At 74.1% G+C, this 57,149-nt stretch carries 52 protein-coding genes and 1 pseudogene (2 of these 53 running past the window's edge); 27 read left to right on the top strand and 26 right to left on the bottom strand.

The features are described 5' to 3' along the window. Both KZQ38_RS25470 and KZQ38_RS25465 read right to left on the bottom strand, forming a co-directional pair. Positions 1–4,145, bottom strand: partial view of a caspase, EACC1-associated type gene (locus tag KZQ38_RS25470; RefSeq protein WP_219445162.1) — the 5' portion only. The gene continues 355 nt to the left of window position 1, outside the view; 4,145 of the gene's 4,500 nt are visible here — the first part of the coding sequence; its start codon is at positions 4,143–4,145; the stop codon falls past the left edge of the window. A 351-nt stretch (positions 4,146–4,496) separates the two neighbouring features. Next, positions 4,497–4,862: an STAS domain-containing protein gene (locus KZQ38_RS25465; RefSeq protein WP_219445160.1), complete on the bottom strand. Its 366-nt coding sequence runs from the start codon at positions 4,860–4,862 to the stop codon at positions 4,497–4,499. A 180-nt stretch (positions 4,863–5,042) separates the two neighbouring features. On the opposite strand from KZQ38_RS25465, the gene KZQ38_RS25460 reads away from it, so the two are divergent. The 7 genes from KZQ38_RS25460 (at position 5,043) to KZQ38_RS25430 (ending at position 14,078) form a co-directional block, all read left to right on the top strand. Beyond that, complete coding sequence (locus KZQ38_RS25460; protein WP_219445158.1) at positions 5,043–7,211, top strand: catalase; 2,169 nt, start codon at positions 5,043–5,045, stop codon at positions 7,209–7,211. A gap of 28 nt (positions 7,212–7,239) precedes the next feature. Continuing rightward, complete coding sequence (locus KZQ38_RS25455; RefSeq protein ID WP_219445157.1) at positions 7,240–8,175, top strand: UDP-glucuronic acid decarboxylase family protein; 936 nt, start codon at positions 7,240–7,242, stop codon at positions 8,173–8,175. Between the two features lie 33 nt (positions 8,176–8,208). Beyond that, positions 8,209–9,822 (top strand): carbamoyltransferase family protein, encoded by a 1,614-nt coding sequence (locus KZQ38_RS25450; RefSeq protein ID WP_219445155.1) that lies wholly within the window; start codon positions 8,209–8,211, stop codon positions 9,820–9,822. Further along, the gene (locus tag KZQ38_RS25445; RefSeq protein ID WP_219445153.1) at positions 9,819–10,775 is read left to right on the top strand and encodes a glycosyltransferase family 2 protein; all 957 of its coding nucleotides are present in this window, start codon (positions 9,819–9,821) and stop codon (positions 10,773–10,775) included. The genes KZQ38_RS25450 and KZQ38_RS25445 overlap by 4 nt, the downstream gene beginning before the upstream one ends. After that, positions 10,772–11,656: a glycosyltransferase family 9 protein gene (locus tag KZQ38_RS25440; RefSeq protein ID WP_219445152.1), complete on the top strand. Its 885-nt coding sequence runs from the start codon at positions 10,772–10,774 to the stop codon at positions 11,654–11,656. Before KZQ38_RS25445 ends, KZQ38_RS25440 begins: the two co-directional genes overlap by 4 nt. Beyond that, entirely contained in the window at positions 11,614–12,858 is a 1,245-nt protein-coding gene (locus KZQ38_RS25435) for a UDP-glucose dehydrogenase family protein (RefSeq protein ID WP_219445150.1), read from the top strand. The genes KZQ38_RS25440 and KZQ38_RS25435 overlap by 43 nt, the downstream gene beginning before the upstream one ends. A gap of 95 nt (positions 12,859–12,953) precedes the next feature. Beyond that, positions 12,954–14,078, top strand: coding sequence for a histone deacetylase-like amidohydrolase (locus tag KZQ38_RS25430; RefSeq protein WP_219445149.1), 1,125 nt, complete (start codon positions 12,954–12,956; stop codon positions 14,076–14,078). A gap of 166 nt (positions 14,079–14,244) precedes the next feature. On the opposite strand, the gene KZQ38_RS25425 is transcribed toward KZQ38_RS25430, so the two are convergent. Continuing rightward, entirely contained in the window at positions 14,245–15,609 is a 1,365-nt protein-coding gene (locus KZQ38_RS25425; RefSeq protein ID WP_219445148.1) for an aldehyde dehydrogenase family protein, read from the bottom strand. Positions 15,610–15,653: 44 nt separating this feature from the next. Between KZQ38_RS25425 and KZQ38_RS25420 the strand changes: the two genes are divergently transcribed. After that, positions 15,654–16,052 (top strand): ChaB family protein, encoded by a 399-nt coding sequence (locus tag KZQ38_RS25420; protein WP_219445147.1) that lies wholly within the window; start codon positions 15,654–15,656, stop codon positions 16,050–16,052. A 66-nt stretch (positions 16,053–16,118) separates the two neighbouring features. Here KZQ38_RS25420 and KZQ38_RS25415 read toward each other — a convergent pair whose 3' ends face one another. From KZQ38_RS25415 to KZQ38_RS25385, 7 genes are all read right to left on the bottom strand, one after another. Beyond that, positions 16,119–16,793, bottom strand: coding sequence for an SDR family oxidoreductase (locus KZQ38_RS25415; protein WP_219445146.1), 675 nt, complete (start codon positions 16,791–16,793; stop codon positions 16,119–16,121). Then, positions 16,793–18,073: a D-glycero-beta-D-manno-heptose 1-phosphate adenylyltransferase gene (rfaE2, locus tag KZQ38_RS25410; RefSeq protein WP_219445144.1), complete on the bottom strand. Its 1,281-nt coding sequence runs from the start codon at positions 18,071–18,073 to the stop codon at positions 16,793–16,795. Before rfaE2 ends, KZQ38_RS25415 begins: the two co-directional genes overlap by 1 nt. Further along, the gene (locus KZQ38_RS25405; protein ID WP_219445143.1) at positions 18,070–18,645 is read right to left on the bottom strand and encodes a D-sedoheptulose-7-phosphate isomerase; all 576 of its coding nucleotides are present in this window, start codon (positions 18,643–18,645) and stop codon (positions 18,070–18,072) included. Before KZQ38_RS25405 ends, rfaE2 begins: the two co-directional genes overlap by 4 nt. Further along, positions 18,642–19,847 carry a glycosyltransferase gene (locus tag KZQ38_RS25400; RefSeq protein WP_219445142.1) on the bottom strand — a complete coding sequence of 402 codons (1,206 nt, stop codon included), beginning with the start codon at positions 19,845–19,847 and terminating at the stop codon, positions 18,642–18,644. The genes KZQ38_RS25405 and KZQ38_RS25400 overlap by 4 nt, the downstream gene beginning before the upstream one ends. Beyond that, positions 19,844–20,722, bottom strand: a complete 879-nt coding sequence (locus tag KZQ38_RS25395; protein ID WP_219445140.1) for a glycosyltransferase — start codon at positions 20,720–20,722, stop codon at positions 19,844–19,846. The genes KZQ38_RS25400 and KZQ38_RS25395 overlap by 4 nt, the downstream gene beginning before the upstream one ends. Then, on the bottom strand, positions 20,719–21,711 hold the full coding sequence (locus KZQ38_RS25390) for a glycosyltransferase family 9 protein (RefSeq protein WP_219445138.1): 993 nt from the start codon (positions 21,709–21,711) through the stop codon (positions 20,719–20,721). Before KZQ38_RS25390 ends, KZQ38_RS25395 begins: the two co-directional genes overlap by 4 nt. Before the next feature lie 339 nt (positions 21,712–22,050). Further along, positions 22,051–22,590, bottom strand: coding sequence for a D-glycero-alpha-D-manno-heptose-1,7-bisphosphate 7-phosphatase (locus tag KZQ38_RS25385; protein WP_219445136.1), 540 nt, complete (start codon positions 22,588–22,590; stop codon positions 22,051–22,053). Between the two features lie 345 nt (positions 22,591–22,935). On the opposite strand from KZQ38_RS25385, the gene KZQ38_RS25380 reads away from it, so the two are divergent. Genes KZQ38_RS25380 through KZQ38_RS25370 form a run of 3 tightly spaced genes read left to right on the top strand, consistent with a single transcriptional unit; the run spans position 22,936 to position 25,111 of the window. Next, positions 22,936–23,859, top strand: coding sequence for a radical SAM protein (locus tag KZQ38_RS25380; protein ID WP_219445134.1), 924 nt, complete (start codon positions 22,936–22,938; stop codon positions 23,857–23,859). A gap of 3 nt (positions 23,860–23,862) precedes the next feature. Continuing rightward, positions 23,863–24,309 carry a right-handed parallel beta-helix repeat-containing protein gene (locus tag KZQ38_RS25375; RefSeq protein WP_219445132.1) on the top strand — a complete coding sequence of 149 codons (447 nt, stop codon included), beginning with the start codon at positions 23,863–23,865 and terminating at the stop codon, positions 24,307–24,309. Positions 24,310–24,319: 10 nt separating this feature from the next. Next, on the top strand, positions 24,320–25,111 hold the full coding sequence (locus KZQ38_RS25370) for an aminoglycoside adenylyltransferase domain-containing protein (protein WP_219445130.1): 792 nt from the start codon (positions 24,320–24,322) through the stop codon (positions 25,109–25,111). Here the strand turns inward: KZQ38_RS25370 and KZQ38_RS25365 are convergent. Both KZQ38_RS25365 and KZQ38_RS25360 read right to left on the bottom strand, forming a co-directional pair. Beyond that, positions 25,075–25,797, bottom strand: a complete 723-nt coding sequence (locus KZQ38_RS25365; RefSeq protein ID WP_219445128.1) for a DUF5919 domain-containing protein — start codon at positions 25,795–25,797, stop codon at positions 25,075–25,077. The two genes, KZQ38_RS25370 and KZQ38_RS25365, sit on opposite strands and share 37 nt — an antisense overlap. Beyond that, positions 25,794–29,834, bottom strand: coding sequence for a TIR domain-containing protein (locus tag KZQ38_RS25360; RefSeq protein ID WP_219445126.1), 4,041 nt, complete (start codon positions 29,832–29,834; stop codon positions 25,794–25,796). The genes KZQ38_RS25365 and KZQ38_RS25360 overlap by 4 nt, the downstream gene beginning before the upstream one ends. 122 nt (positions 29,835–29,956) lie before the next feature. On the opposite strand from KZQ38_RS25360, the gene KZQ38_RS25355 reads away from it, so the two are divergent. Further along, positions 29,957–31,276 (top strand): amidase family protein, encoded by a 1,320-nt coding sequence (locus KZQ38_RS25355; protein WP_219445125.1) that lies wholly within the window; start codon positions 29,957–29,959, stop codon positions 31,274–31,276. A 12-nt stretch (positions 31,277–31,288) separates the two neighbouring features. Here the strand turns inward: KZQ38_RS25355 and lexA are convergent, their stop codons facing one another. Beyond that, positions 31,289–31,936, bottom strand: coding sequence for a transcriptional repressor LexA (gene lexA / locus KZQ38_RS25350; protein ID WP_219445124.1), 648 nt, complete (start codon positions 31,934–31,936; stop codon positions 31,289–31,291). A 122-nt stretch (positions 31,937–32,058) separates the two neighbouring features. Here lexA and KZQ38_RS25345 point away from each other — a divergent pair, with 122 nt between their 5' ends. Then, complete coding sequence (locus KZQ38_RS25345; RefSeq protein ID WP_219445123.1) at positions 32,059–32,985, top strand: alpha/beta hydrolase family protein; 927 nt, start codon at positions 32,059–32,061, stop codon at positions 32,983–32,985. A gap of 112 nt (positions 32,986–33,097) precedes the next feature. On the opposite strand, the gene KZQ38_RS25340 is transcribed toward KZQ38_RS25345, so the two are convergent. Continuing rightward, a complete protein-coding gene (locus KZQ38_RS25340; protein ID WP_219445122.1) occupies positions 33,098–33,577 on the bottom strand; it encodes a hypothetical protein in 480 nt (159 codons plus the stop codon). A gap of 208 nt (positions 33,578–33,785) precedes the next feature. Then, positions 33,786–34,379, bottom strand: coding sequence for a TetR/AcrR family transcriptional regulator (locus KZQ38_RS25335; protein ID WP_219445121.1), 594 nt, complete (start codon positions 34,377–34,379; stop codon positions 33,786–33,788). Between the two features lie 50 nt (positions 34,380–34,429). Here KZQ38_RS25335 and KZQ38_RS25330 point away from each other — a divergent pair, with 50 nt between their 5' ends. Continuing rightward, positions 34,430–35,212, top strand: coding sequence for a class I SAM-dependent methyltransferase (locus KZQ38_RS25330; RefSeq protein ID WP_257902147.1), 783 nt, complete (start codon positions 34,430–34,432; stop codon positions 35,210–35,212). Between the two features lie 52 nt (positions 35,213–35,264). On the opposite strand, the gene KZQ38_RS25325 is transcribed toward KZQ38_RS25330, so the two are convergent. After that, positions 35,265–35,735 carry a DUF6069 family protein gene (locus KZQ38_RS25325; RefSeq protein WP_219445209.1) on the bottom strand — a complete coding sequence of 157 codons (471 nt, stop codon included), beginning with the start codon at positions 35,733–35,735 and terminating at the stop codon, positions 35,265–35,267. 135 nt (positions 35,736–35,870) lie between these two features. Between KZQ38_RS25325 and KZQ38_RS25320 the strand changes: the two genes are divergently transcribed. Continuing rightward, positions 35,871–36,614, top strand: coding sequence for an aminoglycoside 3'-phosphotransferase (locus tag KZQ38_RS25320; RefSeq protein ID WP_219445120.1), 744 nt, complete (start codon positions 35,871–35,873; stop codon positions 36,612–36,614). 43 nt (positions 36,615–36,657) lie between these two features. Here KZQ38_RS25320 and KZQ38_RS25315 read toward each other — a convergent pair whose 3' ends face one another. Together KZQ38_RS25315 and KZQ38_RS25310 are read right to left on the bottom strand one after the other, a co-directional pair. Continuing rightward, positions 36,658–37,686 (bottom strand): aliphatic amidase, encoded by a 1,029-nt coding sequence (locus KZQ38_RS25315; protein WP_219445119.1) that lies wholly within the window; start codon positions 37,684–37,686, stop codon positions 36,658–36,660. 128 nt (positions 37,687–37,814) lie between these two features. Next, positions 37,815–38,885, bottom strand: coding sequence for a substrate-binding domain-containing protein (locus KZQ38_RS25310; RefSeq protein ID WP_219445117.1), 1,071 nt, complete (start codon positions 38,883–38,885; stop codon positions 37,815–37,817). Positions 38,886–38,966: 81 nt separating this feature from the next. On the opposite strand from KZQ38_RS25310, the gene KZQ38_RS25305 reads away from it, so the two are divergent. Beyond that, positions 38,967–39,362, top strand: a complete 396-nt coding sequence (locus KZQ38_RS25305) for a MarR family winged helix-turn-helix transcriptional regulator (RefSeq protein WP_219445115.1) — start codon at positions 38,967–38,969, stop codon at positions 39,360–39,362. A 257-nt stretch (positions 39,363–39,619) separates the two neighbouring features. Next, on the top strand, positions 39,620–40,921 hold the full coding sequence (locus KZQ38_RS25300; protein WP_219445113.1) for an aminotransferase class V-fold PLP-dependent enzyme: 1,302 nt from the start codon (positions 39,620–39,622) through the stop codon (positions 40,919–40,921). Between the two features lie 52 nt (positions 40,922–40,973). Here KZQ38_RS25300 and KZQ38_RS25295 read toward each other — a convergent pair whose 3' ends face one another. Beyond that, the gene (locus tag KZQ38_RS25295) at positions 40,974–41,792 is read right to left on the bottom strand and encodes a DUF1684 domain-containing protein (protein WP_219445111.1); all 819 of its coding nucleotides are present in this window, start codon (positions 41,790–41,792) and stop codon (positions 40,974–40,976) included. 106 nt (positions 41,793–41,898) lie between these two features. Between KZQ38_RS25295 and KZQ38_RS25290 the strand changes: the two genes are divergently transcribed. From KZQ38_RS25290 to KZQ38_RS25260, 7 genes are all read left to right on the top strand, one after another. Next, entirely contained in the window at positions 41,899–42,201 is a 303-nt protein-coding gene (locus KZQ38_RS25290) for a DUF1905 domain-containing protein (protein ID WP_219445109.1), read from the top strand. 119 nt (positions 42,202–42,320) lie between these two features. After that, a complete protein-coding gene (locus tag KZQ38_RS25285; protein WP_219445108.1) occupies positions 42,321–43,262 on the top strand; it encodes a DUF8189 domain-containing protein in 942 nt (313 codons plus the stop codon). A gap of 482 nt (positions 43,263–43,744) precedes the next feature. Then, on the top strand, positions 43,745–45,205 hold the full coding sequence (locus KZQ38_RS25280) for a sensor histidine kinase (RefSeq protein WP_219445105.1): 1,461 nt from the start codon (positions 43,745–43,747) through the stop codon (positions 45,203–45,205). A gap of 56 nt (positions 45,206–45,261) precedes the next feature. Continuing rightward, positions 45,262–45,678, top strand: coding sequence for a roadblock/LC7 domain-containing protein (locus KZQ38_RS25275; RefSeq protein ID WP_219445103.1), 417 nt, complete (start codon positions 45,262–45,264; stop codon positions 45,676–45,678). Then, a complete protein-coding gene (locus KZQ38_RS25270) occupies positions 45,675–46,031 on the top strand; it encodes a DUF742 domain-containing protein (protein WP_219445101.1) in 357 nt (118 codons plus the stop codon). The genes KZQ38_RS25275 and KZQ38_RS25270 overlap by 4 nt, the downstream gene beginning before the upstream one ends. 52 nt (positions 46,032–46,083) lie before the next feature. Then, the gene (locus tag KZQ38_RS25265) at positions 46,084–46,620 is read left to right on the top strand and encodes a GTP-binding protein (RefSeq protein ID WP_219445208.1); all 537 of its coding nucleotides are present in this window, start codon (positions 46,084–46,086) and stop codon (positions 46,618–46,620) included. Between the two features lie 53 nt (positions 46,621–46,673). Further along, complete coding sequence (locus tag KZQ38_RS25260; protein ID WP_308258589.1) at positions 46,674–47,906, top strand: cytochrome P450; 1,233 nt, start codon at positions 46,674–46,676, stop codon at positions 47,904–47,906. Here KZQ38_RS25260 and KZQ38_RS25255 read toward each other — a convergent pair. The 3 genes from KZQ38_RS25255 to KZQ38_RS25245 all read right to left on the bottom strand — a co-directional run bounded on the left by KZQ38_RS25255 (position 47,891) and on the right by KZQ38_RS25245 (position 51,644). Further along, entirely contained in the window at positions 47,891–49,117 is a 1,227-nt protein-coding gene (locus KZQ38_RS25255; RefSeq protein WP_219445089.1) for a cytochrome P450, read from the bottom strand. The two genes, KZQ38_RS25260 and KZQ38_RS25255, sit on opposite strands and share 16 nt — an antisense overlap. Before the next feature lie 158 nt (positions 49,118–49,275). Continuing rightward, complete coding sequence (locus KZQ38_RS25250; RefSeq protein ID WP_219445087.1) at positions 49,276–50,574, bottom strand: cytochrome P450; 1,299 nt, start codon at positions 50,572–50,574, stop codon at positions 49,276–49,278. 215 nt (positions 50,575–50,789) lie between these two features. Beyond that, positions 50,790–51,644: a VCBS repeat-containing protein gene (locus KZQ38_RS25245; protein WP_219445085.1), complete on the bottom strand. Its 855-nt coding sequence runs from the start codon at positions 51,642–51,644 to the stop codon at positions 50,790–50,792. Between the two features lie 105 nt (positions 51,645–51,749). Between KZQ38_RS25245 and KZQ38_RS25240 the strand changes: the two genes are divergently transcribed. Next, entirely contained in the window at positions 51,750–52,310 is a 561-nt protein-coding gene (locus KZQ38_RS25240; protein WP_219445083.1) for a helix-turn-helix domain-containing protein, read from the top strand. A 169-nt stretch (positions 52,311–52,479) separates the two neighbouring features. Then, the gene (locus KZQ38_RS25235) at positions 52,480–53,097 is read left to right on the top strand and encodes a hypothetical protein (protein WP_219445081.1); all 618 of its coding nucleotides are present in this window, start codon (positions 52,480–52,482) and stop codon (positions 53,095–53,097) included. 84 nt (positions 53,098–53,181) lie between these two features. Here the strand turns inward: KZQ38_RS25235 and KZQ38_RS36445 are convergent. The 3 genes and pseudogenes from KZQ38_RS36445 to KZQ38_RS25220 form a co-directional block, all read right to left on the bottom strand. Further along, positions 53,182–53,364 (bottom strand): annotated as a pseudogene (locus KZQ38_RS36445) (hypothetical protein); the annotation flags it as partial. Between the two features lie 201 nt (positions 53,365–53,565). Then, entirely contained in the window at positions 53,566–54,651 is a 1,086-nt protein-coding gene (locus KZQ38_RS25225) for a baeRF11 domain-containing protein (protein WP_219445080.1), read from the bottom strand. 124 nt (positions 54,652–54,775) lie between these two features. After that, the gene (locus KZQ38_RS25220) at positions 54,776–55,264 is read right to left on the bottom strand and encodes an RrF2 family transcriptional regulator (protein WP_219445078.1); all 489 of its coding nucleotides are present in this window, start codon (positions 55,262–55,264) and stop codon (positions 54,776–54,778) included. 84 nt (positions 55,265–55,348) lie between these two features. Between KZQ38_RS25220 and KZQ38_RS25215 the strand changes: the two genes are divergently transcribed. After that, entirely contained in the window at positions 55,349–56,092 is a 744-nt protein-coding gene (locus tag KZQ38_RS25215) for an SDR family oxidoreductase (RefSeq protein WP_219445076.1), read from the top strand. Positions 56,093–56,133: 41 nt separating this feature from the next. On the opposite strand, the gene KZQ38_RS25210 is transcribed toward KZQ38_RS25215, so the two are convergent. Beyond that, positions 56,134–57,149: the 3' portion of a DHA2 family efflux MFS transporter permease subunit gene (locus KZQ38_RS25210; RefSeq protein WP_219445074.1), read on the bottom strand. It continues 448 nt past the right edge of the window; the window shows 1,016 of its 1,464 coding nt (coding positions 449–1,464); its start codon lies off the right edge, out of view — the gene reads right to left on this strand; it ends in the stop codon at positions 56,134–56,136.

The raw sequence follows: 57,149 nt of genomic DNA, 5'->3' as shown, positions 1-57,149 counted from the left end.
ATGAGCCGTTTCGCCGAGCGCGGGGTGCCGATGAACGGCCGCACCGCGATGATCGCCTCCCGCTCCTCGGGCGTGAGCCGCAGCGCCGAAGCGGTCAGGTCGACGTTCGGCCGCGCCTCGCGGATCACCCACACCTCGACCACGCCGCTCGCGGAGCCGGTGACCACCCGGCCGCCGTCCGGTGCGAACGCCAGCGCCGTCACCTCCGCGTCGGCGGTGATCTCCGCGAGGTCGTCCCCGGTCGCGGTGTCCCACACGCGCACCACCTCCCCGTGCGCCACCGCGGCTGCGGTGCGCGGGCCGAACGCCACGACCGCCGCCGGGTTGGTGACGGCCAACCGGTCGGGGACGCCGAGATCGAGCACCGCGACGCCGTCGTGCCCGTCGAACACCGCCACCCGCTCCCCCACCGGGTCGATCACGGCCGACACCGCACCCGCGAAGGACACCGACGCCGCCTCGCCGCCCGCGTTCCGCAGCACGACGTGGTCGTCCACCCGGTCGACCCGCCAGGAACCGGTCAACGCCAGCGGCGTGCCCATCCCGGTCTGCGCCGCCTCGCCCTCGACCAACGCCGTGGAAGCGGTGGCGTCGACCCGGTGCGTCACCCCGTCCTCCGCCCAGTGGAAGGAGATGTCGTCGCTGTCGGGCGACGCGACGGCCGCCCGGTCCGCGGTGCCCGCGATCCGGTGCACCACCTCGCCGCCCACCGCGTCGACCACCGCGGCGTCGAACGACCCGACCACCAGCAGCCGCCGCCCCACCAGCGGGTGGACCACCGCGATCCCACCGTCCGCAACGGACTTCCGCACCCGGTCCGCGCCTTCGCTCCGCAGGTCCCAGCGGACCAGCACACCGGTGGCGTGCACCGACACCACGGCGGGCCGCTCCGGGTCGAACCCGACGTGCCGCACGCGGCCCGGTTCCGCGTACCGGCGGACCCGCCGACCGGTCACGCGTGCCCGCGCCCGGCGGCGGGGACGTCGCGCCAGGCGGGTCGGCGGCGCCGCGGGCACCTGCCCGACCGGTGCGGTCGACGTCGCGGGCGCGGGTTCCGCCGCCGCCTCCAGCGCGCCCACGCTCGCGTCGACCAGCCCGGCGTACCCCGCTTCCGACATGGGGCGCAGGCACAGCGAGATCTGGAAGATCTTCTCCAGGTAGTTCTGCGGCGTGGACGCGTGCACGTCGTCGCCGGTCGGGTCGGCCCGCAGGTAGCCGTCGAGCGCACGCAGCAGCCACCGCGAGTCCACCCCGACCACCACGACGAACAGCGGGAACGCCAGCAGCAGGTGGATGGCCTGCAACACCTCCACCACCCGGTCGCCGGGGCAGCGGTCCAGGTCGTCGACGTAGAGCACGATCCGCTCCAGGTCGGCCGGCCCGCCGCCGCGCTCGGTGAGCCGGCGGCTCAGCTCCTCCAGGTCCCGGCGCAGGGTCGCCACCAGCCCCTCGTGCCGCCGGTACTGGTCGCCCTCGTGCCGCTGCACCGCGAACGCGCTGACGCTGTTCGCCCGCCCCAACTCCTCGATCCGGGCGTCGAGGTCCGCGATCTCCCGCTCGATGTCCGCCATCCGCCGCCGCAGCGCGTCGCGGCGCGCCTCCGCCGGCGCGCGCCGGCGTGCGTCGACGCCGTCCACCAGGTCCTTGACCACGGCGAACGCCTTCGCCGCCCGGTTCAGCGGTCCCTGCACCAGCAGCAGCGCCGCCACACCGCACACCACCACGGCCGACACGCCGGTGGCCAGCAGCCCCAGGTGCTCCTTCCACAACGCGGTCGCCACGATGGGGCCCGCCACCACCAGCAGCACCGCCGCGAGCACGGCCAGGCGGACCGACCACCTGGTGCGCCGCAACACGAACACCACGTCGCGGCCGAGCACGCCCGACGTCTCGGTCATGGCCCGCAGGTCGAGCTTCTTCACGTCCTCCTCGGGCACGCCCGCCTCGACCAGGACGTCGTCCACGCGCTCCGCCGCCTGCGCCGCGGCCTGCGCCAACTGGTCGCGGGTGAGGACGTCGCGCACGCCCACCGGCGACTCCTTCGCCAGCTCCTCGTTCGCGGCGTCCAGCAGGCGACCGGTCCGGGCGCGGCGCTCCGCCAGGTCGTCACGCAGCTCCCGCACGGACGGCAGGTCGCGCAGGACCTCCCGCGACACGGCGTCGGGCGCGGTCGCCGCGAGGCCGTCGAAGATGGTGGCCGCCAGGCTCGCCCACAGGTCGGCGTCCACGTAGTGCCAGGCGTTGAACTCGATCTGGCACACCGTCGAGCACAACGCCGTGTCGACGCCCTCCAGCACCGCCTGCCGGGACTCCGCGGCGAGCCGGTCGACGCGCTCGCGCATCCGCGCCATGAAGAACGACTTGCCGGTGCCCCAGTCGCCGAACAGGCCGACCGACAGCGGCGGGGTGACCTCCCGCGCCAGGATCATGTCGCACAGCGTGTCCACCTCGGCGGTGATGCCGAGCCGGTCCGCGCCGGCGACCACGTCGGCGGCGAAACCCGCGTGCTGCCGGGGCGCACGCGTGCCGACGGGCGGTTCCCAGGACCACACCCCGTGGTCGGTGCCCGCGACGACCTCGGGACCACGCGCGGACCGGCGACCGGCGATCGACCAGACCACACCCCGGTCGGCGTCGGTCTCGGCCACCACGTCGCCGGTCGCCAGGTCGATCGCGACCACCCGGCCGTCCGCGCCGCCGACGACGGCGGTGCGCCGGTCGTCGAGCACCGCCACCGCGCGCAGCGGCGCGCCGTGGTCGTGGACCACCTCGTGGCGTGCCGGTTCGTCCACGGGCCACACCCGCAGCAGACCGTCCGCGTGGGTGGTGACCGCGTGCTCCCGGCCGTCCAGGACCGCGACGGCCAGGCCGTGCACGGTGGAGCCGGTCCCGACCGACGCGACCAGCGACCCGGTGAGGCTGAACACCGTGACGTGGCCGTCCTGCGTGCCGGCGAGGACCAGCGGGCGACCGTCGTCGGCGGTGGCGAAGGCGGTGACGGAGACGATGCCCGGCTCGAACACGAGCGGCGAAGTACGTGCACGCACGTCCCACACCGAGATGCCGGTGTCGTCCGCCGCCGCGCCCAGCAGTCGACCGCCGAACTCGGCCGTCACGACGTGGTCGACCCGCACGCGCTGCATGGGCACCGGTTCACCCCGGTGCAGGTCCGCCAGCGGGCGGAGCACCACGGCACCGGTGGTGTCGCCGCACAGCACGGACGCCATCGACGGCACGTGCGCCACCGTGTGCACCGCCGGGCCGTTGACACGGACCTCGCCCCCGTCGGGCAGGTGCATCACCACGCCGTCGTCCGTTCCGGTCACGACCGCGGACGCGCCATTCAGCTCGACCACGGCCACCGACCACACCCTGGTCCCGTCCACCGGCCGCGAGACCCGCCCAGCCGCGCGCGCCACCGTGATGGACGCGCCCCGCGCCCGGCCCGTGAAGTGCGGCACCTGCTTCGGGTCGAGCCGCCGCATCTCGTCGTGGGCGTAGCGGTACAGCTCGATGGCCTCGACCACCCCGTCCCCGTCGAGGTCCGCGTCACCCGATGCGAGGCCCGCGATCAGCACGTCGGTGAACATCGACGCCCGAGGCAGTTCGACGGCCACCCGATCAGCCTCGTAGGCGTACTCGAAGGAGTTAGTCGCGGAGAGCATCGCGTAGTCACGCTCGCCCTCCACGTCGACCGTCGTCGCGTCGAGACCGCGTTGGCTGCCGTACCCCTCCGCGAACATGCCGCTGAAGCAGCAGTCCAGGACCAACAACCGCCCGACCGCCGGGGAATCCGCCAACACGTTGTGCACGAAGGCGTGCGGGACGGCGGTGCCCGCGGGACGGTCCAGCGCGGTGTTCGCCGCGGCGAAGTGCATACGGCGCCGGGTGTCCACCATCGCGTGGCACGCGAAGTACACCAGCACGACGTCTTCACGCGATCGGGTGTCGGCGATCTCCTTCAACGCTCGGCGGATCGCGTGGTCGTCCGCGTTCTCCAGGACCGCGACGTCGGTGTAGCCCCCGATGTCGGGGTCCTCCAGGACAGCGGCCAGCCGGTGCACGTCCTGCGCGGGAGACCGGAGCCGGGCCAGGCGGGTGTCCTGGTAGTCGCCGATGCTGACGAGAAGCGCATAGCGGCCCATGGCCGTGCACGGTAGCCCGACGAATCTCCAGACGCCGCAACGCTCCCGAGAACTGCGGACACAGCTGGCGGAGGTCCGGCCCGGGTCGTGTCCCGGTCGGGCGGCGGCCCGGGAAGCCGCACCCCGGGACCGACCGCGAACGGCGGTCGGACCGGGTCGGAGGCGTGAGGCGAGGGACGTCTGCCGGGCGGACCGTCCTCAGGCTGCCGATCAGGCAACGGCGGCTCAGCGCGGAGGAGTTCACCGCGACGAAGGCCGGCGCGTCGGCAGGGACGCCGCGCGGCACGTGCCTTCACGCCCGACGCCGTGGACCGCCTCGGCGACCGCACCCACCCCGCTCCGGGCGGCTGATCAACGCGGGTGGGGTATGCCGTGCACGGCTTCCGCCACCGAGGGGTAGATCGCGACCGTGTGCGTCAGGTCGGTGATCTCCAGCGGCCGGAGGACCACCCGGCTGGACGCGACCACCGCGAAACCGATCCCGTGCCGCTCGGCCGCGGTGTGGGCGGCGAGCACCATCCCGATGCCGTGCGAGCCGAAGAACGTCACGTCGGTCAGGTCGAGCACCAGTGTGCGCGTTCGCGGGGTCATCGCGGACAACGCGTCGCCGAGCACATCGCGCTCCACGGCCATGTCGATGTCACCGGACAGGTGGACGACCGCCACCTCTCCCACGACTCCGACGTCATCGCGCCACTCGGGCTCGACAATGATCACAGCACCTCCCGTGTGGACCTTCCACACGCAGGCTGGCTGCTCAACCCACGCCCGGACGGTTGACGCTACTCCCCCGTGAGCACCACCACAATCGCGGGTCCCAGTCGTCCGATCGGGGTGCGCCGGCATAGCCGCCGGTTTGCGGGGTAGTCGCCCGGTACCGGTCTATGAGGAGGACAAGTGGATCCGAAAAAGCTCGCGAAGGCCGTCCAAGACGCGGTCGGCCGAGCCGTCGAGAAGGCTTCCGACCTGGTCACGCCCCCGATCCCGGGTGCGCCCGCGGCCGAGGCGCCCGACCTCGTCCCGCCCGGCGAACCACGCGGGCCGCTGCCCGCCAAGCCCGATCAGGCCGCACCGCGGCCCGTGCCGCAGGACGCCGGGCAGCAGGAGGAGTACCTGACCACGGCGCAGGGCGTGCGCCTGTACGACACCGACCACTCGCTGAAGGCCGGTGAGCGCGGTCCCGTGCTGCTCCAGGACCACCACCTCCGCGAGAAGGTCATGCACTTCGACCACGAGCGGATCCCGGAGCGGGTGGTGCACGCGCGGGGCGCGGCGGCGCACGGCGTGTTCGTCGGCTACGGCACGGCCTCGTCGATCTGCAAGGCGGCGTTCCTCGCCGAGGGCGTGGAAACACCCGTCTTCACCCGGTTCTCCACGGTCGTCGGTTCCCGCGGCTCGGCGGACACGGTGCGCGACACCCGCGGTTTCGCCACCAAGTTCTACACCACCGAGGGCACGTTCGACCTGGTCGGGAACAACATCCCGGTGTTCTTCATCCAGGACGGCATCAAGTTCCCGGACATCATCCACGCCGTGAAGCCGCACCCGGACCGCGAGATCCCGCAGGCGCAGAGCGCGCACGACACGTTCTGGGACTTCATCTCGTTGCACACCGAGGCCACGCACCACGTCATGTGGCACATCTCCGACCGGGGCATCCCGCGCTCCTACCGCACCATGGAGGGGTTCGGCGTGCACACGTTCCGCCTGGTGGCGGAGGACGGCAGCACGTCGCTGGTCAAGTTCCACTGGAAGCCCAAGGCGGGCGTGCACTCGCTGCTGTGGGAGGAGGCGCAGCTGATCGGCGGCGTCGACCCGGACTTCCACCGCCGCGACCTGGCCGACGCCATCGAGGCGGGCGCGTTCCCGCAGTGGGAGTTCGGCGTCCAGGTCTTCCCGGACACGCCGGAGCAGACCTTCGAGGGGATCGACCTGCTGGACCCGACGAAGATCGTGCCCGAGGAACTGGCCCCGGTGCAGCCGATCGGGCTGCTCACGCTGAACCGCAACCCCACGAACTACTTCGCCGAGACCGAGCAGGTCGCCTTCCACGCGGGGCACCTGGTGCCCGGCATCGACATCACCGACGACCCGCTGCTCGCCGGTCGGCTGTTCTCCTACCTGGACACCCAGCTCACCCGCCTCGGCGGGCCGAACTTCGACCAGATCCCGATCAACCGACCGCACGCGCCGGTGAACCACATGCTGCGTGACGGTTTCCACCAGCACAACGTGCCCGCCGGTGTGGCGCCGTACAAGCCGAACACGCTCGACGGCGGCTGCCCGTTCATGGCGGGCGCGTCGACCGGCGCGTTCATCGAGGTGCCGCAACCGGTCAAGGAGTCCGTGCGGGCGCGCAAGGCGCCCGTGTCGTTCGCCGACCACTTCAGCCAGCCGAGGCTGTTCTGGCTCAGCCTGTCCACTGTGGAGCAGGACCACGTCGTGGACGCGTTCTCGTTCGAGCTGGGCAAGTGCTACGAGCAGACCATCAAGGAACGCGCGCTGACGGTGCTGGCGAACGTCGACACCGAGCTGTGCGAGCGGGTCGCGGCCAACATCGGGCTGCCCGCGCCGTCCGGCGAACCGTCCGCCGACGTGACGCCGAGCCCCGCCCTGTCGCAGGTCGGTCAGCGGTGGCCGGTGGAGGGCCGGATCATCGGGATCCTCGTGGGTGACGACCTCACCGGCGTGCGCGAGGCGCGGGACGCGGTGTTCGCGGCCGGCGGCGTGCCGCTGGTGATCGCGCCGCGCGGCGGCGAGCTGGAGGGCAACCTCCAGGCGCAGCGCACGTTGCTCACCACGCGCTCGGTGGAGTTCGACGCGGTGCTGGTGGCGTCCGCGCCGGACGACCCGCGCGCGGGTCGGCTGCTGCGCGAGGCGTACCGCCACGCCAAGGCGATCGGCGCGTGGGGCGCGGGACGGGACGTCCTGGACCCGACGTGGCCGGACACCCCGGGTGTGGTCACCGGCGACGGCGCGTCCGATGTGGTCTCCGGTGTGCTGGAACTGCTGGAAACGCACCGCGTCTGGCAGCGCGCCGCGGTTGCCGGCACTTCCGGCGAATAAGCGGGCGCGCCTCGGGTAGGCCCTGGACATGGCGTTTCGACGAGCGGTGGTCACGGGCGGCGCGGGTTTCCTCGGTTCCCACGTGTGCGAGGAGTTGCTGCGGCGCGGCACGCGGGTGCTGTGCCTGGACGACTTCCGCACCGGGTCGCGGGGAAACCTGCCCGACCACCCGGCGCTGGGCGTGGCCGTCGCGGACGTGACCCGGCCGCTGGAGGTGCTCGGCCCGGTGGACCTGGTGGTGCACCTGGCGTGCCCCGCCTCGCCGGTCGACTACCTGAGGATGCCCGTGGACACCTTGCGGACGGGCGGTTTCGGCACGTTGCACGCGCTGGAACTGGCCCACCGCAAGGGCGCGCGGGTCGTCGTGGCCTCCACCAGCGAGGTCTACGGCGACCCGGAGGAGCACCCCCAGCGCGAGACGTACTGGGGTCACGTCAACCCGATCGGTCCGCGCAGCGTGTACGACGAGGCCAAGCGGTTCGGCGAGGCGATGACGTTCGCCTACCGCCGCGAGCACGGCGTGGACGCGGGTGTCGTGCGGATCTTCAACACCTACGGGCCCCGGATGCGGCCCGACGACGGGCGGCTGGTGCCGACGTTCCTGCGGCAGGCCCGGCAGGGCGAGCCGCTGACCGTGCACGGCGACGGCACGCAGACCCGCTCGCTGTGCTACGTGGACGACCTGGTGCGCGGCCTGCTCGCGATGGCGGAGTCGCCCCACCCCGGGCCGGTCAACCTCGGCAACCCCGAGGAGGTCACCGTGCTGGAGGTCGCGCGGCGGGTGATCGAGGCGACCGGCAGCACGTCCACCATCCGGCACGTCGCCGCGATGGTGGACGACCCGCGCCGCCGCCGCCCGGACATCGGCCTGGCGCGGCGGCTGCTCGGGTGGCGCCCGGAGGTGCCGCTGGACGAGGGGCTGCGCCGGTCGCTGGACCGCCAACTCGTCGGCTGGTCGCGGTGACCGGCCGCGCCACATCGGAGGAAGGGGCTCGCGGTGCGTGTGCTCGGGATCAACGCGGTCTTCCACGACCCGGCGTCCGCGCTGGTCGTGGACGGCCAGGTGGTGGCCGCCGCCGAGGAGGAGCGGTTCTCCCGCCGCAAGCACGGCAAGCGGCCGGTGCCGTTCTCCGCGTGGGAGCAGCCGGAGCTGTCGGCCCGCTGGTGCCTGGAGCACGCGGGCCTCGCGCCGGAGGACCTGGACGTGGTCGCCTACTCCTACGACCCCGACCTGGTGGACGCCGGGGACGTGCCGTGGGAGGACCTGCGCACCGAGTACGCGCGTCGCGCGCCGCTGTTCCTGGCGACCGCGCTGCCGGGGCTGGACCCGGCGAAGGTCCGGTTCGTGCCGCACCACGTGGCGCACGCCGCGTCCACCGGGCTGGCGGCCCCGTTCGACGGTGACTGCGCGGTGCTGGTGGCCGACGGGCGGGGTGAGTGCGGCTCGCACCTGTCGGGCGAGTACCGGGACCACAAGCTGGAAGCGCTGGCGGCGCAACGGCTCCCGCACTCCCTGGGCCTGCTGTACGAGGAGTTGACCGAGCACCTGGGTTTCCTGCGGTCCAGCGACGAGTACAAGGTGATGGCGCTCGCGTCGTACGCCCGGCCGGCGCACCTCGACCTGCTGCGCGAGCACGTGCGGGCGACCGGCGACGGCGGGTTCGCCGTGACTCCGGTCGACTGGGCCTCCCTCGTGCCGCGGCGGCGGCCGGGCGACGAGGTGACCGAGCGGCACGCGGCGCTCGCGGCGGGCGTGCAGCGGCGGCTGGAGGAGGTGCTGCTGGAACTGGTGGGGTGGCTGCACGACCGCACCGGGCAACGGCGCCTCACGCTCGCGGGCGGTGTGGCGCTGAACTGCGTGGCGAACACCCGGATCTTCGCCGAGGGCCCGTTCGACGAGGTGTGGGTGCAGCCCGCGGCGGGTGACGCGGGCACCGCGCTGGGCGCGGCGCTGCACGTGGCCGCGGAGGCCGGGCAGCCCGCCGCGCCGATGCCGGGCGCGGACCTGGGCCGCGGTTGGGACGACGGGCAGCTGGCCGACCGGCTGCGTGCGGCGGGCGTGGCCTACGAGCGGCCGGCCGACGTGGCGGTGGCCGTGGCGGAGGCGTTGGCGGAGAACAAGGTGGTGGCCTGGTTCCAGGGCCGCAGCGAGTACGGGCCGCGGGCGCTGGGCCGCCGGTCGCTGCTGGCGAACCCGTGCGTGGCGGAGAACCTGGACCGACTCAACGCGGTGAAGGGGCGGGAGCGGTTCCGGCCGGTCGCGCCGATGGTGCTGGAGGAACGCGCGGCCGAGTTGTTCACGCGTGGCCCGATTCCCAGTCCCTACATGCTTTTCGTGCACGACGTCCGTCCGGAGTGGAGGGACCGCATACCGGCCGTGGTGCACGTGGACGGCACCGCGCGGGCGCAGACCGTGGCACGGGACGCGGAGCCGCTGATGGCCAGGGTGCTGACCGAGTTCGAGGCGCGCACCGGCGTGCCCGTGGTGGTGAACACGAGCCTCAACACCGCCGGGCGGCCCATGGTGGACGACCCGCGTGACGCGTTGGAGTGCTTCGGCTCCGCCCCGGTGGACCTGCTCGCCATCGGCCCGTTCGTGGTGCGGCGATGAGCGTCGACTACGCCGTGGTGATCCCGACGGTCGGACGGGAGAGCCTGCTCGCCGTGCTGGACGCGCTGGAGCACGGCGACGGTCCCCCGCCGCGTGAGGTGATCGTCGTGGACGACCGGCCGACCCGTGGCCCGCTGCCGCCGACCCGGTCGGCCCGGGTGCTGCGCTCGGGCGGGCGCGGCCCGGCGGCGGCGCGCAACGCGGGGTGGCGCGCGTCGTGCTGCGAGTGGGTGGCGTTCCTGGACGACGACGTCCTGCCGCCACCGGACTGGAAGGCCCGGCTCGTGGAGGACCTGGCCGGGCTGGACTTGGAGGTGGCCGCGAGCCAGGCGCGCATCCGCGTGCCGCTGCCCCGCGACCGGAAGCCGACCGACTGGGAACGCGGCACCGCCGGGCTGGCCGACGCCCGCTGGATCACCGCCGACATGGCCTACCGGCGGGCCGCGCTGGACCGGGCGGGTGGTTTCGACGAGCGGTTCCCGCGTGCCTACCGGGAGGACGCCGAACTGGCGCTGCGCGTGCTCGACCTCGGCTACCGCATCGTCACCGGCACGCGGGTGACCACGCACCCGGTGCGGCCCGCGGGTTTCCTCGCCAGCCTGCGCCAGCAGCGCGGCAACGCCGACGACGCCCTGATGCGCCGGCTGCTGGGCGCGGGCTGGCGGGCGCGCGTCGGCGGGCACCCCGGCCGGTTGCGCCACCACGCCGCCACGACCGCGCTGGGCGTGCTGGCCGTGCTCGCCGGGTTGCTCGGCAGGCGGCGCGTGGCGTGGCCGGCGGGCGTGGCGTGGGCCGCGTCGACGGCGTGGTTCGCGGTGGAGCGGATCAAACCGGGTCCGCGCACCCGGGACGAGGTGCTGCGCATGGTCGTGACGAGCGTGGCGATCCCGCCCGCGGCGTGCGCGCACCGGTTGCTCGGCGAGGTGCGGCACCGGGCGGTGCGGGCGCGGTGAACGTCCTCGTGCTGCGTGCCCTGGGTCTCGGCGACCTGCTGACGGCCGTGCCCGCGCTGCGCGGGCTGCGTGCCGCGTTCCCCGGCGCGACGATCACGCTGGCCGCGCCGGGCTGGCTGGCCGACGCCGCGGCGCGGATCGACGCCGTGGACCGCCTGCTGCCCACCGAACCGCTCGCGCCGATCGCCGCCGACCGGCCCGACCTGGCGGTGAACCTGCACGGCCGCGGACCACGCAGCACGGAGCTGCTGCGCGCCACCCGGCCGGGCGCGCTGATCACCCACGGCCCGGGTGTCCCGTGGCCGGCCGACCGGCACGAGGTGCTGCGCTGGTGCGACCTGCTGGACCGGTTCGGCGTCCCGTGCGACCCGGCGGACCTGCGGCTGCCGCCCGTGCCCCGGCACGACGCGATCGTGGTGCACCCCGGCGCGAGCCACGCGGCCCGGCGGTGGCCCGCCGAGCGGTACGCCGAGGTGGCACGTGCGCTGGGGCCGGACGTGGTGGTGACCGGCAGCCCCGCCGAAGCCGACCTGGCGCGGTCCGTCGGCCGGGCCCGCGTGGGCGACCTGGGTTCGATGCTGGACCTCGTGGGCGGCGCGCGGCTGGTGGTGTGCGGTGACACCGGGGTGGCGCACGTCGCCACCGCCTACGGCACGCCGTCCGTGCTGTTGTTCGGGCCGGTGTCGCCCGCGCACTGGGGTCCGCGCGGCGGACCGCACCGGGTGCTGTGGCGCGGGCGCACCGGCGACACGTTCGCCGACCGGCCGGACCCCGGGCTGCTGGACATCGCGGCGGCGGAGGTCGTCGCCGCGGCACGCGAGATGCTGGGAGGTGGACCGTGGCGCGGATCGGAGTCGTCGGCGCGGGCTATGTCGGACTGACCACCGCGGCGTGCCTGGCCCACTTCGGGCACGCGGTGGTGTGCGCGGACCGGGACGCGGAGCGGGTGGCGGCGTTGCGGCACGACGAGGTGGTGCTGCACGAGCCGGGACTGGCCGACCTGGTGCGCACCGGCCGGGCGGAAGGTCGCCTGCGGTTCACCACCGACAACCGGGAGGCGTTGGCGGGCAAGGACTTCGTTTTCCTGTGCCTGCCCACGCCGACCGGCGTGGACGGTGCGGCCGACGTGCGGGCGGTGGAGGCGGTGCTCGCCGAGGCGCGTGCCGTGGCGGAACCGGGGTGCGTGCCGGTGGTCAAGTCGACGGTCACGCCGGGCACCGCGCGGCGGCTCGGCGGCGACCTCGTGTCCAACCCGGAGTTCCTGCGCGAGGGTCACGCCGTGGAGGACTTCCTCCGCCCGCAGCGGGTGGTGGTCGGCGCGGAGTCCGAGCAGGACGCCCGGCGGGTCGCACGCCTCTACGCGCCCACCGGCGCGCCCGTGCTGATGACCGACTGCACCAGCGCGGAGCTGGTGAAGTACGCGGGCAACTGCTTCCTGGCGCTCAAGCTGTCCTACGTCAACGCGCTCGCCGAACTGGCCGAGGGCGTCGGCGCGGACATCACCGCCGTCACCGAGGGCATGGCGCTGGACGAGCGGATCGGCGGCTCGTTCCTCTCCCCCGGCCCCGGCTGGGGCGGTTCGTGCCTGCCCAAGGACACGCGTGCCCTGCTGTCCGCCGCCGACGCCGCCGAGGTCGACTTCCCGCTGCTGCGGGCGGCCATCGACACCAACGAGCACCAGGCGCACCGGGTGGTGGCGAAGGTGCGGGACGCGGTCGGCGCGTTGGCGGGCGCCCGGATCGGTCTGCTCGGCCTGACGTTCAAGGCGGGCACGGACGACCTGCGCGACTCCCCCGCCCTGTCGGTGGCCGAACTCCTCGCCGCCGAGGGCGCGCGGTTGACCGGCTACGACCCGTGCGTGCACCACGACACCGGTCCGGTGCGCGTGGTGCCGTCCGCGGCGCTGGCGGCCCGCGACGCGCGGGCGCTGGTGGTGCTCACCGAGTGGCCGGAGTTCGCGGAGCTGGACTGGCCGTCCCTGGAGGTCGCCGAGCGGGTCGTGGTCGACACCCGCAACGTCCTGCCCGCCGACAAGGTCCGCGAGGCGGGCTTCCGCCTGGTCGCCACCGGCCGCGCCGGCTGACGCGGCGGTCGGCGCGGACGAGGGCGCCGGGCGGCAGCGGACAACCCTTCGGATGGAGCATGGACGCGCGGCCGGAACCCGGCCACGATCGACCCATGACGACCGGCTACGTGTACCACGAGTTGTACGGTTGGCACGACACCGGGACTCATGCCTCGCTCCTCCCGGCCGACCCGCGACGCGGCCTCCAGCCGTACCGGCACTTCGAGAACGCCGACGCCAAGCGGCGCGTGCACGAGCTGGTGGTGGCGAGCGGCCTGGTCGACCGGCTGACCCGCCTCGCGCCGCGACCCGCGACCGACGACGAGATCCTGCTGGTGCACACGCCCGGCCACCTCCAGCGGCTGACCGACGCCAACGACACCGGTGGTGACGGCGGCGACGGCGGAACCCCGTTCGGCCGCGGGTCGCTGGACATCGCGCGGCTCTCCACCGGCGGCGTCATCCGCGCCGCGGAGGCCGTTGTGGACGGTGCCGTGGACAACGCCTACGCACTGGTCCGGCCGCCGGGCCACCACGCGCTCGCGGACAGCGGCATGGGCTTCTGCATGTTGGGCAACATCGCCATCGCGGTCCAGGCGGTGCGGCGCACGCGCGGGGTGGAGCGGGTGGCCGTGGTCGACATCGACGTGCACCACGGCAACGGCACGCAGGCCGCGTTCTACGACGACCCGAACGTGCTCGCCATCTCCCTGCACCAGGACCGGATGTTCCCGCCGAACTCCGGGTTCGTGACCGAGCGCGGCACCGGCGCGGGCTTCGGCTACACGCTCAACCTCCCGCTGCCGCCCGGCACCGGCAACGGCGCCTACCTGGCGGCGACCCGGCGGGTCGTCGTGCCCGCCCTGCGCCGGTTCCGGCCCGACCTGGTCGTGATCGCGGCGGGTTTCGACGCCAACGCGCTGGACCCGCTGGGCCGCATGATGCTCACCGCCACCGGCTACCGGGAGATCACCTCGCTGGTGGTCGAGGCGGCGGCCGAGTTGTGCGACGGGCGGGTGCTGTGCGCGCACGAGGGCGGTTACGACGCGGCGTACGTGCCGTTCTGCGCGCACGCCGTGATCGAGGTGTTGGCGGGCGTGGACGAGCCGTTCGAGGACCCGTTCTCGTTCGACGACCTCGGGCAGCAGGAACTCCAACCCCACCAGGACGCCGCGATCAAGGCGACGGAGGAGCTGGTCGGCGACATCTCCGACACGCCACCGCGGGACGCCACCTGAGCCCTCGGCGACCCGGCCGCGCGGGCACGCGCCGCCTGGGCACGCGCCGCCCAGGCACGCCACACCCAGGCACGCGTCAACCGGGCACGCCACACCTGGGCACGCGTCACCCCAGCACGCGACGCGCGGGCACCCGTCGACCGGCCCCGCGACACCCGGGTACCCGTCAGCCGGGTACGCCGAGGTGGACCACCTTCGTCGTGGTCATCTCGTCCAGCAGCTCCGGCCCGTAGCCGAACCCGGTGCCGGACGCGCCGCGGGGCTGGGCCGCGCCGCCCGGCGCGCCGCCGAACACCGCGTTCACCTTCACCGTCCCCACCGGCAGGGCGCGCCAAGCCCGCTGCGCGTGCGCCATCGACGCGGTGAGCACCGTCGCGGCCAGGCCGTGCTCGTCGTCGCACGCCTCCGCCAGCGCCTCCTCGAACGACGCCACCACCCGCACCGGGGCGACCGGGCCGAAGGTCTCCTCCCGCATCACCCGCATCCCCGGCTCGCAGCCGTCCAGGACGGTCGCCGGGTAGCGGCTCCCCGTCTCCTCCGGCAGCCGACCGCCGACCAGCAACCGCGCGCCGGCCGCGACCGCGTCCGCGACGTGCGCGTGCACGGCGTCGCGGTGCCGTGCGTCCACCAGCGGCTGGGGGTCGGCGTTCCAGGCGCGGGCCTCGTCGCACAACGCCGCCAGGAACGGTTCGGCCACGGCCTGGTGCACGTAGATCCGCTCCACCGAGGTGCACAGCTGGCCCGCGTTGGTGAACGCGCCCAGCGCGGCCTGACCGGCGGCCCACACCGGGTCGACGTCCTCGTCCACCAGCAGCGGGTCGTTCCCGCCGTTCTCCAGCAGCACCTTGGCACCGGTGCGCGCCGCCGCGGCGGCGACGGAGCGACCGCTCGCGGTGCCGCCGACGTGCGCCACCACCGCCACGTGCGGGTCGGCGGCCAGCGCCGCGCCCACCTCGCCGTCACCGGGCAGGGTCTGCGCCACGCCGGCAGGCAGGTGCCCGGCGAGCAGGCTGCCGACCAGCAGGCCGGTGTGCGGGCAGCGCTCGCTGGGCTTGTGCACCACCGCGTTGCCGGTCACGAGGGCCGCGCCGAGCAACCCGCACGCCACCGCGACCGGGTCGTTCCACGGCGTCAGCGCCACCACGACACCACGTGGCCCGGGGATCATGAAGTCGGCGGCGTCCGGGCCGCCCTGCAACGACCGGCCCCGGTGCACCGGGCCGAGTTCCGCGTACTGCTCCAGGGTCCCGGCGCCCGCCAGGACACCCTCGTGCGCCGAGCCGAACGGCCGCCCGGTCTCGGTGGCCACCAGGTTCGCCAGGTCGGTGGCGTGGACGCGCAGGGACGTCGCGGCGGCGCGCAACGCGGCACCGCGGTCGGCGGCGGGCGTGGCGGCCCAGTCGGGTTGCGCCCGGCGTGCGGTGCGCACGGCCTCCGCCGCTTCGGTCGCGGTGGCGGCGCGCAGCGCGCCGACCGGACGGCCGTCACGCGGATCACGGATGTCCAGGGTCGCGAGAGGCTTGTCGGTCATGTGGTCCGGGTACCCGAGGTCCCCGGCCGAAACCTGGAGGAACCATGCCCGGACGACAGGAACTGCCCAGCACGGTCGCGCGGTCCTCGAAGAAGGCGCAGCGCACGTGGATCAAGGCGCACGACTCGGCCGTCGAGACCTACGGCGAGGGCGAACGCTCGCACCGCACCGCGTTCTCGGCGTTGAAGCACTCGTTCGAGAAGGTCGGCGACCACTGGGAACCCAAGGACCACAAGGGACCTTCCGACAAGCAGGCGAGCCGCAGCACGCCCAAGCGCGGCAAGACCGCGGGTGGCGTGGACGCCAACGCCACCAAGGAACACCTCTACGAACTGGCCAAGCGGCTGGACGTCGCGGGCCGGTCGACCATGACGAAGCAGGAACTGGTGAAGGCGATCGACCACGCCAACCAGCGCAAGACCAAGTCCGCCGCGGCGAAGTGAGCGCGGAAAGGCCCGCCCCGAAGAAGGGGCGGGCCTTTCCGCGCTCGGCAACCGTTCCGGCCACCCTCACGGCCAGGACCCCTCCGATTCGTGGGCGACGACCATTTCCCGCACCTCGCAACCGGGTGGCTGCCGCAACGCGAACACCACGGCGTCCGCGACGTGCTCGGGCGCGTTGAGCTTGCTGTCGTCCGGCGGGCGGTACTGCTCGGCGCGACCGTCGAAGAACGCGGTGCGCATCCCGCCCGGGATCAGCAGCGTGACGCCGACCCTCCCAGCGGTCTCGGCGGCGAGTGCCCGGGTGAACCCGACGACCCCGAACTTCGAGGCGCAGTAAGCGGTCGCGTCGCTCACCGCCTTCACGCCGAGGGTGGACGCCACGGTCACCACCCGACCACCCTCCAGGTACGGCAACGCGGCCCGCACGACGGCGGCGGTGCCGAGCAGGTTCACCAGGACGACGCGGTCCCAGTCGGCGGCGGGCACGTCCGCCAACCGGCCGCACGCGTCGGTGCCCGCCGCCGTGACCACGGCACGCAGGCCGCCGTTGCGCTCGGCGATGGCCCGCACCGCGCGTTCGGCTGCCCGCGTGTCCGACAGGTCCACCGCCTCGAAGTCGGCCGCCCGCGCCGGCGCGGCCTTGTCCAGCACCAGCGGTCGCCCGCCCAGTTCCTCCACCGCGCGCACCACGGCCGCGCCCAACCCCGACGCGCCGCCGGTGACCAGCACCTGACCCAGCATCAACCCCTCCTCGCCAGCAGTTCCGTCGTGGACCGCCCCCGGTGGTAGGGCACGACCACCGTCCGGCCGCCCCACGAACCCACCAGCGCGGCCTCGGGCAGCGATTCCGCCCGGTAGTCCCCGCCCTTCACCCACACGTCCGGCCGCAACCCGGCCAGCACGCGTTCCGGCGTGTCCTCGTCGAACACCACGACCTCGTCCACGCAACCCAGCGCGCGCAGCACCTCGGCCCGCTCGCCCTGCCCGTTGACCGGTCGGTCCGGGCCCTTGAGCCGCCGCACGGAGTCGTCGGAGTTCAAGCACACCACCAGGTGGTCGCCGAGCGCCCGCGCCGCTTCCAGCGTGCGGACGTGGCCCGCGTGCAACAGGTCGAAGCACCCGCCGGTCGCGACCACCACGCCGCCACGCGCCCGCACCGCGTCGATGCCCGACCGCTCCGGGTGCCGCAGGCCGGACACGCCGCCCGCGGCCAGGAAGTCCGCCGCCGCGCGCACCGCCGCCGCCACCGCGTCGTCGGTCGCGTCACCGGCCATCAACCGCGTGGCGGCGGTGGCCGCGAACCGGTCGCCCGCACCGCACGGGTCGGTGGTCGGCACGCTGGGCGCGGGCACCGCGACCGGTGTCCCACCCGCGTGCAGCACCGCGCCGCCCGCGCCGAGCGTCACCGCCACGGCCCGCGCGCCCCACCGCTCCAGCAACGCCGCGGCGGTCGCGTCGACGTCGCCGGCACCGCCGAACGCCGCGGCTTCGGCCCGGTTGGGCGTCGCGAGCCGCACGCCGCGCACCGGGTCGGGTCCGCGCGGGTGCGGGTCCCACACGACCGGACGGCGGGCCAGCACCGCGCGCAACCGCGGGTCGCGCAGCAGGCCGCGCCCGTAGTCGGAGGCCAGCACGAGGTCGGCCGCCAGCACGGCGTCCAGCATGTCGTCGCCCACCACCGGCCGGCCGGGGCCGCCGCCCCGGTCCACGCGGGCGACGGACGTGCCGCCCGCGCGCAGGCGGGTCTTCACCGGCGTCGGCACGGGCGAGTGCCCGAGCACGGCGGGCACCCGCAGCGCCGCCCGCAGGCGGTGCCCGTCGACGTCGTCGGCCACGGCGGCGACCAGCGTCACGTCCACCCCGTCGGCGGCGGCCAGCGCCGCCGCGAGCGCCGCGCCACCGGCCCGGACGTGCTCGGCGGACACGTCCAGGACGGGTGCGGGCGCGTCCGGGCAGACCCGCTCGACCACGCCCTCCACGTCCACGTCGAGCAGCGCGTCCCCGACCACCACGAGCCTCACGAGACCCTCCGTCCCGCCGCGGGCAGCGCGGCCTCGAACGCCTCGCACAACGCGTGCACCGCCACCAGTTGCGCCTCCTGCACGTTGCACGCCGGGCCGGGCAGGGCCAGCACCTCGTCGGCGACACCGGCCAGCGGGTTGGGCGCGGGACCGGTCAACGCCCACACGCTCGCGCCCGCGGCCCGGCCGGCGCGGGCGGCGTGCAGCAGGTTCGGGCTCCGACCGCTGGTGGACAGCAGCACCACCACGTCGCCGGGCCGGGCGTGCGCCGTCACCTGCCGGGCGAACACCTGCTCGTAGCCGTAGTCGTTGCCGATCGCGGTGACGCTGGAGGACTCCACGCACAACGCGATCGCGGAGAACGGCGGCCGGTCGTCGCGGTAGCGGCCGACCAGCTCGGCGGTCAGGTGCTGCGCCTCGGCGGCCGAACCGCCGTTGCCCGCGGCGAGCAGCCGCCCGCCCGCGCTCAGCCGCCGCGCCAGCGCGTCACCCCACCGGGTGAGCAGTGAGGCCTGGCCGCGCAACCCGGCGAGGGATTCCGCCAGACCCGCGAGGTGGCGTTCGACGCTCACCGCGCACCTCCCGCCGCGGCCCGCTCCGAGTGCCGGACCCGCGCGTACACGCGCTCGGTCTCCTCGGCGATCCGGTCCCACGTGTAGCGGGCGCGCACGCGGTCCGCGCCGGCCGCGCCGAACGTGTCGCGCATGGTGCGGTCGGCCAGCACGGTGCGCAGGGCACCCGCCAGGGCACGCGGGTCGCGCGGCGGCACCAGCAGCCCGGTCACGCCGTCCACGACGGTGTCGGTCAGCCCGCCCACCGCGGACGCCACCACCGGCACGCCGCACGCCATCGCCTCCAGCGGCACGATGCCGAACGGCTCGTACCACGGCACGCACGCCACGACGTCGGCCGAGCGCAGCAGCTCCGGCATCGACCGCCGCGACACCTGCCCGACCAGCCGCACCCGGTCGGCCACCCCGCAGTCCCGCGCCACGTCCGCGAGCCGCCGCGCCTCGGGGTCCTCGCCGAGCCGGTCGGCGGCCGGGCCGCCCGCGATGACCAGTTCCGCGTCCGGCACGCCCGACAACGCCCGCAGCAGGTCCTCGAACCCCTTGCGCGGCACCAGCCTGCCGACGGTGACGACCCGCGGTCGCGTCAGCCGCTCCGCCGGGGCCGGCCGGAACAGCTCCGGGTCCACCCCGCACGGCACCACCGACATCCGGGACCGGGGCAACCCCATCCGCATCAGCTCGAACACCTCGTCCACGCAGGTGGCCGCGATCCGGTCCACCTCGCGCCCGACCATGCGCTCGATCGCGACCCGCTCCGGCGGGCTGGTGTCCGCCGCGCCCTGGTGGCGGCGCTTCACGACGCCGAGCGCGTGGTACGTCTGCACGACCGGGATGTCCACGCTGCGCGCCGCGAGCACGGAGGCCAGGCCGGACATCCAGAAGTGGCCGTGCGCCACGTCGGGCGGCTCGGCACGCCACTCCTGCTCCAGGAACTCGGCGAACGCGCCCATGTGCGGCAGCAGTTCGTCCTTCGGCACCCGCTCGGCCGGACCGGCGGGCACGCGCACCACGTCGTACCCGTGCGGCGTGCGCACCCGTTCCGGCGCGTCCGGGCAGTCCCGGCGCGTGTAGACCGTGACCCGGTGCCGTCGCCGGGCGAGCGCGGCCGAAAGAGCCGCCACGTGCACGTTCTGCCCGCCCGCGTCGACTTCGCCCAGCACCGCCAACGGGTCGGCGTGCTCGGACACCATCGCGATCCTCATGCGCTCACCTCCGCGACAACCCGGTCCCAACCGCGTAGAAAACCGTCGAGGCCGTACTCGACCAGGGCGAACTCCCTGGCCCGCTTGCCCTTCTCGCGCGCCACCGCCGGATCGGCGATCAGCTCGGCGAGCCCTCGCGCCAACGCCGCCACGTCGGTGGACACCACGCCCGCCTCGGGCGGCACCGCGTGCACCACCTCGGTGCACGCCAACGCCACCACCGGCATCCCCACGTGCATCGCCTCGATCAGCGAGAGCCCCAGCGACGTCCACCGCACCGGGTGCAGGTAGACGCGCCGCCTGCCCAGCTCGCGGTGCAGCGAGGCCAGGTCGTGGTCGCCGCGCCCCATCTCGCCCAGTTCCTCGGTGCCCATGCCGAACACGTCCAGCGGCGCGACCGCCCGGAACAGCGGCAGCAGGTCGGTGCCCACCGCGCGGCCCCGCCGCACCGGCTCGTTGACCACCACGGCCGCGCGCGGCAGCTCGCCGGTGTAGAGCGCGCCGGGGTCCGGGATGCCGTGCTCGACCACGGTGGTGCGGGTGGCGCCGCAGTCCCACATGAGTTCGTTGAAGTGGGTGACGTGCACGATCAGGCCGGGCCAGTCGGCCATCGGGTGCCGCTGGTTGGGCGCGGCCGGTGTGTTGTGCTCCAGGTAGACGACCGGCGTGCCGCGCGGCACCAGGTCGAACTCGACCGGTCGCTGCACGATCGCCAGGTCGGCCTCGGCCTCGGCGGCGGGCACCTCCCGCGCCCTGGCCCAGTCCCGGCCCGCCAGGCCGATGCCGTCGGGCGGCGCGGCCAGCAGGTAGTCGTGATCTCCCCGCACGAACGCGTCGGTCCACGTTCCGTGCACGTGCCATAGCAGGATCCTCATGCGCGTACTCCCACAAGTCGGTCGACGGCCGCCACGACCTCGGCGGGCGTGACGCGGTCCAGGCACGGGTGGCCGGGCACCGGGCAGTCCCGCGCCCGCGAGTCCCGGCACGGGGCGTGCTGGTCGCCGAGCAGGACGTGCCGCCCGTGGGGTGCCCACCGCCGGGCCGGCACCACCGGTGCGAACAGCGACACGACGGGCGTGCCGACCGCCGCCGCCAGGTGCGCGGGCCCGGTGTTGCCGACCACCACCGCGTCCGCGTGCGCCAGGACCCCGGCCAGCTCGGCGAACGTCGTCCGCCCGCCGAGGTCGAGCCCCGCCGTCCCGGCGACGCGGGCGGTCAGGTCGGTCTCGCCCGGCCCGCCGGTGACGACGACCCGGTGGCCCGCCCGGGCCAACGCCACCACCGCCGCCGCGCAGCGGTCCGGCGACCAGGTGCGGGCGGGCGCGGTCGCGCCGGGGTGCACCACCACGTACGGACCGGTGAGGTCCGGTTCCGGCGGGGTGCGCACGGCGAGCCGCCCGTCGTCGCCCGGCGGCAGCTCGAAACCGGCCGCACGCGCGACCTCCAGCGCCCGCTCCGCCTCCGGGACGTCCGGGTCGTCCCGGAGGCGCACGTCGAGCAGCGAACCGGGGTAGTCCACCGACCGGGCCACCACGCGCGGCACGCCCGCGAGCCGCGTCAACAACGCCAGCGGCAGCGGGCTCTGGTGGAACGAGGTCAGCAGCAACGCCACGTCCACCCGTGCGTCGCGGATCATCCGCACGACGGCCTCCACCTCGGCCGGCCGCGTGGGCGGCGCGGGCCACGCGATCCACGGGCACTCCCACCGCAGGACCCGCGTCACGCCGGGCAGCAGCTCGCCCGCCTGCGCGCCGGACGGCCCGCACAGCAGCACGACCTCGCCGGCCGCGGCGGCGGCGCGGACCGCGGGACCGGCCAGCAGCACGTCGCCGTCGCCGTCCAACCGCGCCACGAGGGTCCTCATCGCGCACCTCGCGTGGTGCGGACCGAGCGGCACGTCAAGCGCTCCGCCCTCGCGCCCCGCGCGCGGTGGGAACCAGCCGGCACACCCCAGCGCCCCGCCATCGCGTCCCTCATCGCGCCTCCCGCAGCGAGAACCGGCCGATACGCCAAGCACCCCACCGCCACGCACCTCGCGCGGCGAGAACCGGCCGGCGAGAACCAGCCGGCTCACCCGAGCGCCCCACCATCCCGTCCCTCCCGCAGCGAGAACCGGCTGGCACACCCGAGCGGCCCACCATCCCGTCCCTCCCGCAGCGAGAACCGGCTGGCACACCCGAGCGGCCCACCATCCCGTCCCTCATCACGCACCTCCCGCGGTAAGGGCGATCGGCAGCGCCGTCCGGACGGCGGTGAGCAGGTCGGGTGCGGTGCGCGGCGCGCGCGCCACCTCCTCGGGCCGCGTGACCGGTGTCGGCACCAGCACCGGCCACGCGCCGGCGGCCAGCGCGGCGGCCACGTCCGCGCCGATGTCGCCGACGACCACCACGCGCTCCGGCCGCACACCGAGCGCGGCACACGCGGCGAGCACCAACCCCGGCCGGGGTTTGCGGCACGCGCAGCCGTCCTCCGGCCGGTGCGGGCAGACCTGCCAGTCGTCGAAGCCGCCCAGCAGCCGGTCCACCCGCGCGTTCACCGCGTCCACTTGCGACCACGTCAGCAAACCCCGCCCGATACCGGACTGGTTGCTCACCACCCCGATGCGCAGACCACGTGACCGCACCAGCGACAGCGCTTCCCGCGCGCCGGGCATGGGTTCCACCAACGCCGGGTCGCCGTTGTACGGCACGTCGCGCACCAGCGTGCCGTCGCGGTCGAAGAGCACTGCCTCCGGATACTCCACACAGGAGAGTTAGCCGGCGAGAGCCGATGCAAACCAGGAACAACCACTTCACGGGGAGTCATCGCCGGAACGAACGGGTGAACGGCGTGCGACGGCCACCGGGCGGCGCGGCGAACCCGCCCTGACCGGGATGTCCGGATCGGGCCGCCGATCCGGACCCACCCCGGCTACCCGTCCGGAGAACGGACAACACTCCGCCGGGAGGCATTCCACATCCACGTGGAATCAAGACCGCCGGGGCTGGGCCGAACGGCGCAGCGCCCATCGTCCACATAGGACCGATTCCGCACGTTGTCAGCGGTGCGCCGGCGGTGCGATACTGGCCCGGCCAGGGAGGGGATGGCGATGCCGACTGCGATCCCGGTCCGCACGGTCCGCAACCGCAAGATCCGGTTGAAGCTCACCGACTTCTGCAACCTCGACTGCCCCTTCTGCCACTCCGAGGGCGCGGCGGGCGCGAACGACGTCGACGTGGCGGACCCGGTGCTGCGTGCCGCGCTCGCCCGGCTGCGCCCGCACTACGACCAGGTCCACCTCACCGGCGGCGAGCCCACCTCCTACCGCCACCTCGGCCCGGTGGTCGACCTGCTGTCGGCGCTGGACTTCCGGATCGCCATGACCTCCAACGGCCTGTTCAACGTCGACCGGGCACGCGTCGCGCTGGACGCCTGCGCCTACCTCAACATCAGCCTCCACACGCTGTCACCCGCCTACTTCGAGTCGTTCGTGAAGGGGAAGGGCGCGGTGGCGGTGCGCGTGCTCGACCTGATCCGGCGCAACGTCCGCGAACTGGCCGGCGTGCTGCCGGTGCGGCTGAACACGGTGATCAGCGGCGCGCGCGACGCGCAGCAGCTCGCGTCCGTGCACGCGTTCGCCGACGAGCACGGCCTGCCGCTCAAGCTGGTGCCGGACTGGCGCACCGCGGTGGCGTCCAAGCGGTTCGCGTTCGACTACTTGGCGCGCAACGGGTTCGAGCCGAGCGAGGTGGTGCGCATCCGGCCCGGCTCCAACGTGCGGCGGATCTTCGCCCACGCCGACCGGCCACCGGTCGAGGTCAAGGACATCGAGCACTTCCGACCGGATTTCCTGTGCCGGGGCTGCACCGTGGTCGAGCGGTGCGTGGAGAGCTTCTCGTTCCTGCGCGTCGAGCGCTCGCCCGCGAGGTTCCGGCTGTGCGTGCACCAGCCGGAGGTCGACGCGGAGCACTTCTTCCCGCTGTTCGAGCGCGAGCTGCTGCCTTTGCTGGACGCCGCGCCCGAGCCGGGGTGACGGGTGCCCGCCTTCGGCCGGGGCAGGCGCAGCGCCTGGCACGGCGACGAACTGCGCCTGGACGAGGGTCGCGAGCGGCGTGGTGGCGGCGGGTCGTTCCACGGCGTGGACGGGCTGCGCGTCACCGGCCGGGTGTTCGCCCTCAACGGGCCGGTGAAAGACGGCGGCGGCCTCTACCTGCACCGCTGCCGGCGCGTCGTGGTGAGCGGGTGCGTGTTCGTCGGGAACTTCGCCAAGTGGGGCGGCGGGCTGTACCTGGAGCGGTGCGAGGACGTGGTGGTCGAGCACAACACGTTCGCGCTGAACGCGGCACGCCGTGACGGGGGCGCCATCTCCGTGAGCCACAGCGCGCGGGTCGTGTTGCGGCACAACCGGGTGCTGCTCAACGTCGCGCTGCGCTCGGCCCCGGCGGTGGACGTCCACCTGAGCATCGATGTGCGACAGGTTTAGACTGCGCACCGTGGACAACTGGTCACCCGCTGTGCGCGCACTGCTCCGCGACCTCGTGGACGAGGTGTCGGGGGCGCTCGGCCCCTCGCTGTCGGGTCTGTACGCGTACGGTTCGCTCGCCACGCCGCTGTTCGACGAGCGGATCAGCGACGTCGACCTGTTCGGGGTGACCGACCCGGAGCCGACCGGCGCGGCGTTCCACCACCTGGAAGCCGCGCACCGCCGCCTGGACGAACGGCACCCGGCGTGGGCGGGGCGCGTGGAGTTCGCCTTCGTCGGCCGGTCCGCGCTGGACGCGATCCGCGGCCCCGGCGCGCGGATCGCCGCCAAGCGCACCGGCGAGCCGTTCGAACTGCTCCACGTCGGACCGGACTGGCTGGTCAACCTGCACCTGGTGCGCACCCGGTCGGTGGCCCTGGTCGGACCGCCCGCCACCGAGTTCATCGCCGAGGTGCCGGTGGCGCTCCTGCGGGACGGCGCGACCGCGCGTGCCGCCGAGTTGCGCGACCGCCTGCGCACCGCGGACGACCCGGCGTTCCAGTCCTACGCCGTGCTCAGCGCGTGCCGGTCGCTCTACACGTTCGACCGGGGCGACTTCGCGCCGAAGCCGGTGGCCGCCGACTGGGCCGCGACCCGGTTCCCGGAACACGCTCCGGTCATCGCCCGCGCGCTGGAGATCCGCGACCTCGGACCGGCGGCGGCCGACGCCGACCCCTTGGACGGCACGGGATTCGTGCACGCGGTCGCCGAGCTGCTGCTCGCCGGTCAGCGCGGCGAGCGGCGGCTCCACAGCGACGCGTAGATCTCCTCGAACACCGGGTACAGGCCGGTGTCGGAGTCGTTGCGGACGACCAGGGTCGGCGCGTCGATGCCGCGGGAGAACGGCAGGTACGGCTGGGCGATGCACAACCGCCGGTCGATCAGCGTGATGTTGAACCGCACGGTCTCGTCGAACGTGCCGATCTCCAACCGCTGCCGCGCGCCGCCCGACAACGCGTCGCGCACCCGCGTCACCACCGCGATGTTGGCCTCGTTGACCGCCGAGAGCTGCCCGGCGGTCAACCCCTCCTCCCGCTCCCGGATGCGGATGGACCGGCTCTCCGGCTCCAGGAACAGGCACTGCACCCGCGCGCCCCGCTCGACCAGCGCCCGGATGCGGTCCTCGCCGTACCAGTGGCACAGCAGCACGAGCGACAGCCCCGCCGCGCGGACGTCCCGCGCGCCGTCGAACAACGACTCCACCGGGCGCGCATGGGTGAACTCGGGCCGCGTCACGTAGATCTCGGACACGTCCGCGTACCGCTCGGCCTGCACCGCGACCACCACGTCGCCCGGCGGGACGCCCGTGGTCTCCCACTCCGCCACGTCGTCGGCGGTCACCTCGCGCCCGAGCCGGCGCGTCAACGCCGCCGCGTACTCGGCGGGCGACACCCGCGCACGCCGCCGCGAGTCCCGCAAGCCCTCACGCGCCACCTCGGCCAGGTTCACGCGGATCCCTCCTGGAAGTCGAAGAGGTACACCCCGGCGTGCCCGCCGAGCACCAGCCCGGACGAGTCCGGCAGCCAGGCGCACACGCCCAGTTCACCGCCGACCCGCACACCGGTCGGCGAACGCCCGTCCGCCACGTCCCACACGCGGGCCACCCGGTCGCGCCCGGCGGTGGCCAGCAGCCGCCCGCCGGGTGCGACGGCGACCGCCGCGATCCCGCCCGCGTGCCCGGCGAGCGCGTGGACCTCCGCGCCCGTGCGGAGGTCCCGCACGCGGGCCACGCCGTCCTCGCCGGCCGTCACGAACCACTCCGCCGTGACCGCGCACGCCGTGGCACCGCCCCGGTGGTCGGGGAACACGCCGACCGGCGTGCCGGACCCCGGGTCCCAGAGCGTGATCACGCCGTTCCGGCCGGCGGTGACCAGGCGGCTGCCGTCGGGCGCGACCGCGAGGGCCGCCACGCCGGAATCTCCGCGCAGCACCCCCTCGGCCGCGCCGGTCGCCGGATCCCACAACCGGGCGGTGCCGTCGTCGCCCGCCGTGGCGAGCCACGTCCCGTCCGGCGCGACGACGCACCCGGTGACGCTCCCCCGGTGCCCGGTCAACCGGTGCGCGGGAGCGCCGGAGGCCACGTCCCAGAGCACGGCGACGCCGTCGCGGCCCGCGGTGACCAGCCACGTCCCGTCCGGCGCGATGGCGCAGTCGACCACGTAGTCCACGTGGTCGCCGAGGACGTGCCTGGTGGCGCCCGTGGCGACGTCCCAGATCCGCGCGGTCTCGTCCCGGCCGGTGGTCACCAGCCAGGTGCCGTCCGGTGCGATCGCGCACGCCGTGACGACGTCCTCGTGGCCGGTGAGGGCCAGCCGCGTCGCGCCCGTGGCGACGTCCCGGACGTGCGCGGCCCGGTCCCGCCCCGTGGTGGCGAACCACGTGCCGCCCGGTGCGACCGCGCACGCGGTGACCGGTTGTTCGCGCCCGTTGGCGGTCGGGTCGCCGCCGGCGGCGGTGTCCCACGTGCGGGCCGTGCCGTCGCGGCCGGCGGTGGCGAGCCACGTGCCGTCCGGTGCGGTGGCGCAGGCGAGCACCGGGCCGGTGTGCCCGGTCAGGGTGGCGCGTGGCGAGGCGTCCGCGGTGTGCCAGGTGCGGGCCGCGCCGTCGTCGCCGACGGTCGCGAACCACGTCCCGTCGGGCGCGACCGCGCAACCCGTCGCCGGGCCGGCGTGCGCGGGGAACCGGTGCGGTGGCGACCCGGCCGCCACGTCCCAGGCGATGGCGGAACCGTCGTCGGTGACGGCGACCAGGCGGGTGCCGTCCGGGGTGAACGCGCAGGCGGGCACCGAACCCGCCGCCGCGTCGAACCGGTGGACCGGCTCGCCGCGCACCCACACGCGGACCGTGCCGTCGTCACCGGTGCTCGCCAGCGTGACGCCGTCCGGGTGGGCGGCCAACCCGCACACCCGACCGGCGTGGCCGGTGAGCACCGCCGTGCACGCGCCGGTCGTCGGGTCCCACAGGCGCACCGTGCCGTCCCACGACGCCGTGGCCAGCCACGTCCCGTCCGGCGCGATCACGCAGGCGGTCAAGCCGCGGCGGTGGCCGGTGAGGGTGTGGCGTGGTGTGCCGTCGGTCGACCAGGTCCGGGCCGTGCCGTCGTCGCTCGCGGTGGCGATCCAGGAGCCGTCGGGTGCGGCGGCGCACGCCGTGACCCAGTTCGCGTGACCGGACAGCACGGCCACCGGCGCACCGGTCGCGACGCCCCAGACGTGTGCCGCGCTGTCCCGGCCACCCGCCACGAGCAGGGCGCTGTCCGGGGTGAACGCGCAGGTCAGCACCCAGTCGGTCGGCCCGGTCAGGACGTGGCGCAGCTCGCCGGTCCGCACGTCCCACAGCCGGACCGCGGCGTCCCACCCGGCGGTGGCGAGCAGGCGGCCGTCCGGCGCGGCGGCGGTCGTCAGCACCCAGCCACCGGGTCCGGTGAGGGCGTGCCGCAGCGCCGGGTGCGGCTGGTCGGGCAGCGGGCGGCGGGGCGAGAGCCACGGTCGGCCACCGGGCGTCGCCACGTGCGCCTCGACCGCGGGTTCCAGTTCCGGCACGCCGTGCAGCCTGCTGAGCAGCGTGTCCGCCAACGCGCGTGGCGGCTCCAGCGGGCCGAGGACGTGGGCGTTCTGCACCAGCGCGCGACGCAGCCGCCGCGCGGCCGGTCCCCGCGCCGCGCCCAGGTCGATGTCCAGCGACGACAGGGCGCCGCGAGCGAGTTTCGCCAACACCCACCGCAGGTCGGTGACCAGCGCCTCCACCTCGTCGGTCCGGCCGGCGTCGGCGAGGTGCCGGCACAGGTGCCGCCACAGGTAGTCGGCGTCGGGTGGCAACCGCCACCACGCACCGCCCTCGGGCAGGGTGTCCCGGGCGATCGCCACCACGGCCTCGTGCACGTCCCGCAGCCGATCCCGGCCCTCCGCCCGCAGGTAGGCCCGCACGACGTCCTGCAAGCGCGGTCCGTCGGAGCCCACCACCAACCCGAGGTCCGCGAGCAGCTCGCCGAACCGCTCGACCTGCGCGGCGGACAGCCGCCACAGCGCCTGGAGCACGTCGGTCGGCGCGGCGGTGTCCTCGGGGAAGGCGCACAGCTGGAAGAACCGCTCCCGCTGGACGGGCGTCAGCAGGTCGGTGCCCGCCCGGATGCTCGCGCCCACCGCGTGGGCGCGGCTCGACTCGTCGGCGATGTCGAGGGTGCCGGGGCCGTCCTCGCGCAGCCGGGCGATGAGCCGTTCCGCCGCGTCGTGCGCGGACGCGCCCCGGCGCACGCGGGCGACCAGCCAGCGGTGGGCCAGCCGGACCAGCAGCGGCCAGCGGCCGGTGAGCGCGACCAGCGCCGCCAGGTCGGCCTCGGGCACGGGCGGCAGGTCGGCGGTCAGCAGGGCACGTGCCTGGGCGTCGGTGAGCTGGTCCACCACGATGGCCTCGTCCTCCAGCCCGTGCGGCAGCACGCTCGGCCGGCGGGTGGTGATGATACGACCGCAGTTCGCCCGCCCGCCATGCAGCAACGGGCGGAGCTGGTCCGCCGACCACACGTCGTCCACGACCAGCAGGACGTCGTCGTGGCGGTCGAGCAACGCGCCCAGCCGCAGCCCGGCCTGCTCGGGGTCGCTCAGGTCCAGCCGGACGCCCGCCAGCTGGTAGGCCAGCGCGCACACCTTCTCCGCCAGCGCGGCGCCCACCGCCTCCTGGCCGAGCGTCACCCACAGGCCGCGCCGGAACCGCCGCCGCACCCGCGGGTCGGCGCACACCTGCTGCGCGAGCGTGGTCTTGCCGAACCCGCCGACGCCGTGCAGCGTGGTCGACACGCCGACCGCGGCGGAGTCGGCGGAGAGCAGCCGGTCCACCAGCCGACCAGCCAACTCGGGCCGTGCGGCGAGCCCCGCCTCCGGCCGGGGCATCAACCACCCCGCACCGCTCCCGACCACACCCGTCGGTGCTTCCCCGCGCCGGACCGCGCCCGGTAACGCTTCCCCTCCCCCGCCCGCCGGCAGCCGCTCGCCCCCGGGGAACAGCGGCTCGTCCCCGGCCCGTGCCGCACCGGGGAACAGCGGCTCGGCGACCGGTTTCGCGCGACCGGCCACGACCGCCCGGATCTCCGCCAGCAGCCGCGTCCGGGCACCCGCCGCCGACAGCCCGAACAGGTCGAACGACACCACCCCGTCCATCAGCGGCGGCAGCGGGCAGTCCTCCACGCGCACCGGCACCAACGCGCGGGCCGCGCCCGCCGGGTCCCGGCGGAACACCGCCTCCCACTCCACCCGCCCGAACCCGGACCGCAGGTACGCCTCGGACAGCACGGCGACCGTGCGCTCCGCCCGCCGCACGCCCTCCGCCATCCGGCTGACCCAGTGCGAGCCGGGCACGAAGTCCCACGCCTGGATGAGCACGGTGAACCCGGCGTCCTCCAACTGCCAGGCGATCCACTCCGCCCACGCCCGGTCGTCGGCGGTGTAGGAGACGAAGAAGTCCCACCCGTCCACGGCGTCGGCGGCGATCACCCGCCAAGCTTGCCACGCCCGGTCACCGCCGTGCGCCCACCGACAAGCACGCGGCACGCGCCGACATTGACGGACGGGCCCGCCGAACCTACGGTCCGACCACCACCGTGGCAGGAGGTCGCATGGCCGACGAGGTTCCCACCGCCCGCACGCTCGCCGAGTGGTCGGCCGCCGAACCGGCCGAACGCGACCGCCTCCGGGCATCGGCCGCGGCGCGAGCACGGGCGTCGGCGCACGGCGACTGGATCGGCGCGATCGGCGAACCACCCGCGGGCGACGGCCCGTTGGCGGGCATCCCGTTCTCCGTCAAGGACAACATCGACGTGCGCGGCCTGCCCACCACCGCGGGCAGCCCGCTGCTCGGCGCCGCGCCGGCCGAGGTGGACGCGAGCGTGGTCGGCGTGCTGCGGGACGCCGGCGCGGTCGTGCTCGGCAAGACCAACCTGCACGAGCTGGCGTTCGGGATCACCAGCGACAACGCGGCGTTCGGCCCGGTGCGCAACCCGGTGGACCCGACGCGTTCGGCGGGCGGGTCGAGCGGCGGCAGCGCGGTCGGCGTCGCGCTCGGCGTGGTGCCGTTCGCGCTGGGCACCGACACCGGTGGCTCGGTCACCATCCCGGCGGCGTTCTGCGGCGTCGTCGGGTTCCGCCCGTCCACCGGCCGGTACCCGGGTGACGGCGTGGTGAACCTGTCCACGACCCGCGACACGATCGGCCTCCACGCGCGCACGGCGCGGGACGTGCGCACCGTGGACGAGGTGATCACCCGCGAACCGGTCGACCTCTCCCCCGCCGCGCTCGCGGGCCTGCGCGTCGGCCTGCCGCGCAGCCGGTTCCGGGACCTGGACCCGGACGTGGCGCGCGCGGTACGCGCGGCGCTGTCCACTGTGGAGCGCGCGGGTGCCGAACTGGTCGAGGTCGACCTCGGCGACGACGTCGACGTGGCCGCCGGATCCGGCAACGACCTGGTGTTCTTCGAAGCACCCCGCCTGCTCGCGCGCCGCGTGGTCGGGCCGCCGGCCGGGTGGCACCACCGGGTCGCCTCGCCGGACGTGGCGGCGTTGATCGAAACGATCACCGCCGTGCCGCTGCCGGTCGACCAGTACGAGGAGGCGAGGGCCGCCCGCCTGCGACTGCGGCGCGCCTACGCCGACCTGTTCGGCCGGGTGGACGTGCTGGCGTTCCCGACCACCCCGGTACCGCCGCCGCCGATCGGCGCGGACCGGGTGGTCGTGCTCAACGGCCGTCCCGCGCCGATCTTCGCGACGGTGACGCGCAACGCCGGTCCCGGCACCGTCGCCGGGGTACCGGCGGTGTCGCTGCCCGCCGGGGTGACGCGGGAGGGCCTGCCGGTCGGCCTCTGCCTGGAGGCGCACCCCTTCGGCGACTCCCGCCTGCTCCGCGTGGCCGAGGCGGTGGAGGCGGTGCTGCGCGAGGCGTGACGCCCGCCGGGTTCAGACGCTGCGCAAGACCGACACGACCGCGCCCAGGATCACCGCTTCGTCGCCGTTGATGTCCCGGTAGGCGGGGTTGCGTGCTTCGAGCAGGACGTGGCCGGCACGCCGCCGGTAGACCTTCACGGTGGCTTCGCCGTCGATCATGGCGGCCACGATCTGGCCGTTTTGCGCCTCGTGCTGCTGCCGCACGACGACGATGTCGCCGTCGCAGATCGCGGCGTCGATCATCGAGTCGCCACGCACCCGCAGCGCGAACACGTTGCCGCGGCCGGTGAGTTCGCGGGGCAGCTCGAGCACGTCGTCCACGTGCTCCTCGGCCGCGATCGGCGCGCCCGCCGCGATGTCGCCGACCACCGGCACCGGCACCGGGCCGGTGGCGCCGGTGCGCGCCCCGCCGAGGAACGCACGCACGTCGATCGGCCGCGTGACCGCGCCACCGCGACGCAGGAAACCCTTGTCCTCCAAGGCGGCGAGGTGCTTGGAGACCGACGAGGTGGACCGCAGCCCGACCGCTTCACCGATCTCCCGGGTGCTCGGCGAGTAGCCGTGCTCGACCACCCAGTCCCGGATCACCGCGAGGATCTGCTGCTGACGCGGCGGCAGGGAGGCGGCATCCGGGCCGTCGAAATCGTCGTAGGCGGTCACCTGTCGAATGATAGCCACCGGCTTCCCCGCCCGAAGATCGCTCTCCGTTCCGCCTCGCGCCGGTACCCGAACCGGATGGACGCCGGCACTACGCTGTGATCAGCGTCGACTCAGGGGGAGTCTTGTCGAAGAACGTCACGTTCACCAATGCCGGTGTGGTGCTGGCCGGTTCGCTGACCGTGCCCGACCGCGGCGCCCCGGTGCCGGGTGTCGTCATGGTCGGCGGGTCGGGGCCGTCGGACCGGGACAACGACACCCACTTCCCGCCGATCCGCCGGCACCTGGTGGACGCGGGGATCGCCGTGCTGTCCTACGACAAGCGCGGCGTCGGCGGTTCGTCCAGTGACTGGCTGGACGCGACGGTCGACGACCTGGCGACCGACGCCGCCGCCGCGCTGGACTTCCTGCGCGCCCAGCCCGGCGTCCGCGGCGGGGCCGTCGGGCTGTTCGGGCACAGCGAAGGCGGCTGGGTCGTCCTGCGCGCCACCGCGCTGCGGGCCGACGTGCCGTGGGTCATCACCAACAGCGGTCCGGGCATGACGCCCGCCGCGCAGGACCGCTACGCGCTGGCGAACCTCCTGCGGAAGTCCGAGGGCATCACCGACGACGAGGTGGACGCCGCACTGGCCGCCTACGACCGCATCACCGAGGCGGGGCGCCGCGACGCGCCCTTCGCCGAGGCCGCCCGGATCGCCCAATCCCCACCGACCGCGTTCAGCGAGCACGCGGCCGAGGTGGACGAGCGCTACTGGAACTTCCTCAAGCGCAAGCAGGACCACGACCCGATCCCCGACGCGTCGCGCCTGCACTGCCCGCACCTGGCGATCTTCGGCACCGATGACGAACTCGTCCCGGTCGCCGACAGCATCCACCACTTCGCCGCCGCCGCCCACCACCCCGACCGCGGCAGCCGGGCGACCCTGACCGTCGAGGTGTTCCCCGGTGCCGACCACCGCGTCCGAACGGGTGGCGGCACCCGCCTGGCGCCCGGCTACCTGGACACCCTGGCCCGGTGGATCACCGGCCGAACCGCCGACCAGGCCACCTGAACCCGACCGCGCGACGCCGCGCCCTGGTCGCCGGTCGCAACGACACGGTGGTCACCGCCGATGAACTGGTCGCGGGCCTGTCCGCGCGAGTGCGACCGGCGAGGCCGCCGGGTCAGCACCGGGCGACGAAGGGGTCCGACGACTGCCACTCACCGGGGCGGACCTGGACCTTGACCTCCCAGAACCGGTACAGGTACTCGATGCGGATCAACGAGCCGGCGACCGCCTTCTCCTGGCCGACCAGGTCGTAGGAGGCGATCAACCCGTTCTCGACGGCGGCGAACGGCCCCGGGGAGGTGCACGGCAGTTGCCCGGCCAGGCCGCGGATCGGGAGCGCGTGCGGGCCTGGCACGCCGACCGGGTGGCAGATGTGGTAATCCGCCGTGACGGAACCGCTCGTGGGATTGGCGTGGAGCCAGTACACGAATATGCCGCGCACGCCGATCGCCCAGTGCGTGGTGTAGGGCGGTAGGGCTTCGCTGTAGCTCCTGGCGTCGCACCCGCCCAACGCCGGTGCGGCCTGGGCGGGTGACACCCCCACCAGCGCGCTCAGGAGGATGATCGCCGACAGGACGCTGATTCCACGTCTCATGGGAACCTCGATTCGTGCGGCGTCAATGGTGGCCGCGGAAGCGATGCTGCCACCGGCGCAAAAGGCGGACAAGCTTCCATAGAAGTCGAATTCACCGCGGGACCGGGGATACCGGGCACGCCGCCTACGCGCCCCTCCGACCGTGACCGGTCCGGTAATCGGCCGACCGGCGCCGGGAATTGCGCGGACCCCGGAACGGCGCGGTGTATCAGGGCTTCGAGAGCACTCCGCCCAGCACGGTGCCCACCATTCGGCGGACGGCTTCGGCGGACGGCGGCTCGCCCGTCCTGTCCGCGAACAGGAGGTGACCGGTGCCGATCAGGGTCGCGCCCAGGGTGTCCACGTCGGCGTCCGGGGCGATGCGGCCCGCCGTTCGCTCCTCCGCCAGGTAGGCGGCGATTCCGATCGCCGCCTCGGTCAGCACCGGGACGCCTGCCGGCCAGGTTTCCCGGAGTCGGGCGCGGAGTTCGTCGCGGAACGTCACCAGGGCCACGATCGCCACCGCCACCGATCCGAACAACGCCGTCAGGGCGCCGGCCAGGTTGTCCACGACGGACTCCTCGCCGACCGACCGGTGCAGCTCGGTGATCCGCTCGTCCAACCGGTGCACGCGGTCCAGCACGAAGTCCGCGAGGAAAGCGTCGAAGTCCGCGAAGTGCCGGTGCAGCACCCCCTTGGCGCAGCCGGCCTCCGTGGTGACGGCCCTGCTGGTCAGCGCGCTCGGACCGGAGTGCAGGAGCACGCGGTCGGCCGCGTCGAACAACTGCTCGCGCACGTCGCGGATGGCCATCCCGGTCGGCACCGCACAACCCCCTGTTGACGAGTGGGCACTTGCCCACCCATGATGGGCACATGCCCACTTTACCCCCGCACCAGCACCGGCGGATGGCCGAGTCGTTCGGCGTCGACCCCGAGCGCTACGACCGCACCCGTCCCCGCTACCCCGCCGAACTGGTGAGCCGCATCGCCGCCGCCGGCCCGGACGTCCTGGACGTCGGCACGGGCACCGGCATCGTCGCCCGGCAACTCCGGGCCGCCGGGTGCGCTGTGCTCGGCGTGGAGCCCGACGCGCGGATGGCCGCGTTCGCACGCACCACCGGCATCCCGGTCGACATCGCCACCTTCGAGACGTGGGAACCCGCCGACCGCGACTTCGACGCCGTGATCGCGGCCCAGGCCTGGCACTGGGTCGACCCCGCGGTGGGTGCCCGGAAGGTGCTCCGGGTGCTGCGGCCGAACGGGTTGTTCGCCGTGTTCTGGCACGTCTTCCAGCTTCCGCCCGCCGTGGCCGAGGCGTTCGCCGACGCGTACCACCGCGCGGTCCCCGACTCGCCCGTCGACCTCCGCGCCGCCGCCTCCCCCGCCGACGCCTACCAGGCGATGATCACCGCGGCGGCGGACGGGCTTCGGGACGCGGGTGGGTTCGGGACGCCCGAGCGGTGGCGGTTCGACCACGAGGAGCACTACACGCGTGACCAGTTGCTGGACCTGCTGCCGACGCAGGGGACGCTGACCCGGCTGCCGGCGGACCGGCTCGCGGCCGTGTTGGACGAGGTCGGTGCTGCGGTTGACGCGCTCGGCGGCACATTCACCACCAACGAGAGCACCGTGGGCCTTGCGGTTCGACGCCTGTAGGAACGGCGGTTCCGCGCATGTGTCCACTGAGGACGGATGACATGCGGGAGGATCAGCCGTAGGAGCGCGGGGACGGTTGCGGGTAACCGCGGATGGCGCTGCGGCCCACGCCGTTCAGGATGACGGTGATCGACACGCCCAGCACGAGGTTGATCACGGCCGTCGCGATGCCGGGGCCCTCCAGGCCGCCGATGGTCAGGGGCAGCAGAACGGCGATCGCGGTCAGCAGCAACATGATCCAGGTGAAGAACTGCACCGAGCGCGGTGTGCCGACCAGCAGCACGTTGAGCAGCCCCGTCGCCAGCAGGCCCGCCAACGCGGCGCCCAACGCGTAGGTGACCGTGTTCGCGTTGCCCCACGCGCCCTCGCCGTGCGGGGCCAGCACCGCGACACCCAGCAGGCCGCGGGCGATCAGGATGCCGACCACCGCGATCAACGCCGCGACGACCGCGGTGGCGACGCCACCGGCCCACAGCCTGCCGGCGTCGACCTTGCCGGCGCCCGACTCCTCGGGAACGTCCATCGGAACGGTCACCGCCACCGCCTTCCGGGTACACGCGCGTCCAACCGCGGACAGTGTCGCGCCGACCACCGCGCCCCGCTCGTCCGAGACCACCCGTCCGAGTGACGATCTCCCCGATCGAGAACAATGGCGGACATGCACGCATGGGAACCGGTGACGACGGGGCACTCCGCCGCGAGCGTGCACCGCAGCCCGGACGGCCGGGCCTTCGCCAAGACGGCGACCGCTCCGCACGCCCGCGATGAACTGCGCGCGGAGCGCGACCGGTTGCAGTGGCTCGACTCGGTCGGTGTCGCCGCGCCACGCGTGCTGGACTGGTCGGACGACGGGGCGAGCACGCTCGTGACCTCCGCCCTGCCCGGCGTCCCGGCGAGCGACCTGCCACGCACGTCGGTCCGGCTCGCGGCCGAGCGACTGGTGGCGTTCCTCGCGTCACTGCACGCGCTGCCGGTGGCGGACTGCCCCTTCGACCGGCGGTTGGCCGTGGTGGTCGGGGTCGCGGCGGAACGGGTCTCGGCCGGGTTGGTGGACGAGGACACCCCGCGCGGGCGGTCGGCGGTGGACCTGCTGGGCGAACTGGAGTCCGGCCGGGCGCGGGCGGAGGCGGCGGAACGGGCCGACCTCGCGGTGTGCCACGGTGATTTCTGCCTGCCGAACGTGCTGCTCGACCCGGACCGGCTGGCGGTGACGGGCATCCTCGACGTCGGCCGGCTCGGCGTGGCCGACCGGCACGTGGACCTGGCGCTGCTGACCAGGTCCATGGCGACGACGGAGCTGAACCCCGCGTACGGGCCGGACATCGCGGAGTGGGTGGCGGAGCGGACCGGCGCCGACCCGTGGCGGATCGGCTACTACCGCCTGCTGGACGAGTTCTGCTGAGCCCGCCGCCCCCAGCGCGGAGGGGACGGCGGGCGTCGTGGGGTCAGTCGTTCCGGACGGGCAGGTCGCCCACGCGGCAGGCGTCCACGCCGATCGCGTCACGGGTGATCGCCTCGACGTTCTCCTGCGCCTTCCGCGCGTCGCCGACCCAGGTCTTGTAGAAGTCGAACGGGCAGTCGGCCAGCCCGCGATCACCCTCGCCCGCCGCGTGCACGCCGGTGTAACCCCGGTGCAGCAACTTGAACAGGTGGTTCTGCGACTGGTCGTGGTGGCGGGCGTCGCGGATCGCCGACACGGACAGCTGCGCGTACTGGATGCCGTACTCCTCCTCGCCGGTCTCACCGAGGGTGCGCCCGTCGAAGCCGATGATCGCCGAGTGGCCGAAGTACGAGTACACGCCGTCGAAACCGGCGGCGTTGGCCACCGCCACGTAGCAGTTGTTGGCCCACGCCATCGCCTTGGCCATCAACACCTGCTGCTCCTTCGCCGGGTACATGTAACCCTGGCAGCGGACGATCAGCTCGGCGCCCTTCATCGCGCAGTCGCGCCAGATCTCCGGGTAGTTGCCGTCGTCGCAGATGATCAGCGACACCTTCAGCCCCTTCGGGCCGTCCGTGACGTACGTGGTGTCGCCGGGGTACCAGCCCTCGATCGGGCACCACGGCAGGATCTTGCGGTACTTCTGCACGATCTCGCCGGCGCTGTTGATCAGCACCAGCGTGTTGTACGGCGGCTTGTCCGGGTGCTCCTCGTGACGTTCGCCGGTGATCGAGAAAACGCCCCAGGTGTTCGCCTCCCGGCAGGCCGCCGCGAAGATGTCGGTCTCCTCGCCGGGGATCGTGGCGGCCGTCTCGTACATCTCGCCCGGGTCGTACATGATGCCCTGGGTCGAGTATTCCGGGAACACCACCAGGTCCATGCCCGGCAGGCCGGTCTTCATGCCCACCACCATCTCGGCGATCCTGCGGGCGTTGTCGAGCACCTCCGCCTTGGTGTGCAGCCTCGGCATCTTGTAGTTCACCACCGCGACGCCGACGGTGTCGGGCGAGGACGAGATGTCACCGTGTCGCATCGACTCTCCTTGGCCGGAGCGGGTTCGGACGTCGGGCCACCGCGGTGACCCGGCCCGGTTGGCACCACCTGTAATATTTTCAGATGAAGGTAAGTGGCTCGCGCGGGTGCGTCAAGGGCTGCCCGGGATCAGAGGCGGGTGACCACGTCGAAGTCGAAGCCGTCCGCGACGGCGAGGTGCACGTACTGGTTCGCCTGCTGCCCGCGGAACTCGACCGTCCCACGTGGACCGTGGTAGGCCACGCCGTCGATCGCCGCGTTCAGCTCGGGCAGCCGCGCCGTGCCCGCCCGCCGCACGAGCGCCGCCAACGCGCGCAACCCTTCGTAGCACGATTCGGCCGCGTTGTTCAGGGCCGGCGCGTCCGGGCCGTGCAGCCCGACGTACCGGCCGAGCAGGTCCATCGCGTCCGCGTTGACCATGGACCGGAAGTACGCCGCCGACACGAACAGGTTGCGCGTGGCCCCGAAACCGCTGGCCAGCAACATGTTCTCCTCCATCAGCGGGCTGAAGCGCACCAGCCGCTCGTGGAGCCCGCGTGCCGCGAAGCGCCGGTTGAACTCCACCGCGTCCTGCCCGACCAGCAGCATCAGCACGCCGTCGCACGGCGTCCGCTCCACGCGGTCCACCAGGCCCGCCATGTCGCCGCCCAGGCTCGCGAACGCCTCGCCCGCGATCCGCAGGTCCAGCTCGCGCGCGTAGCGGCGGACCGCGGCGGTCGACGTGTGCGGCCACACGTAGTCGTCGCCGACCACGAACCAGTTCCGCGCGCCCACGTTGTCCCGCAGCCACCGGAGCGCGGGCGCGAGTTGCAGCCGCGGTGTCTCGCCGCAGCAGAAGATCCCGGGCCTGCGCTCACCGCCCTCGTACAGCGACGTGTACACGTAGGGCACGCGCCCGGCGACGACCGGCGCGACCGCGTTGCGGACCGACGAGATGTGCCAGCCGCTGACCGCGTCCACCCGCCCGGCGGTGATCAGGGCGTCCAGCTCGGCCGCGACCCGCGCCGGTTCCGCGCCGCCGTCCACCACCTCGAACGACACCTCGCGCCCGAGCAGGCCGCCCTCCGCGTTCAGCTCGCGCGCGGCGAGGTCGGCGATCGCCTCGCAGGACGGCCCGAAGAGGCCGGCCGGCCCCCGGAGGGGGACCACCAGCGCGACCCGCCAGTCGGCGCGGGCGTCCCGCGATGCGACACCGGCCATCCGGACAACTCTCGACCTGTGGGCTGTCACCGTCCACCGCGAGTTTTACAATCGGGTGCTTTTTCCGCAAGAGGAGGACCGGTGCGCGAACCCCTGACCAGAGCACTCACCAGGGCGGTCCGCGTGGTGACCGGTCACGTGGAGGAAGTGCTGCGCCCGGACGGGCTCACCGTCGACCAGTGGCTGGTGCTCGCCGCACTGGCCGAGGAACGCGGCCTCACCATGACGGAGCTGACGGCACGCACGCCGGCCAGCGGTCCGACCGTGACGCGCGTCGTGGACAAGCTCGTCGGCACGGCCCTCGCGTACCGCGAGGTCGACCCCGAGGACCGCCGCCGCGTCCGCGTCTACCTCAGCCCACGTGGCCGCGCGCTGCACAAGCGCCTGGCGGGCAAGGTCGCCGACGTGGAGCGGCGACTGCTCGGCCACGCGGAGCCCGACGTCCTCGACTTCCTGCTCCGCCTCGCCGAAACGTAGTCGGCGCCGCGGCGGAGGAATGCCGTCCGTGCTGCCCCAACGGGCAGCGGAACTGCCCGGGAGGACCACCGGGACGCCCCACCGCGCGCGGCGCGGCGCGTTTTGCCGCGCACTGGACGCGAAAACCACGCGCCGGACCGACCCGAAGTGTGCGCGATCGGTGCAACGCGGGTTACCGGGCCCGTGCTCGAATGGACCGGCGAACCGCCGCCGAGCAATTCGCACGCGTGTCGAAACCCGTGGGGAAAGGGGATTCCATGTCGTCGATCAACCGTCGCCACCTGCTCGCCGGACTGGGCGCCGCCACCGGGCTGGTGGTGGCCGGCGCGCCGCCCGCGCCCGCGCTCGCCCGGGACGCGGAGGTGGTGCGCCGCCCGGACGGCGCGGTGGACTGGGCCGCGGTGCGCCGGCTGTTCCGGACCGAGCCCGGCTGGACCAACCTCGCCATGTTCTACATCTCCTCGCACCCGACGCCGGTGCGCCGCGCCATCGAGCACCTGGCCCGCCAGGTGGACGCCGACCCGCTGGCCGTCTCGCACGGCCTGTCGCTGCCGGACGGGCCGACCGGCTGGGACCGCGTGCGGTCCTCGCTCGCGGACTACATCGGCGGCCGGGCCGAGGAGATCGCGATGACCGCCAGCACCTCGGTGGGGCTCGGCGTCGTCTACAACGGCCTGGTCGTCAAGCCCGGCCAGGAGTTCCTGCTCACCGAGGAGGACCACACCTCGCAGCGGACCGCCGCGCGGCTGGCCGCCGCGAAGTTCGGCGCGTCGGTCCGGTTCACCAGCCTCTTCCGCGACGTCACCACCACGACGGTCCGGGAGATCACCGAGCGGCTGGCCGCCGAGATCCGGCCCACCACCAGGGTTGTCGGCACGACGTGGGTGCAGTCCAGCACGGGTTTGCGGTCGCCGATCGCGGAGATCGCCGCCGTGGTGCGCGCGGCGAACGAGGGGCGCGCGCCCGCCGACCGCTGCCTGCTCGTGGTGGACGGCGTGCACGGCCTGGCCGCGATCGACGCCGACGCCGCCCGCCTCGGCGCGGACGTGTTCGTCGCGGGCACCCACAAGTGGCTGTTCGGGCCGCGCGGCACCGGTCTGGTGTGGGTGTCGCCGACCGCGATCGACCAGTTCCGGCCGACGTTCATCAGCTTCGTCGGCTCGGCGGGCGCGGCGGCGTTGTCGCCGGGCGGTTTCCTGGCGTACGAGCACGCTTTCGCGCTGCCCGTCGCGGTGGCGCTGCACCAGGAGATCGGCCGCCCCGCGGTGGCCGCGCGCATCGCCGAGCTGGGCGACCGGGCACGCCGGGGGCTCCGGCGCATCCGGCGCGTGCGCGTGCACACGCCGCTCGCGCCGGAGCTGTCGGCCGGCATCACCTGCTTCACGGTCGACGGCTTCACCAACCAGGAGGTCATCGACCACGCCGCGCACCACCACGTGCGGCTGTCCGAGTCGACCTACTCCAACACGCCCCCGTTCGTGCGGATCGGCACGGGCGTCATGAACACCCCCGCCGAAGTGGACCGGGCGCTGGAGGTCATCGCCGGGCTGCGCCGCTGACCGTCCGGTGTGGACGGACGCCCACCGCGTCGGGTGGGCGTCCGCGCCGGGTTCAGGCCCGCTCGTACGGGGTGCGCTCCCCCGCCTCGACCGCGAACGGCAACCGGTTGCCCTCCGGGGGCAGCGGGCACGTCGCGAAATCGGTGAAGGCGCACGGCAGGTTCTCCGCGCGGTTGAAGTCCAGCACGACCGACCCGTCCGCGGCGGGCGGCGGCACGGACAGCGACCGGTTCGCCGCGTACGTGGTGACCCCGCTGGTCGCGTCGGTGAACAGGATGCTCAGCCCGCCGTTCACACCGTTGAACGCGGTCAGGGCGTGCTCCTCGCCGCCGTGCCGGAACCGGACGACACCCGGTGCCGAGTACACGTGGGTGAGCCCTTCGACGACCGCGCCGACGGTGGTCGGCCGCGGCTCGTCGAACGGCTCGTACGAGCCGGTCAGCACCCACTCCTCCGCGGGCTCGTAGGCGGGCACCCCGCGGAACGCGGCGAGCACGGGCGCCTTCGGGTCGTGCACCCGGATCAGGTAGCCGCCGCGCCGCGCCACCTCGATCTCCACGTCACCCGCCACCACCCGCGTGCCGGCACCGCTCTGGACCAGCTCGAACCGCAGCCGCTCGCGCACGGGCGCGCCCTCGTACCGGGCCTCCGCGCCCTGCGGGTCGAAGTACGCCGCATCGTCGTCCTGCCACCACAAGCCGGGCAGCCCCGGGTACGCCTTGGGCTGGTCGCCCAACCAGTCCAGGGACACCAGCGCGAGCCAGCCGTACGGGTCGGCCAGGCTCGACACCCGGTCGGCCTGCCACTCCCGCCACCGCTGCGCGAACCCGGTCGCCCGCTCCTGCTCCACACCGCTCACCGTGCACCTCATTCCGTGGAATGCCGTCAACGGTGCCAACGGGGTCGTGGACGGGCTATTCCGCGTCCCACTGGGCGGGACGGCCGTGGTTGTCGTACCCCTGTGTGATGCTCGGCGCGTGGTCATCGACTTCGCCGCCGAGTTGTGGGTGTGGGACGCGCGACGCGTCGACACCTGGACGTTCGTGAGCCTGCCCGCCGACGCGTCCGACGAGATCCGGGAGCGGTCCGCCGGCCGCCGCAACGGCTTCGGCTCGCTGCGGGTGCGGGCGACGCTGGGTGGCAGCACGTGGGCCACCTCGATCTTCCCGGACGCCGCGAGCGGCTGCTACGTGCTGCCGGTCAAGCGGGCCGTGCGGCAGGCGGAAGCACTCGCACCGGGCGGCACGGCGGAGGTCCGCGTCGAGGTCGTGGACCTCTGACGACCTCCGTCCACAGTGCCCGGCCGGCGTCCGAAGTGCCCGATCGCCGCAGCAACGTTGCCCGCGACGCGCGGTGGGCGGCATAGTCCCGATCAACGCCACCCACGAAAGAAGTGATCATGCGAAGACGGTTGACCTCGGTCCTGCTCGGCGCGGCGCTGGGCGTCGCCACCGCGGTGGCCCTGCCCACGCCCGCGCTGGCGAACTGGCACCCGTGGACCGACCTCGGCGGCGCGGCGCTGGAGAGCGGACCGGGCTTCGCGCCCGGCACGTCGCTCTACGCCCGTGACGCCGGCGGCAAGCTGGTGCGGGCGAAGGCCGGCGGCCCCGCGCCGGTCGTCTGGGAGCCGGAGCACATGTACACCCTGACCGCGCCGTCCGTGATCACGGGCCGCCCCAAGGCCGGCACGAGCTTGAACGCGGAGGTCTACTACACGACCTCCGAGAACGACGTGAACTACCTCGACAGCGCGCTCCGGTGCTCCCCGCCCGACTACTGCCGGTGGGGCGCGCAGCACGGCTACACCGGGGGCCGCAGTTCCGCCGCGCCCTCCGCCACCCGCCTGCACGGTGACCGCGTCGACCTCTTCGCGCGCAGCCTGGACGACCACCTGACGCACTCCTGGCATTACGGCACGATCGACCAGCCATGGGCCGACTGGGAGCAGCTCGGCGGGCTCAAGTTCGAGGAGAGCCCGTCCGCCGTCAGCTGGTGGTCGGGCAACCGGCTGGACGTGTTCGTCCGCGGCACCGACAACGGGCTGTGGCAGCTGTACTGGACGTCCGGCGGCGGCTGGAGCGAGTGGGAGTACCTGGGTGGCACCATCCGGTCCGCGCCGTCCGTGATCGCGTTCGACGACGGTCGCCTGGACGTCTTCGCCCGCAGCACCTCCAACACCCTGCTCCACCGCTGGTGGGGTGCGGGCGCCGGCTGGTCGGCCTGGGAGGACCTGGGTGGTTCGGTGAATTCCGCGCCCACCGCCGTCAAGACCGGCGACCGCCGGATCGACGTCTACGCGGTGGGCGGGAACGGGCGGTTGCAGCACACCTGGTGGGGCTGACCGCATTCCGCGGGCCGCGCCCGGTCGGGTGCGGCCCGCGGAACCGCGATTCACGCGCCGGCCGGTCACGCACCGGCGCGCGCGGCAAACCTACTCGGTGATTTTCCACCCGAGCGCGTGACCCGATCGAATTAACCGGAATACCGAGCGCACGGCCCGCGGGAGCCGAATTGCCGCTCACCGGCCCCAGCACGGCGCTGACCTGCGGATTCAGCAGAGCGCTACGCCATTTCACGTACGCACGGGTGAACGTGTTCGATCAACCTTGACAGCCCGAACGGCCGTCGGCAGGCTGATCCGCCGTGCGACCGAGGGAGCGGATGTGCCGCGTGCGAACAACCCGACGATGCTGCGGACAATCGCCCGGTCGAGCCCCGGACGACCGGTCTTCCAGGCATTTTCCGGGTTATCCGGAATAGTGCGCGAAACCGGCCGGAAAAACGCGCACACAAGTTCCCCGATCCCTCGCGAGGACCTGATTGATGCCAGCACACAACCCGTCCAGTGATCCCCTGGCGGGGCGCTCGGCCTGGCCGGCCGTGGTCGCCGCGGCGATCGCGCCGGCCGTCGCGAGCGGCCTGGTCTGGTGGGCGGCGCTCACCGTGCCGCCGACCGCCCGGGTCGCCGTCGCCGTCAGCGGCGGGCTCGTGGTGGCCGCGCTGGTCGCCGCCATCGCGGTGGCCGGGTGGCAGCGCGCCGCCGCGCACCGCCACCGGGCGCGGGCCGACGCCCTGGCCGCCGAGTCCGCCGACCTCGCCGACCGGCTCATCCCCGGCCTGGTGCGGCGGCTGCGCGCGGGTTCGGCGCCGGACACCGCGCTCGCCGAGGTCGACCGGCCGACCAACCCCGACCACGAGCGCGTGCTCCGCACCCTCGCCGAGGAGGTGGGCCGGGGCGAGCGGTCCCGCGCCGCCGCGATGGCCGCGTGCGGCAATGCCGCGGGCCGGATGCAGGCGCTGGCCACGTCGATGCTCGCCGACCTGCGCGAGATGGAGGACCGGCACGGCGAGGACGTGCTGGGCGACCTGCTCAAGCTGGACCACAGCACCGCCCAGGCCGGCCGCCTCGCGGACAGCATCGCGGTGCTCACCGGTTCCCGGTCGGGCCGCCGCTGGACCAAGCCGATCGTCATGGAGTCGGTCCTGCGTGGCGCGATCGGCCGGATCAGCGCCTACCAGCGCGTGCGCACGCACTCCACCAGCACCGCCGCGATCGTCGGCTACGCCGCCGAGGGCGTGATGCACGCGCTCGCCGAGCTGATCGACAACGCGTGCGGGTTCTCCCCGCCCTCCGAGCAGGTGCACGTCTACGTCGAGGAGGTGCAGGCGGGCGTGGTCGTCACCGTCGAGGACGGCGGCCTCGTCATGAGCGACCTCGCGCTGCGTCGCGCCGAGCTGATCGTCTCCGGCGAATCGCTCGACCTCACGGGCCTGTCCGGCACCCGGCTCGGCCTGGCCGTGGTCGGCCGCTTGGCGCGCAAGCACGGGCTGACCATCTCGTTCCGCCCGTCCTCGCGCGGCGGCACGGGCGTGGTCGTGATGATCCCGCGCACGCTGGTCACCGAGCCGCGCGCGGGCGGCGGCAGGCGGCGGTCCGCGGCACCACCAGCGGCACCACCCGCCCTGCCGGAGCCGACGCCGGTCGCCCAGCCCGAACCCGAGGCGCTGCCGGAGGAGGTCCTGCTGCCGCGCCGCCGGCGTGGCGACACGCTCGGGTCGATGTTCCCGCCGCCACGCCGCGCCGTCGAGTTCAGCGGTCCGCGCACCGACGCCGGCAGCCGGTTCAGCGCGTTCCGCAACGCGGGCCGCCCCACCCGGGACGCGCGCCCCGAGGGCCACCCGCCGGAGCAGCACGGGCCGGACGCGCACCCGGCGGAACCCGAACCGCAGCCCGAACCGCGGCCGGCGGCGGAGCCCGGCGAGACGCACCACCGGCCGTCCTAGCACCACCCGCGAACACCCGAACCGATTGGAGGCAGGGGCGCGGCCCCTCAGCCCGGATGAACACCACCGACCGCGACCTCGACTGGTTGCTGGAGAACCTCCTCGACAGAACACCCGGCTCCCGCCACGCCCTGGTGCTGTCCAAGGACGGGCTCAAGCTCTGCCGCAGCGGCGGCCTGTCGGTGGACCAGGCCGACCAGCTCGCCGCCATCGCGTCCGGGATGCAGAGCCTGTCCTACGGCGCGTCGGTCGAGTTCGGCGACGGGACGGGCGGCGTGCGCCAGTCCATGACCGAGTTCCACGGCGGGCTGCTGTTCATCGTGGAGGCCGGGCAGGGCGCGCACCTGGCGGTGCTCGCCGCGGACGACGCCGACGCGGGCGTGATCGGCCACAACATGAACGAACTGGTGGAGCAGCTCGGCGACTACCTGTCCACGCCGCCGCGCCGACCGGTGGGCCCGCACCCGACGTGAAGCCCCGGCTGGACGACGAGGACCCGGACCGGCTGTACACCATCACCGGTGGCCGCAGCCGGGTCGGCGGCGGCTCGCTCGACCTGGTGACGTTGATCGTCAGCGAGAGCGAGCCGACCGCCGGGATGCAGTCCGAGCACGCGCGCATCCTGCGCACCTGCCGCCGGCCGACCGCGGTGGTGGAGCTGTCGGCGGACCTCGGCCTCCCGGTGAGCGTGGTCCGGATCCTGCTGTGCGACCTGCTCGACGCGGGCGTGGTGACCGCCCGCCACCCCCGACCGACCCACTCGCCGGACGCGCTGCCGTCCCCGGAACTGCTGAAGCGGGTGCTCCTTGGCCTACGGAAACTCTGACACCGCGGCCCGCGCGCCGCTGCGCGCCGGGGCGCGGCACGGCCTCAAGATCGTGGTCGTCGGCGGGTTCGGCGTCGGCAAGACGACCATGGTGCGCTCGGTCAGCGAGATCCGGCCGCTGTCCACCGAGGAGACCATGACCACCGCCGGCGTCGGCGTGGACGACACGACGGCCGTGCGCGGCAAGACCACCACCACCGTGGCGTTCGACTTCGGGCGCATCACCCTGGACGACGAGTTCGTGCTGTACCTGTTCGGCGCGCCCGGCCAAGAGCGGTTCTGGTTCCTGTGGGACCAGTTGTTCGCCGGCACGCTCGGCGCGGTGGTGCTGGTGGACACCCGGCGCCTTGAGGACTCGTGGTACGCCATCGACCGCCTGGAGCACCACGGCACGCCGTTCGTGGTGGCACGCAACAACTTCGGCGCACCGCGCCACACGCTCGACCAGCTCCGCGACGCGCTCGACCTGCCCCGCCACGTGCCGCTGGTCGACTGTGACGCCCGCCGGCGCGATTCCAGCAAGGCCGTGCTGGTCGCGCTGGTCGACCACCTCTTCGCCTTGTCCTCCGCCAGGGAGCCCACGCCGTGACCGACCCGACCGAGCTGTCCGACCTGACCGCCACCCCGCCGCACGGCATCCCGGTGCCGCCGCAGGGGTGTCCCGCCCACGCCAAGCCCGTCGTGGCGCTGCACGGGCCGTTGTTCCAGCAGCAGCCCGCCGAGCTGTACCGCCGGCTGCGCCGCGAGCACGGCCCCGTCGCACCGGTCGAGCTGGAGGGTGGCGTGCCCGCCTGGTACGTGCTGGGCTACCGCGAGCTGCACCACGTGCTGGCCAACGACCAGGTGTTCGCGCGCGACTCGCGCCGCTGGAACCAGTGGGACCGCATCCCGCCGGACTGGCCGCTGATGCCGTACGTGGGCCACCAGCCGTCGGTGATGTTCGCCGAGGGCCCGGAGCACCGCCGCCGCTCCGGTGCGATCAGCGACGCGCTCGGCGCGATCGACCAGTTCGAGCTGCGGCAGCGGTGCGAGGCGGTGGCGGACTCGCTGGTCGACGCGTTCGTGGTGACCGGTCAGGCCGACCTGATGGCGCAGTTCGCGCACCCGATGCCGGCGCTCGTGGTGGCGAAGCTGTTCGGGCTGCCCGACGTGGAGGCGCCGGGGCTGGTGCGGGACCTGACGCGGTCGCTGGACGGCGGCGACGACGCGATAGCCGCGTACGGCCGGGTCGCGGACGCGATGCGGAAGCTGGTGCACCGCAAGGCCGTCGCGCCCGGCCCGGACGTGCCGTCGCGGATGCTCGCCCACCCGGCGGGGCTGAGCGAGGAGGAGCTGACCCGCGACCTGCTGGTGGTGCTGGCCGCGGCTCAGCAGCCCACGGCGAACTGGATCGGCAACACGTTGCGGCTGATGCTCACCGACGACCGGTTCGCGGTGACCCTGTCCGGCGGGCGGCGCAGCGCGGGCCAGGCCCTCAACGAGGTGTTGTGGGAGGACACGCCGACGCAGAACTTCGTCGGCCGCTGGGCCACCCAGGCGACCGAGCTGGGCGGCCACCGCATCCTGCCGGGCGACCTGGTGATCATGGGGTTGGCGGCGGCGAACACCGATCCGCAGGTGCGCCCCGAACCGGACGCCGGCGCGGTGGGCAACCACGCGCAGATGTCGTTCAGCCACGGCGAGCACCGCTGCCCGTTCCCCGCGCCGGAGATCGCGGAGGTGATCGCGAAGGCCGCCGTGGAGGTGCTGCTCGACCGGCTGCCGGACGTGGTGCTCGCGGTCGGTCCGGACGAGCTGGAGTGGCGGCGGTCGGTGTGGATGCGCGGGCTGGCGGCGTTGCCGGTGGAGTTCACCCCGGCCTACCTCGTGCGCTGAGCGGGCGTGAAGACGACGGGCACGTCGACGGGTCCCCTGGTGAACACGCCGTGCTCGGCCGGCCGGGAACCGGCGGCCGGGCGGACGTCCGGCATGGCGTCCAGCAACTGGTCCACGGCCACCTCGACCTCCGCCTTGGCCAGCAGCGCGCCGACGCAGAAGTGCCTGCCCAGCGAGAACGCGAGGTGGTTCGCGGCGGCGGTGAACGCGCGGGTGGTGTCCAGGTCGTCGCGGAACAGGTCGAACTCGTCGGGCCGCGCGTACCGCGCCGGGTCCCGGTTGGCCGCCCCGATCAGGCAGATCACCGTCGACCCGGCGGGCACCACGCCGCCGGACAGCTCGACGTCCGCCGCGGGCTGCCGCATGATCATGCGCACCGGTGGGGTGTAGCGCAGGGTCTCGGCGAACGCCCGGGGCACCAGCGAGCGGTCCGCGCGCACCGCCGCGAGCTGGTCGGGGTGGTCGAGCAGGTTGCGGAAGATCGCGGCGATCGCCTTGTCGGTGGTCTCGCCGCCCGCCGCGAGCAGCAGCGAGCAGAACGCCGTGATGTCCTCGTCGGACATCCGCGTGCCCTCCACCTCCGCCTGGCACAGGGAGGACAGCAGGTCGTCACCGGGTTCCGCGCGCCGCTGCCGGAGGATCGGGGCCAGGTAGGCGGTGAACTCGGCGCGGGTCCGGTGGCCGGCCGCGGTCACCGCGGGGTCGCCGGACAGGTTGCCGAGGAACTCGATCACGCACTTGTACCAGGCGTGGAAGCGGGCGTGGTCGGCCTTGTCCAACCCGAGCACGTCGACGATCACGTTGATCGGGAAGTGCGTGGCGAACTCCTCCACCAGCTCGGCGTGGCCGGCGTCGCGGAAGCCGTCGACCAGGGCGCGGGCGTTGCGCTCGATGACGGGCATGAACCGGTTCTGGAGCGTTTCGCCGCGGAACGCGGGCGCCACCAGGGCGCGGCGCACGGAGTGCTCGCGCCCGCTCATCTGGAGGATCGTGCGGCCGTGCACCGGTTCGGCCTGCCAGTCGTAGTTGGCCGTCGTGAACACCGGGTCGCGGAACGCCCGCTCGACGTCCTCGTAACGCGAGATGATCCAGCTCCGCATCCCTTCGTGGTAGTGCAGCGGGGCGTGCTCGCGGAACGCCCGGTAGGCGGGATAGGGGTCCGTGGTGAACTCCTGGGACAGGATGTCCGGCAGGTCCCGTGCCTCGGTCATGACACCCTCCAGGCGCGCCTCGTCGTCCCAAGTCCGCCCGAGGCTAGTTTCGCCCGGCGCCCCACCACATCCGCCGCCCGTGGGAACCACCGTCCACTCAGGACCGAAGATAACCCGGACGGCGGTTGTCCCGGGCCACCGGGGAAGCAGCGGTCGCGCTACGGCGCGGTGACGCGCACGCGCAACCCGCGCCGGTGCGGCGTCACGCCGCGGGACGGCCGGAACTCCGGGCCGGACACCGGGTGCACGTCCCAGCGCGTCACGATCGCGGCGAGCACGGCCAGCGCCTCGGCCCGCGCGAGCCGGTCGCCGACGCACATCCGCGCGCCCGCGCCGAACGGCAGGTAGTGGTCCAGCGGGCGGTGCGCGTCCTGCCCGGCCCAGCGGTCGGGTTGGAACTCGTCCGGGTCGGGGAACAGGTCGGGCCGGGTGTGCAGCAGGTACGGGCTGAACGCGACGCACGTGCCCCTGGCGAGCCGGTGCCCGCCGAGTTCGGTGTCCGCCGTGACCTCGCGGGTGAGCAGCAGGCCCGGCCAGTGCAGCCGCAGGGTCTCGGTGAGCACGCGGTCCGCGTACGGCATGGCCTCCGGCGTGGGCGGGCCACCCGCGCGGACCTCGGCACGCAGCCGGGCCTGCACGTCCGGGCGGTGGGCGAGCACGTGGAGCACGGAGCTGAGCAGGCTCGCCGTGGTCTCGGTCGCGGCGACGTAGAAGGTGGACACCTGGTCCACCAGTTCGTCGTCGGACTTCCAGTCCTCGCCCGCGACCAGGGCCGACATCAGGTCGCCGTGATCCGCACCGGACTCGCGGTAGGCCGCCACCAGGTCGGCGGCGCGGCGGCGCAGCCGGACCGACGCGCGGTCGAAGCGGCGTGCGCCGGGCAGGAAGCGGAGCAGCGCGGGTGGCGTGAACATGCGCAGCAGCAGGGCGTCCTGCATGGCCCGGGTGTCCCGGCCGATCGCCGCGCGGTCGTCGGCGTCGAGCAGACCGCCGAGCAGGGTGGTGGTGGCGATCTCGGCGAACAGGTCGAACAACACGTCGAAGGCACGCACCACCTGGCCCGACCGCCAGCCGTCCGCCATGGCCGCGGCGCGCTCGTGGGCGACCTCCGCGTATGCGGGCAGCCGGTCACGGCGGAACGCGGGCTGCGCGAGCCGCCGCTGCCTGCGGTGGTCGACGTGCGGGCAGCCCGCGAGGCCGTTGCCGAGCACGGCTCGCAGCCGGTCGAAGAACACGCCGCCCTTGTCGTAGGTGCGGTCGTCCAGCAGCACGACCCGGAGCAGTTCCGGGTCGCACACCATCACCACCCGCTGCGGGCCCAGCCGGAGGTCGACCAGGCCGCCCCGCGCGGGCAGCGACCGGAGGAAATCGAACGGGTCGATGAGCAGCCGGTGGGCGTGCCCGGCGAGCGGCAGCGCACCGCCCGCCGTGCCGCGCGCGACTCCGGTGTCCGCCATGTCGGCCTCCAGGTGGGTGGGACCCAGCGTGGCACCGCGACCGGTGGCCGCGCGCGACCGTCACACGAACCGGGGGCGGGGACGACCCGCCCGGCCCAGCGCGGCGACGTGGCGTGGCCGGACCGGCCGGCGCGGTCCCGATCCGGACAGGGGTCGGTGCGGGACCGCATTCCCGCGGTCCCGCACTGCGGACGGTGGTCGGGGGAACTCGGGGGTTACACGGGGACGTCGCCGCCGACGCCCCAGCCGACGGTGAGCACGTTGAGCGAGTACCAGGTGCCGTTGCTCGGCCGCCACACCGTGAAATCGGTCCGGTTGTTGCCGTTGAAATCACCGGAAACCGGGATGTCACCGCCGACGCCCCACGCGACCGTCGCGATGTCGCGGACGTACCAGGTCCCGTTACTGGGCCGCCACACCGCGAAATCTGTTCGGTTGTCGCCGTTGAAATCGCCGGTTACCGGGATGTCACCGCCGACGCCCCACTGGACCGTCGCGATGTTCCGCGCGTACCAGGTGCCGTTGCTGGGTCGCCACACGGTGAAATCCGCGCGGTTGTCGCCGTTGAAGTCGCCCACCACCGGGATGTCCTCGCCGATGCCCCACGCGACGGTCGCGATGTTCCGCACGTACCAGGTCCCGTTGCTCGGCCGCCACACCGCGATGTCCGCGCGGTTGTCGCCGTCGTAGTCGGCGGGCACCGGGATGTCTCCGGCGACGCCCCAGGCCACGGTGGTGATGCCGCGGACGTACCAGGTGCCGTTGCTCGGCCGCCAGACGGCGATGTCGGTGATGTTGTCGCCGTTGTAGTCGGCCGCCACCGGGATGTCGCCCGCCTGGCCCCACTGGACGTTGAAGAGGCCGCGGACGTACCAGACGCCGTCCGCGGGACGCCACACCGCGACGTCCGTGGTGCCGTCGCCGTTGAAGTCGCCCGCCACCCGCTGCGGTGACAGGTCGGTGGCGATCGACCGGGTTCCCACCTCGTCGCCGGAGGCCGCCGACGTGCCCGCCAGAACAGCGGCGGCAGCCGCGGAGATCGCGACGAGTCCTTTACCGAAATTGCGCATGGGCACAGTCTGCGGTCGCCCAACACCCCGGAAATCACCTGTTCCGCTCAGTGGACCGGAAAGGCGCTTCCGGTTGAATGACGACCCGAGGGGGTGGGTGAAGACATGAACCGGACGGAGTTGGATCGTGGTGTGCTCGGCCGTGCGTTCACTCTCTTGGACGCGTTGGTCGGCCATTCGGATGGAGTTGGACTCACGTGGATCGCTCATTATTGCGGAATACCCAAAGCCAGCGCGCACCGGCTGCTGCAACAGCTGGAGGCGCTCGGTGTCGTGGAACGGTCGGACGGGCTCTACCGGGTCGGCGCACACGTGTTCCGGCTGGGGCAGGCGTGGGAGCCGTACCCCCGCCTGCTGGCCGCCGCCCGCCGCCCGCTGCACGAACTGGCCGCCGCCACCCGGGCCAGCGCCGTGCTGACCGTGCCGCACCGCCGCGAAGCCCTGGTGGCGGCGGTCAGCCTGGCCCGCCCCGAAGACGTGCCGCTGCTGAGACCCGGCCACGCCGTGCCGGCGGAGGTGCGCCTCGTGAGCACCCCCGTCGCCGCGCCGACCGGGCAGAACGTCGCCACGATCGCCACGCTCGCCCACGACCGGGGGCGCGGCGCGTTCTTCGGCGAGGCCGTCCGGCACGCCGCCCGCGCGGTCAGCGCCGCACTGGTCCGCTGACCGCCACCGGGAACCGGCGCGAACTCCGCCACGACCGCACGGCTGATCTCGCCGTCCGCTGTGGACAACGCCCCCGGTGCGTGCGAACGGGTATCGGACCGGTGAACTGGCGTCACCCGGTCGGGTCGTGCCGCCACGGTCCGCGGCGCGGCCGGCCGAAGATCACGACGTGAGCGACGCCAAGGTGCTGCTGATCGACGTGGAGAACGTGGTCGGGCCGGTCAACCCGAGCCCGCAGCTGGTGCGCGCGCGGGTCGCCGCGCTCCTGCACGCCGCCGGGCCCCTGCACCACGTGATGGCCGGTTACAGCCGGACCGACCCGGCCAACGACGCGACGGTGAGCGTGCTCGCCGAGATGGGCGTGGCCGCGCGGGTCGTGCCGCCCGGCAACGACGCGGCCGAGAAGGCGTTGCTGGAACACGCGCGCTACGCGCACGAACGCGGCCACCGGTCGTTCGCCGTCGCCTCCGCCGACCACCGGTTCACCGCGCTGCGCGAGCTGGGCACCTTCGAGGTGCTGGTGTGGCAGGACCAGGAGGTGGCGCTCAAGCTCGACGCCGCGGCCGACGCGGTGCACCGCCTGCCCCGGCCGACCGGGTACGACGACGTGGCCGCCCGCGTCGGCAGGCCGCCGCTCGTGCCGGTGTGCCCGCCGCGCGGCCGGGTGGCGTGGCAACTCGCCGCCGCCATGGCCGCCGGGGTGGGGCTCGCCGTGGGTCACGCGGTGACCGGGCGGCTGCTGGACCTGACCCGGCGGCGAACAGCCGACCCGGACCCGTACGGGTGAACGACGGCCGCCGGTGAGCCCGTCGGCACCGGCCGGGTGGTGCCCGTGGGGGGCGCACCGGCACGCGGGCCGCTTCCCGGACGGTCAGGGGCGGCAGTGAGCGCCGGCCGGAGCAGGCTGGTCGGCGCGGTCGATCCGGCTGCCGGTCGGCACCGCGTCCATTGCCGCCCAGGACGCCAACAGGGCTGGACCGTCCGCGGTCGCCGTGCCGGCGGGCGCGGTGCAGACGGTCAGGAGCAGGCCGGGTTCGGCAGGCAGCTCCACCGATCCGCGCGGTGTTCGCCGGCCGTCGCGTGTCGGCCGGCACGTCATAACGGACGTCGCAAATCCACGCCGGCGCATCGGTGATGGCGTTTCGCCGAGAACCCGGCAGCGGCGGCGTGGGTCGTTCAGGCTCGTGCCCGGGCTGGTCACGCGGCGAACACCGCCGATCTGCCGTCCGCGCCACGCGGATCGTGCTCGACCGGATCAGGACGGCGTGAACCGCAGGACCGCCGCCACCTCTCCCCCGCCCGGCACGTCCGAGCGACCCACGCCGAGCACCCGGCCGCCGGTCAGCCAGACCCGGCGGCAGATCTCGTCCAGCACGCCGTGGTCGACGACGTCACCGTGCTCGTGGAACTCGACCACGCCGGTCCGGTCGTCCAGGAAACCGGGCTCCGGCGCGTCGACGTCCAGGAACAGCACGTCCACCGCGCCCAACGTGGCGAACCGGGCCACGGCGGACACGTCGGTCACCACGCGCCCCTGCGAGGCGCGCCGCGCGAACAGGTCCCGCACCTCGCGCATCCCCTGCTCGCGCAACGCGTCCAGCACCACGCGGGCCTCGGCCGCGAGTTCGTCCTCCGCACCCGGCCCGCCGACGGGGATGGTCGTCGGCGCCAGCCCCGGGTAACCGCACACCGAGCGGAACACGCTGTCCAGCGGTTCGGCGGCGGACAGCACCAGCGGCACCTCCTGGCCCGCCAGGACCGGCCGCAACGCCCGGTCCACCTGCCGGGAGAACTGCCGCATCCGCACCTGCCCGCCCTCGGCGCGGGCGTGACCGGCGGTGGACGCGGTCGGCGGCAGACCCGGCACGGTCACCTCCGTCGGCCCGGAGTCCGGCAGCACCTCCAGCAACCGCACCGAGTCCAGCGCGAGCACCAGCACGAACGCCGCGCGCGGGAACGTGACCGCCCGCAGCAGCGGCTTGACGTGGAACCGGTCCGCGACCAGGACCGCCGGTGCCGGGTCGTCCGGGAGCCGGAACGCGATCAGCGACCCGGGCGCGGTGAACACGGCCAGGCCGCGTGCCTGGCAACGCCAGAACTCGTCGTCGTCGACCAGGTCGGCCAACTGCTCCTCGACCGCCGCGAGCACCTGCCGGTCCGCACCGACCACGCGGAGCTGGTCACCGGCCCGACCGGCGAGGTCCTTCAGCTCGATCCGCTCCGCGTCGCCGGGCGACCCGGGACGTGTCGGCAGGTAGATCGACACGGCCGCGGGAGCGCGGGCGGTCAGCAGGGCGTGGAGCTGGGCCCGGGTGGGGATGTCGGTGCGCGGACTGGTCACATGACCTCCTCCGAGACGGTCCACAGTGGATGTTAGTGCCGGCTCGGGTTTCCCGCCGTGCCACGGAGACCGCCCTTGTGCGGCCTCCGCGGCGGCGTTCTCGGCACGCCCCCGCGGGGCGGTGTCAGCTCGGGCGGGACGGGTTGATCGACGCGAGGCGCGCCCTGGTGCGGGCGGGCGCGGTGGGCGGGATCTGCCCGAGCACGTCGGCCAGCGAGGTCGAGGCGAGGCTGTGCCGCCACGCCTCGTGCGCCTCGGCCATCCTGGCGGCCAGCACGCACGTGTCGCGGCACTCCTCGGCGGGCAGCGCGCCGCGGCCCTGCTGCCGGATCTCCCGGCACTCGTAGGGCGGCGCCGAGCCGTCCACCGCCTCCACCACCTGGAGCAGCGTGATCTCCGCGGCGGGCCGGGCCAGCCGGAAGCCGCCACGCGGCCCGGTGACGGCGGTCAGCACGTTCGCCCGCACCAACGCCTGGAGCTGCTTGGCCAGGTACGCCGCCGGCAGGTCGTAGAACTCCGCCAGCTGGGCGGCGGACGCGGTCGCGCCGGGTTCGAGCTGCGCCAGGGTCGTGGCGCAGTGCAGCAGCCATTCGGTGCTCACGGGCAGTTTCACGGTGCCCAGTCTAACGGGGATATTGCGGATCTGTTTAGTCCGAGATAGCGTGCGTGCATCGAGTCGGAAGGGGACGGATCAACCATGCGGATCGCAGTCGCGGGGGCCACCGGCAACATCGGCGCGCTCACCGTCGCCGCCCTGGAGCGGGCCGGTCACGAGGCCGTGCGGATCAGCCGGTCGCTGGGGGTGGACCTGGCCACCGGCGCCGGGCTGGACGACGCGCTCGCCGGTGTGGACGCGGTGGTGGACGCCATCAGCGCGCCGCCCGCGGACCGGGAGGAGACGGTGGCGTACTTCGGCACGACCACGCGCAACCTGCTGGCCGCCGGGCAGCGGGCGGGCGTGCGGCACCACGTGCTGCTCTCGATCGCGGGTCTGGACCGCGTGCGGGGCAACGCGCACTACGCGGGGAAGCGGGAGCAGGAAAGCCTGGTCGCGGCCGGGCCGGTGCCGTGGACGATCGTGCCCGCCACCCAGTTCCACGACTTCGCCGAGATGGTCGCGAGCTGGACCGAGCAGGACGGCGTGGCCACCATCGCGCCGCTGCTCTTGCAGCCGATCGCGCCCGCCGACGTGGCGGCCGTGCTCGCGGAGGTCGCGGTGGGTCGGCCCCTGGGGCGGCACGTCGACGTCGCCGGGCCGGAACCGCAGGACATGGTGGACATGGCCCGCCGTACCCACCAGGCCCGCGGGCGGACCGTGCGGCTGGTGCCGACCTGGGGCGGGTTGTTCGGGCCGGACATGGCGGGCGACGTGCTGCTGCCGGGCCCGGACGCGCGGATCGCGCCCACGACGTTCGACGAGTGGCTCGCCACGCGGCGGTGACGCCGAGCGGCGGCCGACCGGGGCCGGCCGCCGCTCCTACCTCACACGTGGGCGTCGACCGGCCCGTCCGCGGTCTTGCCGCGCCGGATGGTGAACGCGCCCGCCACGGTCAGCAGCGACAGCACGGCCGCGAGCAGGAACGCCGCGTGCACGCCACCCATCTCAGCGGCCACCGCGGGCTCGCCGGCCGCACCCAGGTCGGCCGCCCGCGCGCTCATCACGCTCACCAGCAACGCCACACCCGCCGCGGCGGCCAACTGCTGCGTGGTGCTGAAGATCGCGCTGCCGTGCGAGTAGAGCCGCGCGGGCAACGCGCCCAAGCCGGACGAGAACAGCGGCGTGAACGAGAACGCCAGGCCGAAGCTGAGCGCCAGGTGGAACGCGAGCACCAGCACGCCGGGCGTCTCCGTGTCGAAACCGGCCGCGAACCACAGCGAAGCGCTCGTCGCGATCGTGCCGACGACCAGCAGCGGGCGCGGGCCCACCCGGTCGTAGAGGCGGCCGACGAACGGCGACAGCAGGCCCATCAGCAGACCACCGGGCAGCATCAGCAGGCCGGTGGTGAGCGGTTCGAACCGCAGCACGCTCTGGAGGTAGATCGGCAGGACCGTCGCCGCGCCCAGCAGCAACGCCATCATCACCATCATCAGCACGCTGGTGAAGGTGAACATGCGGAACGCGAACGTGCGCAGGTCCAGCAAAGCGCGTTCCCGCCGCTGCAACGACACCTGGCGCAACACGAACGCCGCGACACCCGCCACGCCCACCGCGAGCGACACCCACAGCACGGCGCTGGACGTCCCGCCCGCGTGGCCGATGCTGGACAAGCCGTAGACCAGGCCACCGAACCCGAACACGGACAACACCACCGAAACCACGTCGATCGGCGTGCCGGTCGGCTCACCGATGCGCGTCACCCGGCGCACGCCGAGCAGCAGCGCGGCGACCGCGATCGGCAGCACCACCCAGAACATCGCGCGCCAGCCGAACAGGTCCAGCACCACGCCCGACACCGTCGGCCCGATCGCCGGTGCCACGGAGATCACGATCGAGATGT

Origin of the sequence: Saccharothrix obliqua (assembly GCF_019375475.1) — a bacterium.
Lineage (GTDB): Bacteria > Actinomycetota > Actinomycetes > Mycobacteriales > Pseudonocardiaceae > Actinosynnema > Actinosynnema obliqua.
The sequence above is the reverse complement of the archived record's forward strand: the minus strand, read 5'-3'. Positions and strand labels throughout refer to the sequence as shown.

Bases quoted from the DNA above. Each gene is read 5' to 3' on its own strand.
- KZQ38_RS25250 (WP_219445087.1), bottom strand. From the start codon at position 50,574: ATGGCGGACACCGGAGTCGCGCGCGGCACGGCGGGCGGTGCGCTGCCG.
- KZQ38_RS25325 (WP_219445209.1), bottom strand. From the start codon at position 35,735: ATGGACGTTCCCGAGGAGTCGGGCGCCGGCAAGGTCGACGCCGGCAGG.
- KZQ38_RS25275 (WP_219445103.1), top strand. From the start codon at position 45,262: ATGAACACCACCGACCGCGACCTCGACTGGTTGCTGGAGAACCTCCTC.
- KZQ38_RS25320 (WP_219445120.1), top strand. From the start codon at position 35,871: ATGCACGCATGGGAACCGGTGACGACGGGGCACTCCGCCGCGAGCGTG.
- KZQ38_RS25390 (WP_219445138.1), bottom strand. From the start codon at position 21,711: ATGAGGACCCTCGTGGCGCGGTTGGACGGCGACGGCGACGTGCTGCTG.
- KZQ38_RS25300 (WP_219445113.1), top strand. From the start codon at position 39,620: ATGTCGTCGATCAACCGTCGCCACCTGCTCGCCGGACTGGGCGCCGCC.
- KZQ38_RS25215 (WP_219445076.1), top strand. From the start codon at position 55,349: ATGCGGATCGCAGTCGCGGGGGCCACCGGCAACATCGGCGCGCTCACC.
- KZQ38_RS25295 (WP_219445111.1), bottom strand. From the start codon at position 41,792: ATGAGGTGCACGGTGAGCGGTGTGGAGCAGGAGCGGGCGACCGGGTTC.
- KZQ38_RS25310 (WP_219445117.1), bottom strand. From the start codon at position 38,885: ATGGCCGGTGTCGCATCGCGGGACGCCCGCGCCGACTGGCGGGTCGCG.
- KZQ38_RS25400 (WP_219445142.1), bottom strand. From the start codon at position 19,847: ATGAGGATCGCGATGGTGTCCGAGCACGCCGACCCGTTGGCGGTGCTG.
- KZQ38_RS25455 (WP_219445157.1), top strand. From the start codon at position 7,240: ATGGCGTTTCGACGAGCGGTGGTCACGGGCGGCGCGGGTTTCCTCGGT.
- KZQ38_RS25415 (WP_219445146.1), bottom strand. From the start codon at position 16,793: ATGCTGGGTCAGGTGCTGGTCACCGGCGGCGCGTCGGGGTTGGGCGCG.
- KZQ38_RS25330 (WP_257902147.1), top strand. From the start codon at position 34,430: ATGCCCACTTTACCCCCGCACCAGCACCGGCGGATGGCCGAGTCGTTC.
- KZQ38_RS25445 (WP_219445153.1), top strand. From the start codon at position 9,819: ATGAGCGTCGACTACGCCGTGGTGATCCCGACGGTCGGACGGGAGAGC.
- KZQ38_RS25355 (WP_219445125.1), top strand. From the start codon at position 29,957: ATGGCCGACGAGGTTCCCACCGCCCGCACGCTCGCCGAGTGGTCGGCC.
- KZQ38_RS25245 (WP_219445085.1), bottom strand. From the start codon at position 51,644: ATGCGCAATTTCGGTAAAGGACTCGTCGCGATCTCCGCGGCTGCCGCC.
- KZQ38_RS25315 (WP_219445119.1), bottom strand. From the start codon at position 37,686: ATGCGACACGGTGACATCTCGTCCTCGCCCGACACCGTCGGCGTCGCG.
- KZQ38_RS25285 (WP_219445108.1), top strand. From the start codon at position 42,321: ATGCGAAGACGGTTGACCTCGGTCCTGCTCGGCGCGGCGCTGGGCGTC.
- KZQ38_RS25395 (WP_219445140.1), bottom strand. From the start codon at position 20,722: ATGAGGATCCTGCTATGGCACGTGCACGGAACGTGGACCGACGCGTTC.
- KZQ38_RS25280 (WP_219445105.1), top strand. From the start codon at position 43,745: ATGCCAGCACACAACCCGTCCAGTGATCCCCTGGCGGGGCGCTCGGCC.
- KZQ38_RS25340 (WP_219445122.1), bottom strand. From the start codon at position 33,577: ATGAGACGTGGAATCAGCGTCCTGTCGGCGATCATCCTCCTGAGCGCG.
- KZQ38_RS25240 (WP_219445083.1), top strand. From the start codon at position 51,750: ATGAACCGGACGGAGTTGGATCGTGGTGTGCTCGGCCGTGCGTTCACT.
- KZQ38_RS25420 (WP_219445147.1), top strand. From the start codon at position 15,654: ATGCCCGGACGACAGGAACTGCCCAGCACGGTCGCGCGGTCCTCGAAG.
- KZQ38_RS25425 (WP_219445148.1), bottom strand. From the start codon at position 15,609: ATGACCGACAAGCCTCTCGCGACCCTGGACATCCGTGATCCGCGTGAC.
- KZQ38_RS25380 (WP_219445134.1), top strand. From the start codon at position 22,936: ATGCCGACTGCGATCCCGGTCCGCACGGTCCGCAACCGCAAGATCCGG.
- KZQ38_RS25430 (WP_219445149.1), top strand. From the start codon at position 12,954: ATGACGACCGGCTACGTGTACCACGAGTTGTACGGTTGGCACGACACC.
- KZQ38_RS25255 (WP_219445089.1), bottom strand. From the start codon at position 49,117: ATGACCGAGGCACGGGACCTGCCGGACATCCTGTCCCAGGAGTTCACC.